The 57671-nt window shown below is 35.8% G+C and carries 53 protein-coding genes; 22 read left to right on the forward strand and 31 right to left on the reverse strand.

All coding sequences use genetic code 11. The features are described 5' to 3' along the window. Positions 1-56 precede the first annotated feature (56 nt). Both C9914_RS02480 and pulA read right to left on the reverse strand, forming a co-directional pair. The gene (locus C9914_RS02480) at positions 57-1385 is read right to left on the reverse strand and encodes an MATE family efflux transporter (RefSeq protein WP_106763102.1); all 1329 of its coding nucleotides are present in this window, start codon (positions 1383-1385) and stop codon (positions 57-59) included. 123 nt (positions 1386-1508) lie between these two features. After that, complete coding sequence (pulA, locus tag C9914_RS02485) at positions 1509-4667, reverse strand: type I pullulanase (protein ID WP_158707315.1); 3159 nt, start codon at positions 4665-4667, stop codon at positions 1509-1511. 334 nt (positions 4668-5001) lie between these two features. On the opposite strand from pulA, the gene ade reads away from it, so the two are divergent. Further along, positions 5002-6708: an adenine deaminase gene (gene ade, locus C9914_RS02490; protein ID WP_106763105.1), complete on the forward strand. Its 1707-nt coding sequence runs from the start codon at positions 5002-5004 to the stop codon at positions 6706-6708. A gap of 154 nt (positions 6709-6862) precedes the next feature. Here the strand turns inward: ade and C9914_RS02495 are convergent, their stop codons facing one another. After that, positions 6863-7039 carry a DUF1540 domain-containing protein gene (locus C9914_RS02495; RefSeq protein ID WP_022265230.1) on the reverse strand — a complete coding sequence of 59 codons (177 nt, stop codon included), beginning with the start codon at positions 7037-7039 and terminating at the stop codon, positions 6863-6865. Positions 7040-7252: 213 nt separating this feature from the next. Here C9914_RS02495 and C9914_RS11465 point away from each other — a divergent pair, with 213 nt between their 5' ends. Further along, the gene (locus C9914_RS11465) at positions 7253-7426 is read left to right on the forward strand and encodes a hypothetical protein (RefSeq protein ID WP_158707316.1); all 174 of its coding nucleotides are present in this window, start codon (positions 7253-7255) and stop codon (positions 7424-7426) included. Positions 7427-7496: 70 nt separating this feature from the next. Further along, on the forward strand, positions 7497-8756 hold the full coding sequence (gene eno, locus C9914_RS02500; RefSeq protein ID WP_106763107.1) for a phosphopyruvate hydratase: 1260 nt from the start codon (positions 7497-7499) through the stop codon (positions 8754-8756). 99 nt (positions 8757-8855) lie between these two features. On the opposite strand, the gene C9914_RS02505 is transcribed toward eno, so the two are convergent. Then, positions 8856-10019, reverse strand: coding sequence for a starch-binding protein (locus C9914_RS02505; RefSeq protein WP_106763109.1), 1164 nt, complete (start codon positions 10017-10019; stop codon positions 8856-8858). A gap of 318 nt (positions 10020-10337) precedes the next feature. Here C9914_RS02505 and C9914_RS02510 point away from each other — a divergent pair, with 318 nt between their 5' ends. Continuing rightward, the gene (locus C9914_RS02510; RefSeq protein ID WP_022265234.1) at positions 10338-10838 is read left to right on the forward strand and encodes a putative signal transducing protein; all 501 of its coding nucleotides are present in this window, start codon (positions 10338-10340) and stop codon (positions 10836-10838) included. Between the two features lie 64 nt (positions 10839-10902). On the opposite strand, the gene C9914_RS02515 is transcribed toward C9914_RS02510, so the two are convergent. The 5 genes from C9914_RS02515 to C9914_RS02535 form a co-directional block, all read right to left on the reverse strand. Next, positions 10903-11487 carry a histidine phosphatase family protein gene (locus C9914_RS02515; RefSeq protein ID WP_106763111.1) on the reverse strand — a complete coding sequence of 195 codons (585 nt, stop codon included), beginning with the start codon at positions 11485-11487 and terminating at the stop codon, positions 10903-10905. A gap of 1 nt (position 11488) precedes the next feature. Next, the gene (locus C9914_RS02520; RefSeq protein WP_242972036.1) at positions 11489-12493 is read right to left on the reverse strand and encodes a hypothetical protein; all 1005 of its coding nucleotides are present in this window, start codon (positions 12491-12493) and stop codon (positions 11489-11491) included. Further along, positions 12483-12827, reverse strand: coding sequence for a PadR family transcriptional regulator (locus C9914_RS02525; RefSeq protein WP_022265237.1), 345 nt, complete (start codon positions 12825-12827; stop codon positions 12483-12485). Before C9914_RS02525 ends, C9914_RS02520 begins: the two co-directional genes overlap by 11 nt. Before the next feature lie 132 nt (positions 12828-12959). Further along, complete coding sequence (locus C9914_RS02530) at positions 12960-14069, reverse strand: ABC transporter ATP-binding protein (RefSeq protein ID WP_106763112.1); 1110 nt, start codon at positions 14067-14069, stop codon at positions 12960-12962. Positions 14070-14306: 237 nt separating this feature from the next. Further along, positions 14307-15026: a pseudouridine synthase gene (locus C9914_RS02535; protein WP_022265239.1), complete on the reverse strand. Its 720-nt coding sequence runs from the start codon at positions 15024-15026 to the stop codon at positions 14307-14309. Between the two features lie 407 nt (positions 15027-15433). Between C9914_RS02535 and C9914_RS02540 the strand changes: the two genes are divergently transcribed. The 6 genes from C9914_RS02540 to C9914_RS11885 all read left to right on the forward strand — a co-directional run bounded on the left by C9914_RS02540 (position 15434) and on the right by C9914_RS11885 (position 24324). Beyond that, complete coding sequence (locus C9914_RS02540; RefSeq protein WP_106763114.1) at positions 15434-16525, forward strand: glycosyltransferase family 2 protein; 1092 nt, start codon at positions 15434-15436, stop codon at positions 16523-16525. A 197-nt stretch (positions 16526-16722) separates the two neighbouring features. After that, the gene (locus C9914_RS02545; protein ID WP_106763116.1) at positions 16723-19848 is read left to right on the forward strand and encodes a leucine-rich repeat protein; all 3126 of its coding nucleotides are present in this window, start codon (positions 16723-16725) and stop codon (positions 19846-19848) included. Positions 19849-20088: 240 nt separating this feature from the next. Beyond that, the gene (locus C9914_RS02550) at positions 20089-21174 is read left to right on the forward strand and encodes a PucR family transcriptional regulator (RefSeq protein WP_022265242.1); all 1086 of its coding nucleotides are present in this window, start codon (positions 20089-20091) and stop codon (positions 21172-21174) included. A gap of 210 nt (positions 21175-21384) precedes the next feature. Further along, entirely contained in the window at positions 21385-22062 is a 678-nt protein-coding gene (gene ftsE, locus C9914_RS02555; protein ID WP_106763118.1) for a cell division ATP-binding protein FtsE, read from the forward strand. After that, positions 22059-22973: a permease-like cell division protein FtsX gene (gene ftsX / locus C9914_RS02560; RefSeq protein WP_022265244.1), complete on the forward strand. Its 915-nt coding sequence runs from the start codon at positions 22059-22061 to the stop codon at positions 22971-22973. Before ftsE ends, ftsX begins: the two co-directional genes overlap by 4 nt. Then, complete coding sequence (locus tag C9914_RS11885; RefSeq protein ID WP_106763119.1) at positions 22963-24324, forward strand: murein hydrolase activator EnvC family protein; 1362 nt, start codon at positions 22963-22965, stop codon at positions 24322-24324. Before ftsX ends, C9914_RS11885 begins: the two co-directional genes overlap by 11 nt. Before the next feature lie 73 nt (positions 24325-24397). Here C9914_RS11885 and C9914_RS02570 read toward each other — a convergent pair whose 3' ends face one another. The 7 genes from C9914_RS02570 to C9914_RS02600 all read right to left on the reverse strand — a co-directional run bounded on the left by C9914_RS02570 (position 24398) and on the right by C9914_RS02600 (position 31149). After that, positions 24398-26062, reverse strand: a complete 1665-nt coding sequence (locus C9914_RS02570) for a sensor histidine kinase (protein WP_106763120.1) — start codon at positions 26060-26062, stop codon at positions 24398-24400. Positions 26063-26173: 111 nt separating this feature from the next. Next, on the reverse strand, positions 26174-26842 hold the full coding sequence (locus C9914_RS02575; protein WP_408003180.1) for a response regulator transcription factor: 669 nt from the start codon (positions 26840-26842) through the stop codon (positions 26174-26176). Beyond that, positions 26842-27498 (reverse strand): phosphate signaling complex protein PhoU, encoded by a 657-nt coding sequence (gene phoU, locus C9914_RS02580; protein WP_106763124.1) that lies wholly within the window; start codon positions 27496-27498, stop codon positions 26842-26844. Before phoU ends, C9914_RS02575 begins: the two co-directional genes overlap by 1 nt. Continuing rightward, positions 27498-28259, reverse strand: coding sequence for a phosphate ABC transporter ATP-binding protein PstB (gene pstB / locus C9914_RS02585; protein WP_106763126.1), 762 nt, complete (start codon positions 28257-28259; stop codon positions 27498-27500). Before pstB ends, phoU begins: the two co-directional genes overlap by 1 nt. 18 nt (positions 28260-28277) lie before the next feature. Beyond that, a complete protein-coding gene (pstA, locus tag C9914_RS02590; RefSeq protein ID WP_022265250.1) occupies positions 28278-29201 on the reverse strand; it encodes a phosphate ABC transporter permease PstA in 924 nt (307 codons plus the stop codon). Then, the gene (gene pstC, locus C9914_RS02595; RefSeq protein WP_106763129.1) at positions 29198-30055 is read right to left on the reverse strand and encodes a phosphate ABC transporter permease subunit PstC; all 858 of its coding nucleotides are present in this window, start codon (positions 30053-30055) and stop codon (positions 29198-29200) included. Before pstC ends, pstA begins: the two co-directional genes overlap by 4 nt. Positions 30056-30225: 170 nt before the next feature. Continuing rightward, positions 30226-31149 carry a substrate-binding domain-containing protein gene (locus tag C9914_RS02600; protein WP_106763131.1) on the reverse strand — a complete coding sequence of 308 codons (924 nt, stop codon included), beginning with the start codon at positions 31147-31149 and terminating at the stop codon, positions 30226-30228. A gap of 486 nt (positions 31150-31635) precedes the next feature. On the opposite strand from C9914_RS02600, the gene C9914_RS02605 reads away from it, so the two are divergent. After that, positions 31636-33405: a Na/Pi cotransporter family protein gene (locus tag C9914_RS02605; protein WP_106763133.1), complete on the forward strand. Its 1770-nt coding sequence runs from the start codon at positions 31636-31638 to the stop codon at positions 33403-33405. Between the two features lie 321 nt (positions 33406-33726). Here C9914_RS02605 and C9914_RS02610 read toward each other — a convergent pair whose 3' ends face one another. The 3 genes from C9914_RS02610 to C9914_RS02620 form a co-directional block, all read right to left on the reverse strand. Then, positions 33727-34134 carry a C-GCAxxG-C-C family protein gene (locus C9914_RS02610; protein ID WP_106763135.1) on the reverse strand — a complete coding sequence of 136 codons (408 nt, stop codon included), beginning with the start codon at positions 34132-34134 and terminating at the stop codon, positions 33727-33729. A gap of 138 nt (positions 34135-34272) precedes the next feature. After that, entirely contained in the window at positions 34273-34779 is a 507-nt protein-coding gene (locus C9914_RS02615; protein WP_106763137.1) for a shikimate kinase, read from the reverse strand. A 20-nt stretch (positions 34780-34799) separates the two neighbouring features. Further along, a complete protein-coding gene (locus C9914_RS02620) occupies positions 34800-35642 on the reverse strand; it encodes a shikimate dehydrogenase family protein (protein WP_106763138.1) in 843 nt (280 codons plus the stop codon). Between the two features lie 265 nt (positions 35643-35907). On the opposite strand from C9914_RS02620, the gene acpP reads away from it, so the two are divergent. Together acpP and C9914_RS02630 are read left to right on the forward strand one after the other, a co-directional pair. Further along, the gene (gene acpP, locus C9914_RS02625; protein ID WP_022265257.1) at positions 35908-36135 is read left to right on the forward strand and encodes an acyl carrier protein; all 228 of its coding nucleotides are present in this window, start codon (positions 35908-35910) and stop codon (positions 36133-36135) included. Between the two features lie 80 nt (positions 36136-36215). Further along, positions 36216-36875, forward strand: coding sequence for a nitroreductase family protein (locus C9914_RS02630; protein ID WP_106763140.1), 660 nt, complete (start codon positions 36216-36218; stop codon positions 36873-36875). Positions 36876-37185: 310 nt separating this feature from the next. On the opposite strand, the gene C9914_RS02635 is transcribed toward C9914_RS02630, so the two are convergent. The 7 genes from C9914_RS02635 to C9914_RS02665 form a co-directional block, all read right to left on the reverse strand. Continuing rightward, the gene (locus C9914_RS02635) at positions 37186-38010 is read right to left on the reverse strand and encodes a hypothetical protein (protein WP_106763142.1); all 825 of its coding nucleotides are present in this window, start codon (positions 38008-38010) and stop codon (positions 37186-37188) included. A gap of 16 nt (positions 38011-38026) precedes the next feature. Beyond that, on the reverse strand, positions 38027-39055 hold the full coding sequence (queA, locus tag C9914_RS02640; protein WP_106763144.1) for a tRNA preQ1(34) S-adenosylmethionine ribosyltransferase-isomerase QueA: 1029 nt from the start codon (positions 39053-39055) through the stop codon (positions 38027-38029). Positions 39056-39067: 12 nt separating this feature from the next. Next, positions 39068-40207 carry a DHHW family protein gene (locus C9914_RS02645; RefSeq protein WP_106763145.1) on the reverse strand — a complete coding sequence of 380 codons (1140 nt, stop codon included), beginning with the start codon at positions 40205-40207 and terminating at the stop codon, positions 39068-39070. A gap of 11 nt (positions 40208-40218) precedes the next feature. Continuing rightward, complete coding sequence (locus tag C9914_RS02650) at positions 40219-41616, reverse strand: MBOAT family O-acyltransferase (protein WP_106763147.1); 1398 nt, start codon at positions 41614-41616, stop codon at positions 40219-40221. 35 nt (positions 41617-41651) lie between these two features. Further along, positions 41652-42233: a DUF4358 domain-containing protein gene (locus C9914_RS02655; protein WP_106763149.1), complete on the reverse strand. Its 582-nt coding sequence runs from the start codon at positions 42231-42233 to the stop codon at positions 41652-41654. A gap of 26 nt (positions 42234-42259) precedes the next feature. Next, the gene (locus C9914_RS02660; RefSeq protein WP_106763150.1) at positions 42260-43108 is read right to left on the reverse strand and encodes a GDSL-type esterase/lipase family protein; all 849 of its coding nucleotides are present in this window, start codon (positions 43106-43108) and stop codon (positions 42260-42262) included. A gap of 158 nt (positions 43109-43266) precedes the next feature. Then, a complete protein-coding gene (locus C9914_RS02665) occupies positions 43267-44835 on the reverse strand; it encodes a leucine-rich repeat domain-containing protein (RefSeq protein ID WP_158707317.1) in 1569 nt (522 codons plus the stop codon). Positions 44836-45077: 242 nt separating this feature from the next. On the opposite strand from C9914_RS02665, the gene C9914_RS02670 reads away from it, so the two are divergent. The 9 genes from C9914_RS02670 to C9914_RS02710 all read left to right on the forward strand — a co-directional run bounded on the left by C9914_RS02670 (position 45078) and on the right by C9914_RS02710 (position 53143). Continuing rightward, positions 45078-45545: a muramidase family protein gene (locus tag C9914_RS02670; RefSeq protein ID WP_158707318.1), complete on the forward strand. Its 468-nt coding sequence runs from the start codon at positions 45078-45080 to the stop codon at positions 45543-45545. A 67-nt stretch (positions 45546-45612) separates the two neighbouring features. Then, positions 45613-46014 carry a DUF5658 family protein gene (locus tag C9914_RS12000; protein ID WP_408003178.1) on the forward strand — a complete coding sequence of 134 codons (402 nt, stop codon included), beginning with the start codon at positions 45613-45615 and terminating at the stop codon, positions 46012-46014. A 360-nt stretch (positions 46015-46374) separates the two neighbouring features. Then, positions 46375-47337, forward strand: a complete 963-nt coding sequence (locus C9914_RS02680; RefSeq protein WP_106763158.1) for an NAD-dependent epimerase/dehydratase family protein — start codon at positions 46375-46377, stop codon at positions 47335-47337. A gap of 22 nt (positions 47338-47359) precedes the next feature. Then, positions 47360-48385, forward strand: coding sequence for a 3-deoxy-7-phosphoheptulonate synthase (gene aroF, locus C9914_RS02685; RefSeq protein WP_106763160.1), 1026 nt, complete (start codon positions 47360-47362; stop codon positions 48383-48385). Beyond that, positions 48378-48851, forward strand: a complete 474-nt coding sequence (locus C9914_RS02690; RefSeq protein ID WP_276329539.1) for a GNAT family N-acetyltransferase — start codon at positions 48378-48380, stop codon at positions 48849-48851. The genes aroF and C9914_RS02690 overlap by 8 nt, the downstream gene beginning before the upstream one ends. A 24-nt stretch (positions 48852-48875) precedes the next feature. Then, positions 48876-49706: a prephenate dehydrogenase gene (locus C9914_RS02695; RefSeq protein ID WP_106763162.1), complete on the forward strand. Its 831-nt coding sequence runs from the start codon at positions 48876-48878 to the stop codon at positions 49704-49706. Next, positions 49706-50332 (forward strand): GDSL-type esterase/lipase family protein, encoded by a 627-nt coding sequence (locus C9914_RS02700; RefSeq protein WP_106763164.1) that lies wholly within the window; start codon positions 49706-49708, stop codon positions 50330-50332. Before C9914_RS02695 ends, C9914_RS02700 begins: the two co-directional genes overlap by 1 nt. A gap of 281 nt (positions 50333-50613) precedes the next feature. Next, a complete protein-coding gene (locus C9914_RS02705) occupies positions 50614-51327 on the forward strand; it encodes an NAD-dependent protein deacylase (RefSeq protein WP_106763166.1) in 714 nt (237 codons plus the stop codon). 304 nt (positions 51328-51631) lie between these two features. After that, on the forward strand, positions 51632-53143 hold the full coding sequence (locus tag C9914_RS02710; RefSeq protein WP_106763168.1) for an oligosaccharide flippase family protein: 1512 nt from the start codon (positions 51632-51634) through the stop codon (positions 53141-53143). A 49-nt stretch (positions 53144-53192) separates the two neighbouring features. On the opposite strand, the gene C9914_RS02715 is transcribed toward C9914_RS02710, so the two are convergent. The 5 genes from C9914_RS02715 to C9914_RS02735 all read right to left on the reverse strand — a co-directional run bounded on the left by C9914_RS02715 (position 53193) and on the right by C9914_RS02735 (position 57429). After that, the gene (locus C9914_RS02715) at positions 53193-54065 is read right to left on the reverse strand and encodes a methionyl aminopeptidase (protein WP_022265275.1); all 873 of its coding nucleotides are present in this window, start codon (positions 54063-54065) and stop codon (positions 53193-53195) included. Positions 54066-54100: 35 nt separating this feature from the next. Beyond that, a complete protein-coding gene (locus C9914_RS02720) occupies positions 54101-55405 on the reverse strand; it encodes a bifunctional folylpolyglutamate synthase/dihydrofolate synthase (protein WP_106763170.1) in 1305 nt (434 codons plus the stop codon). A gap of 125 nt (positions 55406-55530) precedes the next feature. Beyond that, on the reverse strand, positions 55531-56565 hold the full coding sequence (locus C9914_RS02725; protein ID WP_106763172.1) for a DUF4097 family beta strand repeat-containing protein: 1035 nt from the start codon (positions 56563-56565) through the stop codon (positions 55531-55533). A gap of 2 nt (positions 56566-56567) precedes the next feature. After that, positions 56568-57122: a DUF1700 domain-containing protein gene (locus C9914_RS02730; RefSeq protein WP_106763174.1), complete on the reverse strand. Its 555-nt coding sequence runs from the start codon at positions 57120-57122 to the stop codon at positions 56568-56570. Then, entirely contained in the window at positions 57109-57429 is a 321-nt protein-coding gene (locus tag C9914_RS02735; RefSeq protein ID WP_022265279.1) for a PadR family transcriptional regulator, read from the reverse strand. The genes C9914_RS02730 and C9914_RS02735 overlap by 14 nt, the downstream gene beginning before the upstream one ends. Between the last annotated feature and the right edge of the window lie 242 nt (positions 57430-57671).

Below are 57671 nucleotides of genomic sequence, written 5' to 3' on the forward strand. Positions count from 1 at the left end.
AGAGATAGGCTTAAACACAAGCCCAAGCTCATAAAATTATATTGTCCTAAAAATGCTTAATAATTATATTTCTTTCTATTTGTTATAAGGAATATAACTGTAACCACTAAAGCACAAAGCTCTGCACAGGTGATTGAAAGCCATATTCCGTCAAGACCGAGTATCAAAGGTAAAATCATAACTGATGCTATCTGGAACAAAAGCGTTCTTAAAAAGGATATTGTTGCTGAAATAGCACCATTATTCAAGGCTGTGAAAAATGCTGAGCCATAAATATTGAAACCACATATCAGATAAGAAATTGAGAAAATGATAAGTCCATGCTGTGTAATTTCAAAAAGTTTTGCGTCATAGCCAACAAATATGCTTGATAGAACTCCTGAAAGACTTATTGAAAGCACCGTCAAAACAACACCCACAACACTTACAAAGCCCAAGCTCTTATGGAAAAGATTTTTCAATTCGCTATTATTTTTTGCACCGTAATGGTAACTGACAATTGGAGCACTTCCGATTGAATATCCAAGGAAAATTGAAACAAAAATGAAGTTTACATACATTATTACTCCATATGCGGCAACTCCGTCCTCGCCTATATATTCCATAAGCTTATAGTTATAGAGCATATTCACTATTGACATAGAAAGATTTGTCATAAGCTCTGATGAGCCATTCGCACAAGTTTTCAACAAAATCTTCCAATACATTTTTGTCTTGCCTAAATGCAAGGAACTGCTATTCTTGCTCGAAAAGTAAAATAGAGGAATTACTCCACCTACAATCTGACTTATAGCTGTTGCTATTGCCGCACCTGCTATACCCCATTGAAACAATACTATAAAAACGAAATCAAGAACCATATTAGTAACGCCTGCGGCAACAGTTGCACCAAGTCCAAGCTGTGGCTTTCCTGCCGCAACAAAAAAACTTTGAAATGAGTTAAGAAGCATATAAGGAATTAAGGCAGTTATAATCAAATTGCCATATAGAACACAATTTTCGAGCATTTCGCCATTTGCTCCAAGAAGTATTGAGATAGGTCGCATAAAAATTAAGCCTAAAGCTGTCAAAACCGCTCCCAAAACTATAATTACATAAATCAGCATAGAGAAATATTGATTTGCCTTTTCTTTATCACCCTCACCAAGAGTTTTAGAAATTATGGCACTTCCTCCTGTACCAATCATAAATCCTAATGTACCGAGAATCATCAAAAACGGCATAATTAAGTTGACCGCCGCAAAAGGTATCTTTCCTACAAAATTTGAAACGAATATTCCGTCCACAACTCCATATACTGATGTAAAAATCATCATAACTATTGACGGAAATACGAATTTCAACAGTTTTTTAAGTGTAAAATGCTCTGAAAGCTGTATTTTCATAAATTTTTTCCTCCCATAAAAAAATACGCTCGATTATTTTTCAATAACCGAGCGCACTCGACATCTTATCGACTTTACAATTCCGATTGTTAGTCCTCCGATGACCTATTTAATTTTAAAAAATTAAGAACCTCTTTTTGCCTTGCGTTTTCTTGTAGAAATAAGAGCTATAACAGCACCCGCAAAGGAAACTACTGCCGCAGATGACAAACCAATAACAAGTGGCATTGCAAATCCCGGAACCTTATACTTTTCTGAATAATTATAAATTACATAAATATCATTCTCAGTATAGACACCGTTAGCATTGGCTGGTGTTTTGACAAGCTCATAATCATCAAACTTCATAGCCTCTGTTGTGTAGCTTGATGTGCCGTCAGCCTTGCCTGTCATCACCTTTTTATCTAATACCTTTCCATCATCACCAATATAAACCGCAGTAACCTTTCCTGAATATATTACACTATCTCCATCAACCCAGCAAGTGCCACGAAGTGAATAGCCCTTGCCTGTTGAACTCTTATCAGTTTTAATACCTTTTTTAGGGTCTTTCATATTTGTGAAGATACAATATGCTTCACTTGCATCAATAGTAAGAGTATACCAACCATCTTCACTGCTCTTTTTCATTTCTGTACCAGGGCTTTTTGCAGATATTACATTACGCTTATCATCGTCATCAAGCGTAAATACATATGCACCGACTTTTTCCCAGCCATTTTTATTATAGTAATTTATAACAAGCTTGTCAGCTTCTTTGGTCTTATAGTAATAAACTACTTCAAGCTCTTCACCAGTAAATGTTCCTGCGGTATTATCAGGAAGCTTTTCAAGGTCAAGCTCAAAACCATCAATAGTCTTTACTGTTGTTGTATAAGCTGTGCCTTCTCTGCCCTCAATAGTAACTGAGCTTGCTATTTCCTGTGCAGCCATACCAAAGGCTTCATCACCTGCTCGCATATACTTGACAGTAACCTTGCCAACTGCACCATCAAACTTATTATAGTAATAAGTTACAGTCTGGTCAGCCTTTGTAAATGTTCCGCTCTCGTTACCACTTACGCTATCAAAATCATATCTAAGATTTAAGGATTCGTCCTTTGAGGTGGTGAACTTACCTCCCTCTTTGCCAGTAATAACCTGAGAACTTATAAGCTCATCTGTTGCCTTATCTTTATATTCGATAGTAACCTTACACTTATCGCTTGTGAGATTGATTTTCTCAAAGCTTGATTTATCAACAAGAATCAAAGCTGAACCTGCGTCAACCTTAACTGTATTGCCCTTTACTGTTCCAAGGCTCTTAACACCTGCTGAAGTCTTATTTGCAATAATAGTCCATTCGCTTGGAAGCTTATCACCCTTGAGAGTTACTTCCTTTTCCTCAGTTGAGGAATTGAATATAAGAGCGACCTGTGACCACTCAGATTTAAGTTTCTTTTCTGTATTTGTGAGAGTATATGCAACTAAACCATCGCTATTATTCTCAGCAAATACCATTCTTTCACACGCGCCTGTTGTAGCATCTCTGAATGGTGAGAAAGCCTTTTTGATTTCGATAAGTCCGCTGTAATAAGATACCAAATCACGATATTTTTCAACATTGGACCAACTAAGCATATTTATGCTTGTAGACGATTTATAGCTATTTTCATCACCTTTTTTAGTTCTTGCAAATTCTTCACCAGCCTGCATAAATGTCAATCCCTGTGAAGTAATATACATAGCACCAGTAAGCTTATTCATATCTACAAGCTCATCATCTCTATCTGTAAAGTTTTGGTCGGTTCTTGCAGATAGTACAAGCTTATCATATAGAGTATAATTATCATGTGCTGAAACATAGCTTACACACTGTGAAGGCTGATTTGCCCAACCACCAGTAGTAGTCTTTGTGTTATTTGCCTGTATGCTGTCTATAACATCACTGTCATTAGTACCCTGCTGTACAAAACCAGTATTAGCCGCAATAAAAACATCGCCCTTAATTGCATCACGAATTTTGTCATTAAATGCACCAATTCTGTTATCAAGCTTATTTATATTACTCTGAACAGCAGTAGCTTGACTTGTTCCAATAGTGCCACCTGTCCAAGGCTCACCATAGAGAATAATTTTCTTTCCACCATCAAGCTTATCAACAGCCTCACGAATCTTATTCATTGTTGTTACATCGTGTACACCCATAAGGTCAAAGCGGAAACCATCTATATGATATTCCTGAATCCAATAGAGAATAGAATCTATCATATATTTTCTGAACATAGCGTGTTCACTTGCGGTTTCATTTCCACAGCCTGAAGCATCACTGAATGTTCCGTCTTTGTTCATACGATAATAGTAATTAGGAACTGTCTTTTGGAACGAGCTATCCTTTGCAGTGTAAGTATGATTGTAAACGACATCCATAATAACACCGATACCAGCATCATGAAGTGCCTTAATCATTTGCTTGAACTCGTTAATTCTAACATTTCCGTCATAAGGGTCAGAAGAATATGAGCCTTCTGGAACATTATAGTTCTTTGGGTCATAGCCCCAGTTAAAAGCACCGTCCTGAGTTTCGTCAATAGTTGCATAGTCAAAAACAGGCAAAAGCTGAACATGAGTTACACCAAGCTCTTTGAGGTAATCTATACCTGTTGAAATAACGCCTTGACTATTAAGAGTTGTGCCTTTTTCTGTAAATGCAAGATATTTACCCTTATTAGCGTCTGTAACACCTGAATCAGGGCTTATAGAGAAATCACGAACATGAACTTCCCAAACAACCGTATCTGTCGGAGAATCATAGGTTATATGCTTGTCCTTATCCCAGCCGTCAGGGTCTGTCGAATCGAGGTCAACAACCATAGCTCTATTACCATTTACGCCAACAGCCTTGGCATAAATATCACAGGTTTCTTGAGCCTTGCCATCAGTTGTTACAATATATGTGTAGTAGGTATTCTTAATATCTCCAAAAACTGTATAATACCAAATACCATTATCACCTTTAAGCATTTTCAGATTAGAAATGACTCTTGCACCCTGTTCGATGTCACTTCCTGTTGTATAACGCTTAAGGTATACCTTTTCTGCACTTGGTGCCCATACCTTGAAAGTAGTTTTTTCTTTGGTATAGTTAGCACCAAGGTCGTTTCCGTCATAATACTGCTTATCAAGCTCGTGAGAGTATTTTTTTTCGGCAGCATATGCCGTATTTGGAACAGTCATTGCTATACCTCCTAATAAAATTGTTGCTGATAACATAGCTGATAAAAGCCTTTTTAACTTTGCCAAGCTAAACCCCCCCAATATAACAAAAAAGCGTGCAAATATATGAAATCTGGATAAACTACATTTCTTTCTACAACTTTTCCTAAAATCATTTTTTAAAGCCTGAACTTTTGCCATACCATATAATTCTATCATATTAAATCGAGATTTCAAGCCGTTTTTTTATTTTTGTTAAACATTTTATTATTTATCTATAAATGTCATATTCGTATAGTAATATATTCATAATAACGCAATTACCTTCGGTGAATTTTACATATTATTTTTATACTTGAAGCCATAAGTTACTATATAGTATAATAATTTAAAGATATTTTATAAAAAGGAAGTGTCAGTAATGAAGAAAAAACCATTTTCACAAATCAGGCAAATACTCATCAAAACCGCTATGGGAGAAATCAAACCAGACCTCATACTTCGTGGCGGAAAAATTATAAATGTTTTTACAGGCAAGATAAATTCAGGAGATATTCTCATTAAAGATGGCTATATTGCCGCTATCGGAGATTATTCGGAGATATATCCAAGCTCAGAAAACTTTGAAATAGTAAATCTTGACGGAAAATATGTTTCCGCTGGATTTATAAATGCTCATGTTCATGTTGAATCTTCTATGGTTCTGCCAAACACCTATGCTCGTGAGGAGGTTCGTTTTGGCACAACAACTATAATCACCGACCCTCACGAAATAGGAAATGTTGGCGATATGCCTGCTCTTGAAAGTATACTTGAAATGACCGAAAACCTACCTATAAATTATTTTGTTATGTTACCAAGCTGTGTGCCATCAACACCATTTGAACACACCGGTGCAGTTTTAACTGCTGATGAGCTTATCAAGCTTAAAAATAATCCTCGTGTTCTTGGTCTTGGTGAAATGATGAATGTTCCAGGTGTACTTGGCTGTTCTGAAGATGTTATGAACAAGCTTGATGCCTTTGATAATTACATAATAGATGGACATTCGCCTATGCTTTCAGGAAACTCCCTTTCAGCATATAAAGCCGCAGGAATTATGACCGACCACGAATCAGCCTCATTTAATGAAGCAATAGAAAAGCTTAAGCTTGGGATTTCCATTCTTGTAAGAGAAGGTTCTGCTGCAAAAAATCTTGAAGATATAATTCGTGGTGTTGTTGATAATTCAATAGATACTAATAATATGGCTTTCTGTACAGATGATAAACACCTAAGCGATGTTTGCAAGGAAGGTACTATCCGCTGTAATATAAAAAAAGCTATTGCACTTGGACTTTCCCCTATCAGTGCATACAAAATGGCAACTATAAATGCCGCAAAAATCTATGGCTTAAAGCATATCGGTGCAGTTGCACCATCATATAAGGCAGATTTAGTTATACTTGATGATATGGAAAATGTCAGCATAACGGAAGTTTATAAAGACGGTATTCCGTTTGAAAGATTGAACTTTGAGCAAAAGTTGAATTGCCCTGAATATCTGCTAAATTCAGTAAACTATGCACCTATTAAAGTTTCAAATCTTGAACTTCCTAAAAGTGATAAATATTCTGTAATAGGAATTATCGACAATCAGATTATCACTAAAAAGCTTGAATACACATATACTGATGCACAAAAAGCGCTTGCAAATGGAGAGCTTCTGAAAATCGCAGTAATAGAGCGTCATCACGCAACAGGAAATATGGGAATAGGTCTTATCAAAGGCTATGGTCTAAAAAATGGTGCAGTTGCCACAACCGTTGGACACGATTCACATAACATAATCGTTGTTGGAGATAATGACAGCGATATGCTTCTTGCAGTAGAAGAACTAAAGCGTATTAAAGGCGGATATACTGTTATAAGCAATGGAAAGGTTATCGAATCACTACCACTTATTTTCGGCGGATTGATGAGCGTACTTCCAACAGATGAATTTATTTCACAGCTTGATAAAACAATATCTGCTGCAAGAAATTTAGGTGTAAACAAAAATATCGACCCATTTATAACACTTTCATTTATGGCACTACCAGTAATTCCTGAAATAAGAATAACCGATATTGGAATGGTCGAAGTGTAATTAAGACAATTAAAAGTTCCACTCAAACCTTTTTAAATGCTCGTATGACAATGCCCTTATCGCTTTCCGCAGAGAGCAAAACTTTTTAAATCAATAAAAAACGCAGTAAAGTCAATTTTCGTTTGGCTTTACTGCGTTTTGCTTTTAGCTTAGATTACATATGCTTTGGCTCAAAAGAAAGACAATCTGTACATTGCTTAACTGTTGGGTTATTCTCGTGAGTACCTACCTTAATGGTATCAAGAGAACAATAATTAGCTGATTCGCAGTGATTTGAACATTGTGTTACCGTACATTCAATACATCTGTTTGGCTGACAATTACAATCCATTTTTTATTCTCCTCAAATTATAATTTCAAACGACTGCCCGAACCGTTTTTTCGGTAAGCTTTTGTCGTCCTCAATTATCTTAACCAAAACATCTTGCTTTATACAAAAAATTATTCAAAGCTCAATTTTAAATAATCTCCTTAATTTACGGTAGCTATTACCTCTACTTATATTAAGATAAAAAACTAATAATAATTTCAGGAGGTGAATTTCTTGACTGAATATCTTTGTCTTAGTGATTTACTTGACTCGGACCTTTCAAGCTATGAATATTTTTGTTCATTGCCAGAAAATATAAAACATAAAATCGAAATTGAGGACGCAAGAAGCTTTTCAGAAATGCAAGCTATTGCACAACAAGAAGAACAAAAAGGATTTTTATTTTAATTTTCTCTGCTTATGAATATTTTTCCCGAATTTACTCAAAATAATCTAAAAAACACAAGGGAGAATTATTATGGAAATTACAATTTCAAATGTTCGTGGCAGAGAAATTATTGATTCACGAGGAAACCCAACAGTTGAGGCAGAAGTTACTCTTATAGACGGTTCATATGGCAGAGCTGCTGTTCCAAGCGGTGCTTCTACTGGAGTTTATGAGGCACACGAACTTCGTGATAATGATAAAATGAGATATGGCGGAAAGGGTGTTCTAACTGCCGTTGAGAATATTAACACTCTTATCTCAAAATCTATTATTGGAATGAATGCGCTTAATCAAAGAGCAATCGACAAAGTTCTTAATGCTGAAGATGGTACAGAAAACAAAAGCCATCTTGGTGCTAATGCTATTCTTGCAGTTTCTCTTGCAACAGCTAAAGCTGCCGCAAATTTCATTGATATTCCACTTTTCCGCTATATAGGCGGTGTAAATAGTTATAAATTACCTGTTCCTATGATGAATATTTTGAACGGTGGTGCTCATGCGTCTAATAATATAGATATTCAAGAATTTATGATTATGCCTGTTGGAGCGGACTGTTTTTCTCATGGCCTTAGAATATGCTGTGAAATTTATCATACTCTTGGCAAAGTAATCAAAGAACGTGGAGGCTCAACTGGTGTTGGTGACGAGGGTGGTTATGCCCCAAACCTTGAAAGCGATGAAGAGGCTCTCAAACTCATATGTGAGGCTATCCAAGAGGCAGGATATTCAACTGATACTGTAAAAATTGCACTTGATGCTGCCGCAAGCGAATGGTATGCCGAGGGCAGTTACAAACTTCCAAAGCGTGGCACTATACTTTCAAGTGAAAATGTTTCAGAATATTTCGGAGAGCTCTCTGAAAAATATCCGATAATTTCTATTGAAGACCCTCTAAGTGAACACGATTGGAAAGGCTGGACTCATATTACGAAACAGCTTGGAAATAAAATTCAACTTGTCGGTGATGACCTTTTCGTAACAAATACAGAGCGTTTAAAAACTGGCATAGAGCTTGATGCAGGAAATTCAATTCTTATCAAGATGAATCAGATTGGCACTCTTACCGAAACTCTTGATGCCATAGAAACTGCTAAAAAAGCTGGTTATACCACTGTAATTTCCCATCGTTCAGGTGAAACAGAAGATTATACTATTGCAGACTTAGCAGTTGCCATAAACGCTGGTCAGATTAAAACAGGCGCTCCTTGCCGAAGTGAAAGAGTTGCAAAATATAACAGACTTTTACGAATTGAGCAAAAACTTGGTGCATGTTCCGAATACGGAATATAAAACCTCATAAATCAAAGAGGGCGGAATAAATCCGCCCCTACATAAATAAAAAGCCTCCGCTTTTTATGGCGGAGGCTCAAATTATATTTGATTTATAAATTACTTAGAAGAAACCTTCTTCTTTGTAAGAACAACTGCTGTAAGAGCTGCTGCTGCAAATACTGCTGCAAGAGCAATAGGTGTTGCAGAATCGCCTGTATTTACGCCATTCTTACCGTCCTTACCAGCGTTTGAAGGAGTTGCAGGCTGCTTAGAGTTGTCTGTTGGAGTTGTTGGAGCAGGAGTGCTTGGTTCTTCGCTTGGCTCTGGTACAACTGAAGGCTCACCAGAAGCATCGAATACTACCCAGTTACCTTCCTTATATGTAATAGCAGCACCATCTTCCTTAGCCTCTGCAGATTCTATATTTGGAATATAGATGTTGCCAGCGTTTGCTGTTGCATCAACCTTAACGTCAGTTGTCTGAGCCTTTGGATTCTCTGGAGAATAAGCTACATTTCCTTCTGCATCCTTATCAGGAACGAGGTTATTGAAGATAATCTTTGTTGTTTCGGCATTATACTCGACAGCCCAAACATCTGTACCTTCAATCTGGATAGCTTCCTGTCCTGGCCATGTTGCGTTCTCTTCAGGAGTCCACCAGTAAGCACCAACTTTAGTCCACTTTGATTCGCTATTATCGAAGAAATAATACTTAGGGAGGTTTTCTTCGCCGAGCTGCTCAGCTGCTTTCTTATATGCTTCTGCATACTTACCAGCTGGAACTTCTGGAACTGAAGGCTCCTCTGAAGACTCTGAAGGCTCTGAAGGTATAGGAGCTGGAGCTGCTGGCTCTTCTGTGCCAACATACCATGTGTCAACACCGCCCTTACCTGTACGAGTATCAAAGTAAACTGTTACATCCTTACCATATTGGTCTTCTGTGAAAGAGCAGTTGTCCTGGCTATTAGCTGTAACACCATCTGCATTAGCTGCACCCCAGCTATAATCCCAACCGCCGTTTGCACGAACCTTATAAGTAGAACTTGCACCCTCTTCAGGAACAGGAACTGATACGGTTGCTGTGTAAAGACCGTCGCCATCTTCATCTGTAAGAGCTACATCGCCTTCCCAGGTATTGAAATCGCCGATAACGCCATATGTAGCGCCCTCTGTTTCAAAATCTTCATAAACAGCTGATGCTGAAGCTGTTGAAGCAACAACTACAGAAGCTACTGTTGCACCTGCAAGAAGAATGCTTAATGCTTTCTTATTCATTTTCATTGTAATTTCCTCCTAATTAAAATATTAGAAATTTTTTGTATTATTGAAATTATACCTATCAAGTTATAAGCACAATTTCAATTTAGGTTAAATATACCACAATTCTTACAACTTTGCAATAATTTTTCCTAAGTTTTTACCCAAAATCAAATTTTTGTGTTATTTTTACCAAAGTTACACACCTTAGTTTGTGCAACTTCATAGTATTTTAAGACATATTCGAGTTAATTTGACAAGTATAGTGTAATAGATTATAATATTTTTTATTAGCTTTAATAATATTGAAAGGTGGTTTAGGACAACTAAGTCCTGAAATTTATGATAAAATATTGTTCACGCTGTAAAAAAATATTTGACACTGAAAACGATAAGTGCCAGAAATGTGGCAAAAATCTTATTGAAAAGCCCGCCGGAGAATCACCCGTCTGCATAATAACAACGGGCGGTTTTGAGCTTGAGCGTATAAAATCCGCTTTAGAAAGTGAGGGTATCCCTTGTGTAATTAAAGAAGCCGAGGGCAATGTTAATATGAAAATTCTTAACGAGGGTGACCTTGGCGAAAATAATATTATTGTGCCTCTTGCCGCATATAACCACGCTTGCGATGTTCTGATAGGAATAGGTGCAATGAAGCCTGAGGATAATACACTAACTGTTCCTGAAGACATAAAAATTGATGATTTAGACCAAGATATGAGCCCAAGAAAGCGTTTTTGGGTAAGATTAGCCTCAATAGTCTTGTTTATAATCATTGTCTGGATAGTCATTACTGCAACAGATGCAGGAATCGCTTTATTTAAGAATCTTTTTGGTGCGTAACAAAATCTTTAAAAAAACAATGTTAAAGCACTTTGAGCTAAAAATTAGTTCAAAGTGCTTTTTATTATTTCTTATTTCCTTTAAATTCTTTTTCAACAATAAGAATTTCTTCTTTTTTAACACATTCTCTGCCATCAAAATCTAATCTTATAACATACGGCATAAAGTCAATCATTCTTAAAAAACTATCACAATTATAGCTATGGTCAAAATAATTCAAAATTGTACTTAAAGCTGTCCCATGTGTACCAAGAATTATTGTATCTTTTGGGTGACTGTCTAAAAGCTCAAATAAGGCTGAAATGTTTCTTTCCTGAACACTTCTAAGCGATTCTCCACCTTCTTCGTGGTAGTCAAAATCCTCCCATCTCTTTCGGAACATTCCAAGATTATTACCGTTAAAGCCTTTTTCACGCTCTCTAAAGCGTTCGTCTGTATCAATCTTCAAGCCATGACTTTCCGCACAATGCTTTATTGTGTCAATACTCCTTTTATACGGACTTGATATTGCATAGGTCAATTTAACATCTTTTAAAGCCTCACAAACTTTTTCACTGTCGGCAATTCCCTCATTCGTAAGTGGTCTGGTCTTGTCATCTGCCCAAGAAAATTCTGGCTGTGCGTGCCTTACAAAATAAACTGTTGCCATATTATTTCTCCTTACTTTTCAAACACTTAAAAACTGTAACCAACATATCCAGCATAAACGCAAAAATTATAATTGTTAAGAAGAAGTCTTGAAAGTTCGAGAAAATATTACTCATAAATTGACCATTCTCATCAAAAAGACTTGTCATACTTTTAGAAATATTCGGATTTATAATCTTATCATCTGCAAGCCACCAAATTGCTAATAATGCTGAACTAACATTTGCTATTATGGTTATTATCATAACCTTTTTACTGTATCTTCCTTCTATCAGCCTAACTACATCTCTTATAATTCCGACAACACTAAACATAACAATTATATACCAAGTTTGCCTAATTGTTTCAAGATTAAAAATCGGAATAAATTCATTATACATAACAATGCAGAAAATCTGTGGTGCAGTAAGAAATACAACTAAGAATATCACTGATATTCCAATACTAATAATTGAGTCTACTTTTGATATTTTTTCATTTTTCTTAGGGACAGAAGGTAAGCTATCCAAATTGCTTGTTGTATCAATTTTAATATCCTTATGGTAGAAAAATGCGAAAAGTGCTGTTACAAAACCAAATGCTACTCCAACACTTATAATTAAATTTGTAATTAAAGATGCAATAAAAGTTGCAGATGACGATACTATATTTTCTATACTATTACTTTTTGAAAAATCAAAAATTCCTGAAATTATATTAGCAAGAATAATTCCAAAGATTGTACAAATCATAACGATTTTAAGTACATATTTATAAGTAGAGTAATACGGAGAACCTATCAAACATTTTTTATTGTCTGGATTGTATTTTTCATAAAGTTCTTCGGGTGTTCCAAGCTCTGTAAGAACAACTCTTATATCCTTTTCTTCTGGAACAAGCTCTCCACAGCGTTCCACTAACATATCGTCAATCAGTGTTCTAAGTTCGTCAGAAATATCTTTTTGAACCTTTTGTGGCAGTCTTTTAGTAACCGCATAGATATATCTTTCAATCAAATCATTTTTCATTATTATCCTCCAATAATCTATTAACATTTTGTGAAAAGTTATTCCAATGATTAACTACTCTCTCAAGTACAATCAAACCATCATCAGTTATCTTATAGTATTTTCTCGGCTTTGCTTCACTTGTTTCCCACTCACTTTTTAGCAGACCTTGAGATTCAAGACGCCTCATTAAAGGATAAAGTGTATTTGCTTCAATAGGTATACCATTATCCTGAAGTTTTTTGACAAGGTTATATCCATACATTGGTTCTTTTAGCTGACTAAGAACTAAAAGTATCAATGTTCCTCGTCTTAATTCTAAAATAAGACCTGAAACTATCTCATCATGATTCATATGCTTCACCTCACACCTTATTGTGTGTAATTATTATACTGTATATCACACACTATGTCAAGAAAAAAATTTTCAATACAAAAAAGGCAGAAGCCTAAGCCTCTGCCTTTTATATTATTCAGAAAATAATTATCAGTTTGTGATAGTTCTCTCTGTTTCCTTATCGAAGATATGGATTTTCTCAACATCGAATGCGATTTCGATTGGCTCGCCTGCTTCAGCAGTAGATGATGGGTCAACACGAGCAATAGCAGATTCGCCCTCGATTGTCATATAAACATAGATTTCAGCACCCATAAGTTCTGTAACTTCAACCTGTGCCTCGATGATGTCAGTTGCTCTCTCGAGGAACTCTGGGTCATCGTGAACATCTTCTGGACGGATACCGAGAATAACATCTCTGCCAACAAACTTAGAAAGAATGTTGTTCTTATTCTTAGACTCTGGAAGAGTAATAGTATACTTACCAAATGAAATACCGTAATCTTCACCTGCTCTTACGATAGTAGCATTGATGAAGTTCATTTGAGGAGCACCCATAAATCCTGCAACGAAGAGGTTGCATGGCTTCTCATAGAGGTTTTGTGGTGTATCAACCTGCTGAATGAAGCCGTCCTTCATAACAACGATTCTATCACCCATTGTCATAGCCTCTGTCTGATCATGTGTAACATAGATAAATGTTGTGCCAAGTCTCTTATGAAGCTTAGAAATCTCTGTTCTCATCTGAGTACGGAGCTTAGCATCGAGGTTTGAAAGCGGTTCATCAAGGAGGAAGACCTTAGGGTCACGAACGATAGCACGACCAAGAGCAACACGCTGTCTCTGACCACCTGAAAGAGCCTTTGGCTTTCTTTCGAGAAGGTGAGAAATATCAAGAATACGAGCAGCCTCTTCAACTCTTCTTCTCATTTCTTCCTTTGGAGTCTTTCTGAGCTTAAGACCGAAAGCCATGTTATCAAAAACAGTCATATGAGGATAAAGAGCGTAGTTCTGGAAAACCATTGCAATATCTCTGTCCTTAGGTGAGATGTCATTAGAAAGGACATCACCGATATAAAGCTCGCCCTTACTGATTTCTTCAAGACCTGCAATCATACGGAGAGTAGTTGACTTACCACAGCCTGAAGGTCCAACAAAGATAATAAATTCTTTATCTTCGATTTCGAGGTTGAAGTCGCTAACAGCTACAACATTACCGTCATAAACCTTATATACATTTCTTAGTGATAAACTTGCCATAATTTGCTTCCTCCTGTGGGTAACCCGATTTAATTCAATAATAATATAATAACAGATTTGCAAAAAGAATGGTATTCATTTTTTTACTAAATCTAAGATGTTCAGTTTATGTATATTGCCCAAAAACAAAAAAAAGGCTGTCTTTTTGTACTAACTGCATAGTTGCTTTTGTACAATTTGTATAATATTATTTTTAGAACCATTTTTTATATTCTAATGACTTAAAATTAAAATATCCTAAAGAATCTTTTCTCTGCTCAAAGCTTGATTAATTTCTTCTGAAGAAAGTTCTCTTGCTTCTCCAGACGAAAGCTTATCATCAAGCAAAAGACCACCAATTCTAAGTCTTTTAAGCTCTAAAACCTCAGTCCCAACTGCATGAAACATTCTCTTAATCTGATGAAACTTGCCCTCACAAATTTCTACAAGAGCAGTATTTTTACCAATAATCTTCATATCTGCCGGTAGAAAATCATCTCCGCCCTCGCTTATACCTGCCCTAAATTTTTCAACATCATTCTCTGCAAGCTTTCTGTCAACAACCGCTTCATATAGCTTATTGACATGGCTTTTCGGTGCAAGCAGCTTATGCGAAAATTCGCCGTCATCTGTAATTATCAGCAAACCCTCTGTGTTTCTGTCAAGCCTACCCGCAGGAAATAAATCTTTGCGTCTGAGTTCAGGTGGAAGCAGGTCAAGCACAGTCTTTTCTCTACTATCTCTGCTTGCCGAAACAACTCCTTTTGGCTTATTTAACATTATATATATGTAACGCTTATATAGAATTGGTTCATCATCAAGAGTAATTTCGCAATTTTCTGGGTCAAATTTATCTTCAGACCTTGCAACAATTTTCCCATCAACCTTTATTCTTCCTTGCTTTATAAGCATTTTTATTTCTTTTCGACTTGCAATCTCTTGTGATGACAGAATTTTATCTATTCTTAAAAGAGCCATACAAAATCCCCTTTCTGATAGATTTTAACATATCAATTTTATTACTGCAAGATTTTTTCTTCATCATTTGACAAGCAATTATAAATAATAGTATAATTCAAACAATATCAATTAAATTAGGCTGATTTTATAAATAAAAGTAAAATCAAAAATTTATTGAAGTTATAAGCTATATAGCTTTTTGTACTGATTCTTAACGAAAACTTAATACTTTGCTTTTAGAAAGCACCATTGATATATCTTATAAAGACAAAAAACATCTTCCGGAATATAACAAAAAAGTAGAACGCGTCTTGACAGCGGAGGCACTCCACTTTGAATAAAACCTTTAACTTTTTATCTAAACTTACGCTAACTGAATAATAAAAATATCCTCCCTATCTTTGGGATAAATCAGGAGAAAAACAATGAGTCTTACGGTTTCAATCTGTGTAATTGCGTATAATGAAGAAAATACAATTTCTGGTATACTTTCGGATATTCTCTATCAGACATATCCTCATAAGCTTACTCAAATAGTTCTTGTTAATTCACGCTCAGAGGATAACACCCAGAAAATAATGGAGCAGTTTGCCAATTCAAACAGCAAAAATTATATAAGCATAGATATTCTTGAAAACAATAAGCGTTCACAGGCATCAGGCTGGAACACTGCTCTTAAAAAAGCTATTGGTGATGTTATAATCAGAGTAGACGCTCACGCATCTATTCCAAAAGATTTTATTGAAAAAAATATAAATGTTATTGAAAGTGGCGAAAATATAAGTGGGGGTTCAAGACCTAATATTATAATAGACCCTACGCCAATGAAAGAAACCTTACTTCTCGCAGAAAGCTCTATGTTTGGCAGCTCAATAGCTTCATATCGCAGAGAAAGCAACAAAAAACAATATGTAGATTCTATGTTTCATGCCGCATATAGGAGAGAAGTCTTTGAAAATGTTGGCGGCTTTGATGAAACTCTTGGCAGAACAGAAGACAACGAGCTACATTACCGTATGCGTCAGGCTGGATATAAATTTTGTCTTTCTCCTGATATAATCTCATATCAGCACACAAGAACAACACTTAAAAAAATGCTGGCACAGAAATTCGGAAACGGCAGATGGATAGGCTTAACTCTTGGAGTTTGTCCAAAATGTCTTTCTGTTTTTCATTTTGTGCCATTTTGTTTTGTATTAGCAATAATAGGTTGTGTAGCATTAAATATAATAGGTACAGTATGTGGATTTGGAATTTTAAAGCTGCCTTTATATATTCTTGGAATAACCTATCTCTTAGCTGACCTTGTTATGACTATTACAGCTGTTATTTCAGCAAAGAAACATCTTAGCGAATTAATTTTGCCATTTATTTTTCCTATGCTTCATATAGCCTATGGACTTGGAACCGTTGTAGGAATATTTCAAATGCCATTCTGGTTAAAGAAAAGGGATAAAGATTCTAAACAAAATATTGAAAATGTAAGTATTGAAATGAAAAAAATAAGCAAAAACTAAAATTGGACATTTCGTTTTTTAAATATATGTAAAATTAACTTTAATTTGTACCGAATATTATATTTAAATGTATCATAATTTTGGTATTTTGATTATTATTTATAAAAATTTTATAAAATTTTGTAATATCTATTGAAAATTCCGAAAAAATTTAGTATAGTTAAATAGATGAGTAAATTTGAAAGCGGTGATATTTTATGCAGTGTCCTGAATGCGGTAGCGAGTGGAAAGCAAGCAATCGCATAGATCTCATACAGCGTTGCCCTTTCTGCGGTGCAAGCCTTGAAAAAGAAGCTCCTCGACCAATCACATTTACTAACGCCAAGGAAGGCGTTCGCTATATTGTCGATAATTTCGGCAGTGATGTAATTGTTGATAATGAACGATTTACAAAGCTTCTCAACAAGTTTATGCCTAAGCTCAAGCAGGAAAGAAAAGTAATTGTCGAAGCAATGAACGAAGGAGTCTGCACTACATTATATGATGTGACAGACCAAAGTGAAATTGATAAGTGCATTGCAATTCTCCAGTCAATCAAAATCTTGACACAAGATGCCTGCATGGCTGAAAAATGGGCATGCTATGCCGTAGAAACTATCGTATACGCTCTCGGATGGAGTGTCCCTATGTTTGGAATCACTCCAAATATTCATATGTATCAAATTCCTGAAACAGTAAGTCACCCTTGGAATCAAGAAAATCCAAATGAAGTTTGGGTTCAACCGAACCAAGTTTGGGTTAATCCTGTTGAAAGCAATGGTGACGCTTGGGATAGTCAAAAGCAAGATGTCATAGAGGTATCAGAAGAAGAACTTAACAAGCCTTCTGAAAAAAATCAAATTCCTGTTTATGACACTCATATATTTGAACAACCATCCGAAAATGATAAATCTGTCGAACCACAAGCTGAGAAATCAAATGAACCAGTTGTCGAATCTCCTGTTATCGAGCCTCCTACAGAAGAAGCTCAAGAACCAGTTATCGAGTCTCCTGTTATCGAGCCTCCTGTAGAAGAAGCTCAAGAACCAGTTATCGAGTCTCCTACAGAAGAAGCTCAAGAACCAGTTATCGAGTCTCCTGTTATCGAGCCTCCTACAGAAGAAGCTCAAGAACCAGTTATCGAGTCTCCTGTTATCGAGCCTCCTACAGAAGAAGCTCAAGAACCAGTTATCGAATCTCCTGTTATCGAGCCTCCTACAGAAGAAGTTCAAGAACCAGTTATCGAATCTCCTGTCTTCGAGCCTCCTACAGAAGAAGCTCAAGAACCAGTTATCGAGTCTCCTGTCTTTGAGCCTCCTACAGAAGAAGTTCAAGAACCAGTTATCGAATCTCCTGTTATCGAGCCTCCTGTAGAAGAAGCTCAAGAACCAGTTATCGAATCTCCTGTTATCGAGCCTCCTACAGAAGAAGTTCAAGAACCAGTTATCGAGTCTCCTGTTATCGAGCCTCCTACAGAAGAAGTTCAAGAACCAGTTATCAAACCTGTAGATGACAAAACTTCTGTTGCTGAACAAGTAAATGAAGAAAATCAGCAAAATAATGCTCCTCAACAGCCACCATTTGGTCAAGCACCTGAGCATCAGTATAATAATCCATGGGGTATGCCACCTCAACAAGGTGCTGAGGGTCAGCAACCTCCTTATAATCCTTGGGCTTATGGTCCTTATGGTATGCCACCTCAACAAGGTGCTGAGGGTCAGCAACCTCCTTATAATCCTTGGGCTTATGGTCCTTATGGTATGCCACCTCAACAAGGTACTGAGGGTCAGCAACCTCCTTATAACCCTTGGGCTTATGGTCCTTGGGGTATGCCACCTCAACAAGGTGCTGAGGGTCAACAACCACCTTATAACCCTTGGGCTTATGGTCCTTGGGGTATGCCACCTCAACAAGGTACCGAGGGTCAACAACCTCCTTATAATCCTTGGGGTGTTTCGCCTCAGCCTAATGCTCATCAATCTGCTGAAGAAGCAAATCCTGAGGTTGAAAAAGAACCTGAACCACCAACAGTCGAAAAAGAGGCTGAGCCAGCTGTTGAAACAACGCAAGAACCAGAAGCTCCATTCATTCCACAGCCAGAATCAGCAGCTAAGAAAAATGATATTGATATAGACCAATATATGGATGCTCCTTGGGCTGTACATAATAGAGAAAATAATAGAGAAACTGATGTTAAGCCTATTGATATTCCAACAAATTCAATGGGTACAACAGACCGTACAAACGGTTTTAGCGTTTCGAATGAAGCATTACAGCAAGATGCTCCAATTTCTTCCGAACAATCAGCTCAGACGCCAGCAGAAAGTCATGAACCTATTCATAAAGTTGATTTTTCTTCATTGAATATAACCCCATCTGATGAGCCTATTTCTAAGCCATCAATGGAAAATACACCTGTTGTTGAAATTCCTCAGCCTGAGGCAAATGCTTCTCCATCTGAGAATTCTGCAGCAGAAGATGTTGCAGTAAATATTCCAGAGACAAGTGTTCCTGAAACCTCAAGCAGCATTAATGAAGTATTCACAAAAGAAGATGCTAAGAAGTTCACTCTCAATCATGTTCAGATTCCTGAAGGTGTTATCCGTATTGATAATGAAGCCTTTAAAGATAACCAAAAGATTGAAGCTGTTGTACTTCCAACATCTCTTAAAGAAATCGGAGATAGTGCATTTGAGTGTTGTAGTAAGCTTCTTACAATCAATATTCCTGAAAATGTAACCGATATAGGAAAATGTGCATTTAAAGGTTGTTCCTCAATTACATCTATTAAACTTCCTGATAGCATAACAAGAATCAATGCAGAATGCTTTGCTGGCTGCGAAAAACTTAAAGATTTCAAGATACCATCATCAGTAAGTCATATAAGCAGACATTCATTTATGAATTGTGCAAGTATTGTTGATATTGAAATTCCTGATGGAATTCATGGTCTTGCCGAAAATATTTTCAGCGGTTGTAAGTCACTTCAGACAATAAAAGTTCCTGATAGCGTATCTCAGATACATAAGAACTGCTTTAGCTGGTGTGAATCTCTCACAACAATCAATCTTCCTGAGGCTATCACAGAAATTGCTCCTGGCTCATTCACAGGTTGTGAAAAGCTTAAAACTCTTGATATTCCATCAAGAGTTACAAAAATTGGTTATGGTGCATTCAGTAAGTGTACTGGACTTAAATCACTCACACTTCCTGATACTATTACAGAAATCGAAGAGAACGCATTTCTCGGTTGTCGTGCTCTTGTTGTTTATTGTTCTTCGGAGAACGCTTATATTAAGAGATATTGCAGACTCAATCGTATAAGATGTAAGAGCAGTACTTAAACTAAAATACTTAAAAGCCTCTCAAGTAAATGGGAGGCTTTTTTCTTTAAAATAATATCGCTTAAAATGTTCAAAATCAAGCTAATATATACGCTATTCATTACCTTACACAAAATTTTCTATGAAAATTCTTTTAAAAGGTTGATTTTTTTCTTATTTTTGTGTAAAATGTATAGAGAGATTTTATATTATCAGGCGATAATTCATACGAACTAATTAAACACAAAGTGAGGTATAAATATGTCTAACAGACTTTTTCAAGGCGTTATCCACCAAATGAGAGACACCATCGACCGTGCCATAGGAGTTATTGATGAAACATCTGTCGTTATCGCTTGCAGCGAGCTTGGTAAAATCGGCGAAGTAAACGAAAATATCACAACAGATATGCTCTCCTCCGCTACACCTTTCGTACTTAATGGCTATACTTATAAACCTTTCGGCAGTAAGCCAAGATGTGAATATGCTGTTTTTGTAGCAGGCAATGATGACCTTGCACAAAAATATGCAATGCTTCTCGCTATATCTCTTGGAAGCATAAAGCAATACTATGATGAAAAATATGACCGTGGCAATTTTATTAAGAATGTCATACTTGACAATATTCTGCCTGGTGATATATATTTAAAGGCAAAAGAACTTCGTTTCAATTCCGAAGTTACTCGTGTATGCTTCGGCATCAAGATTATCTCTAAGAACGATATTTCTGCCTACGATGTCATTCAAAACCTCTTCCCTGATAAAAGCAAAGATTTCGTTATCAATATCAACGAATCTGATATAGCACTTGTCAAAGAAATTAAGTCAGAAACAGATTCTAAAGACCTTGAGAAGCTCGCAAGCTCTATTGTAGATACTCTTTCTGGCGAATTTTACACACATTGTGTTATCGGTATAGGAACTCCTGTTGAGGGCATTAAGGACCTTGCTCGTTCCTATAAAGAGGCACAAATCGCTCTTGAGGTTGGTAAGGTATTCGATACAGAAAAGACTATTGTAAGCTATGATAATCTCGGTATCGCTCGTCTTGTCTATCAGCTTCCAACTACACTCTGCGATATGTTCCTTAAAGAAGTTTTCAAGCGTGGCTCTATTGAATCTCTCGACCAAGAAACTCTCTTTACAATTCAGCGTTTCTTCGAGAATAACCTCAATGTTTCTGAAACATCAAGAAAGCTTTTTGTTCACAGAAATACTCTTGTTTATCGTCTTGAGAAAATTAAAAAGCTTACCGGTCTTGACCTCAGAGAATTTGAAGATGCTATCGTATTTAAAGTAGCACTTATGGTTAAGAAATATCTTTCATCTAATCCAATCAAATACTAATTCATAAACATTACAAACTCAAGAATAAAGTTGTCTTGTAGCTGGCAGTTTTCTGCCTCTATAAGGCGACTTCTTGGTTTATATAGGGGTTGAATTTTTATTGATACTATACAAATATCAAAAAATATAATAATATATTACATTGATATTGTATAAGTAATATTTCAATATTAAATTTTCTTATCATTTACTAAAAGAAAGGTCTTGTCTATGATTCATTTTAAAAATGTATCTAAGGTATATTCAACAGGCACAAAAGCACTCGACAATGTAAGCTTAGATATAAATAAGGGCGAGTTCGTCTTTATAGTTGGACCATCAGGAGCAGGAAAAAGTACATTTTTAAAGCTCATTATGCGTGAAGAAGCCACCACAGAGGGTGAAATTTCTGTCAACGGCTATAATCTTGTCAAAATCAAAAAACGCAAGATTCCATATCTTCGCAGAACTATGGGAATAGTTTTTCAGGATTTCAGGCTTATAGAAAAAATCTCTGTTTTCGATAATGTTGCCTTTGCTATGAGAGTAATCGGCATTTCAGAAAAATCTGTGCGTAAGCGTGTAGAATATATTCTTGGTCTTGTCGGACTTTCAGAAAAAGCTGATAGCAAGCCAAGTGAGCTTTCAGGCGGCGAGCAACAGCGTGTCAGCCTTGCAAGAGCATTGGTAAATAATCCCGAACTTATAATTGCGGACGAGCCTACTGGAAATATCGACCCTGAGCTTTCATATGAAATTATGGAGCTTCTTGTTGAGATAAATAAGCGTGGCACAACGGTTTTAATTGTCACACATGAACATAACCTCGTAAATGAATTCGGCGGAAGAATTATTAAAATCAATGGTGGAAAAATCGTTGGGGATTATATTCGGGAGGTGGAGCAATGAAATTCAAAAGTTCAGGCTATCTCATAAAGGAAGGCATAAAAAGCATCTGGAATAACCGAATGATGTCGCTTGCAAGTATAGGTGTTCTTATTTCTTGCCTTTTGATTACTGGTGCGGCTGTTGTTACATCTATGAACGCATCAAGCCTTATATCATCTATTGGTGATACCAATATGATTACTGTATATCTCGACCCACAGATTTCTGATGTTGATGCTCTTAAGCTCGGAGCTAAATTCGATTTACTTGATAATGTTAAATCAAGCGAATTTTATTCAAAATCAAAAGCTATTGAAGATTATCACCAAATGCTTGGCGATGATATTTATGCAAATATGCAAGGTGAAGATAATCCCTTGCCACACGCATATAAAGTGAGTTTAGAAGATTTCTCAAAATACGAAGAAACTGTTAAAGAGCTTAAAAAAATTGATGGTGTATATCAAATAAGCAATCGTAGTGATATTGCAAGAAAGCTTACTAAGCTAAATACACTTGTAACATACATAGGCATAGCCGCCGTAATAGTTTTGGGCTTAGTTACACTTTTCATCATCTCAAATACGGTTAGAATGACAATGTATTCAAGACGCTTTGAGATTAGCATAATGAAATCTGTTGGTGCAACAAATTCATTTGTACGAATACCATTCTTAGTTGAAGGTATGGTTATAGGTCTTATTTCAGGAATTATCTCATCTATTGTTATGATTGCTCTATATAACCCAATATTAGAGGCTATTCGTAGTATTGCATCTGTTGTTTATAAAGCAAGTATTCCTATATCCGATATTTGGATATATATTGTTCTTGCATTCTTAGGCTCTGCTGTTCTTATAGGTGCTTTGGGAAGCTTTATATCTGTTTCAAAATACCTCAAAAAGGAAGGAGGAGAGATTCTTGGCTGGTAAAAAATTTAAAAAAATCTTATCAATTACTGCTTCAATACTAACTATGACTCTTATTCTTTCACAATCTACATTTGCGTTTGATGCTGAATCTAACAAAAATGAACAGGCTGCCTTACAAAAGCAAGCAGAACAATATGAAAGAACACTCAAAAAAACTCGCAATGATATTTCCGAAAAGCAAGCATATGCAAAAGCTCTTCAAGGAAAAATCGAAACCCTTAGCAAACAAATAAAGCTCAGCAATGAAAAAATTGATGCACTTAACAAAAGTATTAAAGAAAAGCAAAATGAAATTGATAAGAAACTCTCTAAAATTGAAAGCAAAATGACTCAGCTTCGTGCAAGACTTCGTGCGATTTATATAGCTGGAGATACTTCATCTTTGGAAATAATTCTTGGAGCAAAGGATTTCTCCGATTTTATAGACAAGGCTGAGCTTGTTGAAAGTATTTCCTCTTATGACAGCAATTTAATCAATGAGCTTAAATCAGAGATGTCAACAATAAGCGGACAGCAAAAATCCTTAAGAGCAGAAAAAAAATCTGTTGAAAAGGAAAAGAAATCTCTTGAAAACCAAAAAAGCGAAATCAATAAACTTTCTGAAGAAAATAGCACTATTATTGCTGAACTTCAAGGCGTAGAAAGTGCAACTCTTGATTCAATCGGAGAAAATAAAGAAAGCCAAGCTGCACTCGAAAAAGAGCTTAAAGAGTATTTCGAGCAACAGAAAAAACAAGCCGAAGAAAATGTCAAAAATCAAAACTCCAATAATGCTAAACCATCTAAAAACAACACAAATAAGAATAACGCTTCTAATAATAACAGTAGTAGCAATAACAATACAAATAATACTAAGCCTGATGATAACAGCAATAATAACAATCCAACAACTACACCAAGTTCTGGCGAATATGTATGGCCATGCCCAGGATTCTATTATCTAATATCTACATTTGATGAAAATCGAGGTTCAAGTAATCACGGTGCATTAGATATAGCTGGTGGCGGAATTTACGGTGCTCAGGTTATAGCTGCAAGAGAAGGTACAGTCGTTTCATCATTCAGTGGCTGTACCCACGATTATGGTAAAAGCTCCTCCTGTGGTTGTGGAGGCGGTTATGGCAACTATGTAGTAATAGAGCACAGTGATGGTAAAACAAGCTTATATGGTCATTTATCAGCGGTTTATGTAAACTATGGCGACTATGTAAGTGCAGGTCAACTTATCGGTCGTGTAGGTTCAACAGGCTATTCAACAGGACCACATCTGCATTTTGAAACAAAATATTCAACCATATGGGACCATTCTCAACGCTATAATCCACTCGATGAATATCCTGGATTATTTTAACTCAAAGCTTTAATAAAAGTATATAAATTAAAACCTCCGTAACTCGTAATTTGGGTTGCGGAGGTTTTCTGATTTAAAATGTTATCTTTATTTCTGTACCAAAGCCTTCAGAGCTTTTCAGGTCGATTTTAGCGTCATAAAGCTCACATATATGTTTAACTATCGCCAAACCTAAACCTGTTCCTCCCCTTTCTTTAGAACGGCTTTTATCAACACGATAAAATCTTTCAAAAATCCTTGCCCTATGTTCTGGCGGAATACCTATTCCCGTATCCTTAACATCAATAAATCCATTGCCAACTGTAATATCTACCTTACCGTCTTTATCACGATTATACCTTACAGCATTATCACAGAGGTTTTGAACAAGCTCTGTAAGCAAGGTTATGTTTCCTCGCATAATATATTCTTCACCACTTACTCTAACCACTACACCCTGTCTTTCTGCCTGAACTGCAATATCATCAGCACATTTCTGGGCGATAGTAAGCAGATTCACTGTTTCCTTTCGTATAGCCTCAGCTTTTTGGCTATTATCAAGCCTTGAGAGAAGAATAATATCACTGATAAGTGATAAAAGCCTTGCAGATTCCTTGCGGATTCTACCAGCAAAATTCTTTATATCTTCCTCTTTTACAATTCCTGCCTCTATCATTTCCGCATAACCAGAAATAGATGTAAGTGGAGTTTTAAGCTCATGAGAAACATTAGCTGTAAATTCCTGCCTCATACTTTCCATTTCTTTCTTTTCGGTAATATCTATAATAAGGCAGATAACACCAATCTGTTCTCCCTGAGATGCAACCGGATTCGCAATCATTTGATATATTCTTCCGTTAAGCATAAGCTCAAGAGAACTATTTTCGCCATCAAGAGCTTTATCAACGCAATCATTTACATCTTTATCCCTTGAAATATAAAGCAAGCTGTCGTGTTTAAGAGTTACATCACCAACATTAAATATTCTTTTTGTAGCTTCATTCATAAGGAGGATATTTTTATCGAGGTCAAGTAAAATCATTCCCTCTGACATATTTTGAATAATAGCTGCAACCTTGTTTTTTTCTCTTTCAACCTTGCCAAGCTGATAACGAATTTCTCGTTTTTGTGCAATGATTTCAGTAATAAATGGAGATAATTCAGGGTAAATATCGTCTGCGTCAATGTCCGTTCCAATATCGTCAACGCTTTCTGAAAGCTTTGTAATAGGATTGATAATTTTCTTTGTAAGAAAGAAACCTATTGCCAGCGACATAATCAAAAGCATTATAAATATCAGAATCATATATGGAAGTATACTCGTAAATACGCTATTCAGTGCATCAGCGTCCTTTGCAACTCTAAGTATATTTCCATTAGAAAGCTTCATTGCGTAATAATATGTATTTGTGCGAGTGGTTTCCGAATATCTTGAGGAATAGCCTTCGCCATCTTGCAAGGCATCTTTAATCTCCGAGCGTTCAAGATGATTTTCATCACTTTTCTTTTCGCTATCGAAAATAACATTTCCGTCAGCCTTTATAAGAGTAATTCTTGTTTGACCTTTTGCAAAGTCTTTCAGATTATTATCATCTGTAATATAATCATAGCTTGTCGCAATAAGCTGTGCATCAGTCTTTAGGTCAGCATTAACCTGATTCTGAAAAGCATTAAAAAATACTAACCATGTAATAAGCGAAACCAAAATAGCTGTAACAAGTCCCATTATAAAAAGGTGAGTATTTATTTTTCCTTCCATAAAATCACCGCCCACTAATTTTTATCTTTCTAAATATAACGGGAAACCCTCAAAGCAAGGATTTCCCGTTAGCCGTTTCTAATTATCATTCAATTATATGAATAAAGCTAATTATTCACCAAGCTTATATCCAACATTTCTAATGGTTTTAATGACAGAACCACTTTCTCCCAGCTTTTGTCTTAAAGTTTTTATATGCATATCAACAGTTCGGCTTTCGCCTTCATATTCAAAGCCCCAAACCTTATTCATTATTTTTTCTCTTGTAAGGACAATACCTTTATTCATTATAAGAAATTTCAAAAGTTCATATTCCTTAAAGGTTAGTTCTCTCTGCTCTCCATCAACTGTAACAATATGCTTTTCATCATCAATACTAATGTTCTGATAGCTCATTCCGCTAAACTGCTGTTGCTTTTCTGTTCGGCGTAAAAGAGCCTTAACACGAGAAACTAACTCCATAACGCCAAATGGCTTTGCTATATAGTCATCTGCACCCATATCAAGTCCCTTAACGGTATCAAGCTCAGTTGATTTAGCCGTTACCAATATAACAGGAATATTCTTTGTCTTATCATCAGCACGAAGCTTTTTAAGGATAGAGAGCCCATCCTCATCAGGCAACATAATATCAAGAATTAGCATAGAAGGCTGTTTTTCAAGACAGCTTTCAAAAACTCCTTTTCCCGAATCAAATTGCACTATATCATAACCGCTATTTTTGAGAGCATAGCTTTCAAGCTCTCTTATATCTGTATCGTCCTCAACAACATAAATAATCAATTACTGTCATGCTCCTCGTGATGACCTACTATTGAGAAAATAACCCAGTCTGCAAGATTAACTGCATGGTCGCCTATTCTCTCGAAATACTTAGCCACCATAATAAGGTCTATTGCCTGTTCGCCATTATTTACATCTTCTCTTATAAGCTCAATAAGGTCATTTTTTATTGTTACGAAAAGGTTGTCTACAATATCATCTCTTGCAAAAACTGAACGAGCAAGCTCCAAATCTCTCTTAACAAAGGCATCTACACTTGTTGTAACCATTTCGATAGTAGCCTTAGCCATCTGCTCAATATGGTCAAATCGTTTGATATACTGTGTTTTAGACATAAGAATTGTCAACTCAGAAATATCCGCCGCCTGGTCACCTATACGCTCCATATCAGTAATCATTTTGATTGCAGAGGAAATAAGTCTTAGGTCAGACGCAACAGGCTGCTGCTGAAGTAAAAGCTTAAGACAAATATTTTCGACTTCCTTTTCTTTTTGGTCAATCTCTCTATCGAACTCTACATTTTCCTTTGCGATTTCAATATTTTGATTGATAAGTCCCTTATACGCTCTTGCAATAGCCGTTTCAATAAGAGAACCCATTTCTATAAGCTCATTATTAAGCTTTCTAAGCTGCATATCGAAACTGTTTCTCATTATCCGAACCTCCCCGTAATATAATCCTCTGTTCTTTTATCTTGCGGAGTAGAGAATAATTTCTCTGTTTCGTCATACTCAACGACTTCACCAAGAAGGAAAAAGGCTGTTTTATCGGAGATACGGGCGGCTTGCTGCATATTATGCGTAACCATGATGATAGTATACTCGTTTTTCAACTCCATTGCAAGGTCTTCTATCTTTGAAGTCGAAATCGGGTCTAAGGCACTCGTTGGCTCGTCCATAAGCAAAACCTCGGGTTTAACAGCTAAAGCTCTTGCTATACAAAGCCTTTGTTGCTGACCACCAGAAAGTCCCAAAGCACTTTTCTTGAGCCTGTCCTTGAGTTCGTCCCAGATAGCCGCATTTTTAAGTGAAGTTTCAACAATCTCATCAAGCTGTGCCTTAGAGCGAATACCATGTGTACGAGGTCCGTAAGCGATATTATCATAAATACTCATCGGGAATGGATTAGGCTTTTGGAAAACCATTCCTACTCTTTTTCTAAGGATATTAACATCCATATCGCCGAAAATATCTTCTCCGTCAAGAAGAATATCGCCTGTAATCTTACAGCCCTCAACAAGGTCATTCATTCTGTTTAAGGATTTAAGCAAAGTAGATTTACCACAGCCAGAAGGTCCGATAAATGCGGTAATCTCTTTTTCTTTCATTTTTAGATTAATATTTTTCAAAGCGTGAAACTTACTATAATATAAATCAACGCCCTCAACAACAATTTTATCCTTTTTATTTGACATAATGCCACGCCTTTCCAATTATTTCTTGGTAATTTTCTTAGCTACTACACTTGAGAGCCAGTTAATTAAAAGTACAAGTACAAGAAGTACAACTGCTGTTGCATATGCCTGATTAGTATGCAAGCCCTCATTAGAGAGGTTATACATATGAACTGCAAGCGTTCTTGTCGAGGACATAAGGTCCTTTGGATAATCTGCGACTGCACCGGCTGTATAGATAAGAGCCGCAGTTTCACCGACAACACGACCAATAGCAAGAATAACACCTGCAAGAATACCAGGAACAGCCGACGGCAAAACAATCTTAAAAACTGTTCTAAGCTTACCGGCACCAAGTCCAAAGCTGCCCTCACGATATGAGTCAGGCACAGAGAGCAATGCTTCTTCTGTTGTTCTCATAATAAGTGGAAGAATCATAATCGCAACTGTAAAAGAACCTGCGAGAAGTGAATAACCCCAATGCAAAGCTTCTACAAAGAAAAGCATACCAAACAAACCATATACAATAGACGGTATACCTTGAAGTGTTTCAGCTGCTGTACGAACAATCGAAACAAGCTTATTACCACGCTTTGCATATTCTACAAGATATATTGCCGAAAAAATTCCAAGCGGAACAGCAACTATAAGTGAAAGCAAGGTCATAAGAATGGTATTTACAAGTGCCGGAACAAGTGAACAGTTATCAGAAGTATACTTCAGCGAGAATATATCCGCATTTATATAAGGAATACCCATTACAAGAATATATCCTATAAGAAAGACAACTGTTGCCATAGTTGCAATAGCCGCAAGCCATACAAGCAGATAAAGTATGAGTGAAGTAGGGTGATTTTTATATTGCTTAAGCTTCTGAGCAAAAGTCTGAACATTTCTTGCCTGAATCTTATCTACATCAATATCATTGCTTTTATTAGTTTCAATAACATTTTCAGCCATCATTCAGACCTCCTTTTTACTATTGAGAGAAGAGCGTTTATAAGAAGAATAAGTACAAATAGCACAACACCTGTTGCAATAAGTGCTTCACGATGTAAACCTGATGCGTAACCCATTTCCATAACAATATTTGTTGTAAGAGTTCTTACGCCACTCAAAACACTATCAGGAATAATTGCCTGATTACCTGCAACAAGGATAACAGCCATTGTTTCACCTATTGCTCTGCCTATTCCAAGAACGATACCTGCGAGGATACCTGATTTTGCAGCAGGTAATATTACTCTGAAAACTGTTCTTTCGTGAGTTGCACCCAAACCAAGTGAACCCTCATAATAGCTATCAGGAACAGCTCTTATAGCACTTTCAGAAACAGTAATGATAGTTGGGAGAATCATAATTCCGAGAAGAATAGAGGCGGTAAGTATACTACCTGTTCCATTTCCGCCAATATTATCACGAATAAACGGTACAAGAACAACCAAGCCAAAGAAACCATAAACAACTGATGGAATACCTGCAAGAAGTTCAACTGCTGGCTTTAATACTTTATATATATGTTTAGGGCAGAATTTTGCGAGATAAACTGCTGTAAGAAGTCCAATCGGTACACCTACTACCAACGCACCTGCTGTTACATATATAGAACCAAGAATCATTGGGAAGATACCATATTCTGCTGGTTCATTTGATGGTGCCCAAGTAGAGCCACCAATAAAATTAAATATTCCGATTTTAGCCATTGCAGGAATACCATTTGCAAAGAGGAATATGCAAATCAGGGCAACCGCCGCAATCGACACAAGTGCTGCTATGAAGAACACCACTTTCATAATTTGTTCTTTATATTTTACCATTTTATAACCACCTTGTTGTTAAGGACGGCGTTTATGCCGTTTAGCGTGATACACAGTCGCTCTCTTTGATACTGTGAATCATTCCTGTATGTTTCAAAATCATTTTTACATAGATATGGAACGGCAATTTCTGTTGCCGTTCCCGCCGAAATAGCTTTATTTATCTTTGATTACTTCAATTCCCAAGTTGTGATTGAACCGTCATAAAGTCCCTTGATTTGGTCAAGTGTAAGGTTATCTGTCGGGTTTGAAGTGCTTCCAACAACTGCGATACCATCAAGAGCGATTTTTTGTGGTGTAAGGCTTTCCTTTTCATCGTCCTTTAGTTCACGAGAAGACATTGCAATCTGACAAGTTCCGCTTATAGCTGCCTTGATGCCTGAAGAAGAATCCTGTGTCTGGAGTTCAATCTCCGCACCTGTATTGATTTGCTTATATGCTTCAACAAGCTTTTCCATTACAGGAGAAACAGATGATGAACCAGCTATAACAATCTTACCTGCTGGCTTAGAACCTGCATAAGCCTTTGCATCATCTACTACGCTGACATAACCTTCCTTTGTGATAACATCTTGTCCGTCCTTACTAAGGATATAAGAAATGAAATCTTTTGTAAGCTCATCGCCTTCACCCTTTGTTGCAATATTAAATGGACGAGAAATCTTATATGTGCCATTCTTGACATTCTCTGCTGTTGCTTCAACGCCGTCTACTTTGAAGGCTTTAACTGTATCATTCAAAGAACCAAGTGAAATATAACCGATTGCATACTGATTACCAGCGACGCCACTCATAACAGCCTGTGTATTATTAAGTGTAGATGCAGAAGCTGTTGTGTTATCCTTCTTAGAGCCATCACTGCCCTTTTCAAGAAGTCCTGTAAGCTCTATGAAAGCATCTCTTGTGCCTGAACCATTCTCACGAGTAATTACTGTAACTTGCTTTGTCTTATCAAATGAAGATGTATCTGCTGAACCTGCTGTTCCAGATGATGAACCATTTCCTGAGTTACTGTTACAAGCTGTAAATGCTGAAACTGCCAATACTGAAGCTGCCAATACTGCCAAAATCTTCTTTGTTGATTTTACTTTCATTTTCAAACAATCTCCTTTTTTACTCTAAACAATTTTTTCTTTTCTGGGTACAAGAATATTCTATGCTATGCTCGTAAAATTAAAAAGCAAATGACAGTAAAAGATATGTAAAATACGATTCCAATTTTCATAAAAGAAATATTCTAAAAATCATTGTTAAATCTATTAATCTTAGCATATCTTGCTGATATGTTTTAAATTATCTTTTTACATAGATTTTACATAGAATTTATAAAATTGACATTTACAGCAAGTATAAAAAGTTTTCAACCATTTTGTTTGTTAGATTTAATTAAAATAATTTGATAAAAATCAATTATTTAGAATTTTAAGCAATTTACATTTCAAGAAATTTATGTAATAATGAATATGTTGTAGCATTTTTTATCTAATTTTTACTTTTATTTTTTAGGTAATTCTCAATTAAGACCTATATAATAAAAGTGTAAAATTTCCTCGTTAAAACTGAAAATTAGGAGAGGTATCATGGACATTCTGTCAATTTTTACTTTGTTCGGCGGACTGGCGTTTTTCCTTTTTGGAATGAATTTTATGGGCGACAACTTAGAGAAACTCTCTGGTGGTAAGCTCGAAAGAATTCTTGAAAAACTGACCAATAACACCATCAAGGGAGTTCTTCTCGGTGCGGGTGTAACCTGCATCATTCAATCCTCGTCTGCAACAACGGTTATGGCTGTCGGCTTTGTCAACTCAGGAATTATGAAGCTTTCACAAGCTATCGGAATAATTATGGGTGCAAATGTTGGTACAACCATTACGGCGTGGATTCTAAGCCTCACAGGCATACAGGGTGACAGTCTTTTAATGAAACTACTTAAGCCTGAAAGCTTTTCTCCTATCATAGCTGTTATAGGTATTATCCTTATTATGCTATGTAAGGAAGGAAAAAAGCGTGATGTGGGTAACATTCTCGTAGGTTTTGCCATTCTTATGTTTGGTATGGAAACTATGAGTGACGCTGTTAAGCCACTCGCTGAAATTCCTGAGTTTGCAAGCTTCCTCACAATGTTTGAAAACCCATTCTTTGGCGTTATTGCAGGTGCTTTGTTGACAGCTATTATTCAAAGCTCATCGGCTTCTGTCGGTATTCTGCAAGCCCTTACTGTAACTGGTGCAATATCCTTTGCCTCGGCTATACCTATTATAATGGGACAAAACATTGGTACTTGTGCAACAGCTCTTATCTCTTGCATAGGTGCAAATAAGAACGCAAAACGCACAGCCTTTGTTCACCTATACTTTAATATTATAGGTACAATCGTATGGCTTTCTGTTTTCTATATTGCAAATGCAATATTCCATTTTGGATTTATCAATCAGGTTACAACCCCTGCAGATATTGCTCTTATACACTCAATCTTTAACCTTGCATCTACTGCTCTGCTCTTGCCTTTCGCAAAACAGCTCGGTAAACTTGCTACACTCACAATTCCTGATAAGGGCAATGATGATGATATGCCATTTATTGATGAGCGTTTCCTCAATGCACCGTCATTCGCTGTTGAGCAATGCAAAAATATGACAAATAAGATGGCAGAGCTTTCAAAGAAAAATCTCTTCCTTGCTATGTCACAAATCGGTAATTACTCTCAAAAAGATGATAACGAAATCACCGAAAATGAGAATAAAATTGATATGTATGAAGATGTTCTCGGAACATATCTCGTAAAGCTAAGCAGTAAGAGCCTTACTATTAAGGACAGCAACGAAATTTCTAAGATACTTCATGCAATCGGTGATATCGAAAGAATAGGTGACCATGCAGTAAATATCTTAGGTGTTGCCAAAGAAATGGACGACAAGAAACTTTCTTTCTCGGACAAGGCTCAGGAAGAAATAGGTATTCTTTCAGATGCGATAAAGGAAATAGTTACAAAGACTATGAATTCCTTTGAAAACTCAGATGTGACAACTGCACATATGGTAGAACCTCTTGAAGAAGTTATTGACGAGCTTAAAGCGGAGCTTAAAATACGCCATATCAGACGACTTCGTGAAGGTCGCTGTACTATTGAGCTTGGCTTTATTCTTCAAGACCTTATCACAAACTATGAGAGAATTTCAGACCATTGCTCTAATATAGCAGTTTGTGTTATTGAAATTGATAAGACTGCATTTGATACACATGAGTATCTACATGAAATCAAGACAGGCTCTAATTCAAATTTTGTAAAGTATTTTCAGGAATATGAAAATAAATATGCTCTTCCCAAAAGCAACATTAAGGCGACCTGATTAAAAGCTTATATAAAATGAAAAGGGAACGATTCGTGATTGAATCGTTCCCTTTTATTGTGGCAAATCACTGCTCACAAAAAGCAAAATTACACTACAAGTTCCACTCTTAATAAAGAAGGTTTGTTACAGCGGTTGAAGTGACTATCAATGTCCTACAAATTATTTCAAAACAAAATGCAGGGGGCGAACTGTGTTCACCCTAATATTTAGCTAATGGACTGATTTTTATAAATAAAATTCAACATCTATAAAAGCAATTTGTTTACACAATCGAAGTAATTACCCAAAGGACAAATACAGTTCGTCCCTATAATTATATTATTCTGCAAGAATTTCCTCAAGAATAGTAGCTGCATCTTCAACACAGCCACGACATTCACGAAGTGGAACGCCATTATTATTAGAACCCTTTAATTCGTGACATAGCTCTGAACCATTCTTCTCTCTAAACTTTGAAGTCAGCTTTCGTATAATCTTATATGTTGCAGCCTTGCTTGTAGGCTCTTGTGGATTAGCACAGCTATTTTTCATACTGAGTATTATAGCCGCACCAGAAATAGCTCCACAAGTTCCCTGCATATCGCCAAGACCTAAACCAAAACCTTCTGTGAGTGCAAACATTGTTTTTTCATCTATGCCAACCTCATCACAAAAGGCACAAGCAACTGCCTGACTGCAATTATAACCATTTTTATGATTTTCCTTAGCTTTTTCAATTCTGTTCATATTAAATACCTCTTAATTAAACATAAAATTATGGGCGAATTTCGTTCGCCCATAACAGCATATAAATCTCAAAACAAGCCCACTTACTTGATAATATATCAATTTTCATCAAGTAATTATTTTCTTATTCAATTAAAGTCAGCTAATAGCATCTATAATTCTTCCACAAACGATTAGTGGTGCAGCAGCGGCATCGACTGTTATATCAGCCGCAGATTTATAAAGTGGCATACGCTTCTCATAAAGCTCACGCATAGCCTTGTCTTTGTTTGGGCGTTGTAATAGTGGGCGAGAATTATCTCCCTTTAAACGCTCTGCAATGACCTCTACGGGCAAATCAAGCAAAACAATCTTGCCACTTGTTCTGAATGTATCTGCATTTTCTTTATCAACAAGAGTTCCGCCACCTGCTGCAATAACTAAACCATTTTTGCCAGCAAGTTCTTTTGCAGATTCCTTTTCAACTTTGCGAAAATACGGCTCTCCATACTTCTCAAAAATCTTAGAAACTGTCATTCCCTCTTTTTTCTCTATATAAGTATCAAGGTCTATAAATGACATTCCAAGCTTTTTAGCAAGCAAAAGTCCTACAGTACTTTTTCCGCTTCCCATAAATCCGCATAAAATTATATTACAGTTCATCATTACCAATCCTTTTTGTTATATCAGCTAAAAAGCTTAGTAACTTCCTTTGCACTATCTTCAACGAGTTGTGCTATATCGTCTTCTTTATAGCTTACATTATCCCAGATTTCGTGAGACCTTACTGCCTGCCATACAAGCATAGACATACCGCCGAGGGTTTTTGAACCATTAGCACGAGCCATCTTTATTAGCTTTGTTTCAAGTGGATTATAAACTGCATCAAAAACATTTGCACATCTTGCAAGAAGTTCAGGGGTAGGTGCCATATTATCAACATTAGGATACATACCAAGAGGTGTAGCATTTATAAGTAGGTCGAAATCGCCCTTTAAACGGCTTATAAGGCTTGTACTTACATATGCCTTATAAATCTTTGTTTTAAGCTCACCGGCAAGCGATGCGGCAACAGGAAGGTCATCAGGACGCACTGCAATAACTGTATTACAACCTGCAAGAGCAGCCTCATATGCAAAGGTTCTTGCAACACCACCACAGCCGAGAATTACTACGCTTTTCTCTAATGGTATTTTTGCAGCCTTTAAAGCCATAAGAAAACCATCTGGGTCTGTTGTATAGCCTTCCGCAATTTCGCCGTTCTTAACAGTATTTACAGAGCCATAAAGCTGTGCTTTATTATCAAGCTTATCAATCAACGGAATAATAGCCTGCTTATGCGGAATAGTAATATTATATCCATCTAAAGTTCTTAGTTCAGAATATTTAGAAGCTAATTCTTCAGGTGCTATATCATAGACAGAATAATCTCCACCCATTCCCGATAGTTCAAAAAGTCTTTTATGTATAAATGGTGACATTGTGTGTCCTATCGGATGTCCTATAACTGCAAATTTTCTTTCGTTCATAATAACAACTCCTTTTTCTTAGTAAAAGCTTACACTAAATCCATAAAATTAAACAAAATTTACGGATAATTTTGAAATAATTAAAAAAAAGCAAATTAACTATTGACAAAGTGCAGATTTACCAATAATATTATTTGTGTAAGAAAGATTTTTAAGTCGGTGTTTTTCTTAATTGTTATTATACCACGAAATTCGTGGTTGTCTACAACTAAACGATATAATACCGCAATTTCTTGAAATCATATTTTTATTAGGAGGAGTTCAAATGGTACTCGAAAAAGTAAAGGCTATCCTTGCAGAGCAGTTTGATTATGAGGAGGATAAGATTACACCTGAAACAACAATCGCTGATGATTTAGGTGCAGATTCACTTGATGTCGTTGACCTTCTTATGTCTATCGAAGACGAGTTCGAAATCGAAGTTCCTGATGAAGAAATCGAGAACATTAAGACTGTTGGCGATCTCGTAAAATATATCGAAGCTAATTCTTAATCTGAAAAAGCAAATTTACGACTGCTGCGGAAAACTGTGGCAGTCGTTTTTGTTAATTTGTAATTAAGGAGTATCTGAAAATGGATATTATACAAGCAATAGAAGAGCGTCATGCAGTAAGAAGCTATAAAGATAAAGAAATTGAGCCTGAAAAGGTTGAAGAACTTAACCAAGAAATAGAAAAATGCAACAAGCTTGGCAATCTTAATATTCAACTCATTCTGAACGAGCCAAAGGCGTTTACAGGCTTTATGGCACACTATGGTAAATTTAATAATGTAAAGAACTACATAGCCCTTGTAGGCCCTAAAACCGCCAATTTAGAGGAACATATCGGCTATTATGGTGAAAGACTTGTTCTAAAGGCTCAGCAAATGGGGCTTAATACCTGTTGGGTAGCAGGAACATATAAAAGAAGGAAATGTGCTTGCAAAATAAATAGCGGAGAAAAGCTTGTCTGTGTTATTGCCATAGGCTATGGCGAAGACCAAGGCATACCTCACAAAAGTAAGCCTATGGAAGAACTTTGCAAAATAGAAGGCAATGCTCCAAAATGGTTTGAAAAGGGTATGCACTGTGCAATGCTCGCACCAACAGCAATGAATCAACAAAAATTTCTTTTCACCTTTGATGGTAAGGCTCTTAAACTTCAAGCCTTAAAAGGTACACTAACAAAAATTGACCTTGGCATAGTAACTTATCATTTTGAGCTTGGCTCAGGACTTAGTATTAAAAAATAATTTTCAAAAGATTTTATTTTTGTGTGGATTTTATTTGTTCGTATATAATAACGAACAAATAAAATCCATTCTTTACTCTAATAAAATAAAAATACACAAAAATGCAGACTGGATTCGACAGTCTGCATTTTGCTTTGATAATAACTTTTAAAATCTATCAGAAAGTTTTAATTAACATTTGTCTTTCAGGGAACCCTCCTGCGCTTTAGGAAGTATGAAGTATTTCGCCGTCTGCGGACGGCGACAAGGGCATTGCCCTTGACCTACAAGCCTTTGAAAAGGCTTGAGCGAAACTTTTAATTTTTTATAATTATATTTTCAGTATACTCATATCACCAGTTTGATTATATGCTTTAATTCTATTGACACAAGGAAGCATAGAGCCAGTCTGTAAGATATTATAAAACTCATTATCTGCACTATTTGTGTCACCAATAAGCATATATAAAGCACCAAGCTGGTATCTTACAAAAATAGATTTAAACCTATTTTTTGTTAAATTATTGTTTAAAACAGCATTTGTTCGATTTATAAGCTCCTGTACATTTTGCTGATTAGAATTTAATCTAAAATTATATTCTGCAACAGTATATTCAAGCAATAGTTTCAATTCATAGTATATATTTACAGGAAATCTTGCTGTGCGAAGTATCATTTCACTATTGCTAATATATGAAGATACCATATCGAATCTATTTAAATTCATATAACATTCTGCTTGCTTCAGAAAAATTAAAAATCTCATATCAAGGCTTAAGCCCTGATAGCCGTTAGCCGCAAACTGAGAAAAAATATCCAGTGCATCATTATATTGCTCATTATTTATATAACCACTTGCAATATTAAAATTTATTGTATTGCGGACATTTTTACCTATAAGTAGTTTATTAAGAAATTTATACTGTTCATCAAGATAACTATGCACATCATAATTAAGCTTAGCGAGTGATTTTTTATATTTATTATGTGCAAATTTATTTGTTATTACAAGTCCCAAAATTGCTATAGCCACTACTCCAATAGAAATAAGAAAAATATAGCTTTCATTAGTAGTTACACTAAAAGCCAAGGCTGTAGCTGTTAGAACCAATAACAAATAATAAACAATCGTTGTTGATGCATAAAGAAATACCATTATATCACCTCTGCAATCAATCAACAATAAGCATAGCATCGCCAAAGCTGAAAAATCTGTATTTTTCAGCAACAGCGGTATTATACGCATTCATAATATTGTCATAGCCTGCAAAAGCTGAAACAAGCATAATCAAGGTGCTTTCAGGCAAATGGAAATTAGTAATGAGGCAATCCATAGCCTTAAATTCAAAGCCAGGATAAATAAAAATATCCGTCATACCGTCACTTGCCTTAATTTCGCCCTCACGCTTTGCAACAGATTCAACAGTTCTGCAGCTTGTAGTACCAACACAAAAAACTCTGCCACCATTTCTATGGGTTTCATTGATAAGAGTAGCTGTTTCTTCACTCATATCATAATGCTCTGAGTGCATCTTGTGCTTTGTTACATCGTCAACCTTTACTGGGCGGAATGTTCCCAAGCCTACATGGAGTGTAACAAAACCAATTTTAACACCCTTTTCTTGTGCTTTTTTCATAAGTTCTTTTGTAAAGTGCAAACCTGCTGTTGGTGCAGCGGCTGAACCTATTTCTCGGCTATAAACAGTTTGATAGCGTTCTTTATCTTTCAACTTTTCGTGGATATATGGTGGTAAAGGCATCTGACCAAGCTTATCAAGATTTTCGTAAAAATTGCCCTCACACTCAAATTCAAGTATCCTATTACCGTCATCAAGTATATCAATAACCTTACAATGCATAAGACCATCGCCAAAACTAAAGCTTGTACCTATTTTAGCACGCTTTCCGGGCTTTGCAAGAGCCTCCCACTTTTTGCCCTCAATACAGTTTAAAAGCAAAAATTCAACATTTGCATTAGTTTCGTCCTTAACGCCATAAATTCTCGCTGGCAAAACTCTTGAATCATTCATAATAAGGCAATCACCCTCATTCAGATAATCAAGAATATCATAAAAATGCCTATGCTCAATCTCGCCTGTTTTTTTATGCAAAATCATAAGTCGAGAACTATCTCTTGGCTCTAATGGAGTTTGTGCAATCAATTCTTCTGGCAAGTCATAATAAAAATCGCTTGTTTTCATATTTAAAACCTCTTAGTATAAGTATGCAAGATTTTTATCTGTTGCAAGATTATCTATTGAATAAAGCAACAAAATTGCATCTGCTTTTTCGTCCTCAACAAGTGCTGAAACATCTTTTTTATAATAACGCAGGTCTACCATAATTATCTCGCTATAATTCTGCGATAAAAAAGGTACTGCTGCGTGTGCATATGAATCCTTAACAACAATCAGCCTTCCACCTTTTGCATTGCTGTTCTTAATTCTAACTAAGCTATGGTTTCCATCAAGGAAAACAGGGTATTTGTCATCATTCTTAAGCTGTTCACGAAAGAAATAGCTATCAGAGCTTATAGCTTCTCCGCCGTCTGAGATTTCAACGCTAACGGAATCCTCTGGCTGATTTTTTCTGCTCCAAAGCTCTATTTTATCAGGCGGAAGAGTCCATAAAGCACTTTTGGAATATGAAGTTCCATAAAAGCCATCAATCGTTTCAACAGAAAATTCACTTTCATCAACAGGCTCATAGCCCATAGCATTACCTAAAAGCTTATAACATTCAAATGCACCCTTACTTGTCCAGTGGTGGTCTGTTTTGTAATAAAGCTGTTCAGATTTAGCTTTTTCCTTAAAAGCCTCTGTTACATCAATAAACTTAATATTCTCACTTAGCTTGTTCTTAAATGAAGAAATCAGCTCATTATCCTTATATTCCTCGTGATTAAATGGCAATTTATCGCTGTTTATATATCCCGTTGATGGAATAACTGTCATATATACAGGTATGCTTGAATACTCAGCATATTCATTTATATATTCGGCATTTTGAGAAAGTATCTCGCTGTCTTTTGTTGGCTTAGGAAATAAATAACTGTCACTGCCAAGGTAGATTCCCTTAGAACCGTTTCTGCCTGTAACAAGTTCATACTCTGCACTAAAACCAACAAAGAAGTTTCTTGCAGTTATATGGTCAGAGAGGTAATCGTCTATTCCACTCTGAAAAGTTCCGTCAGCAAGTTTTTCTAATGTAAACTCTGGAAAATCTGAAAGTTTTCTTTTTTCCTGAGCGGAATAATCCGACTTTGGCGATACAAAATAAAATAACGCAAATGCAAAGATAAATCCACAGAAAATCACTGCTGGCAAATATTTAATAATGTTTTTTATTTTCATAACACATCACTTTAGAATTTATAGTATAAGAATGGATTATAATCACTGCTTACAAGAGCTGCTGTGCATAATAATAAAGCAAGCACACAGCCAGCATTATCAATAACATAAAGAATAGGTTTGCTCTTAATCTTATGATAAAGCTTACTTATAAGCGGAGTAGAAGTTATAGCAGAAACTATAAGCAACGGAATATACGAAATAATCTTTACAGAAATATCGCCCGACATCATAAAGCCATCAGAACCAAACATTCTTGCGAGGAATATTCCCATCTCGTTAAGATTTTCAAAGTAGAAAAGTACCCAACCGAATAGTATTATTATTATCGAATAGATATGTGAAATAATAGCAGGAGCTTTTTTCAGAACTTTCAACATAAAGAGCTTTTCTATCATCAGCAATACACCGAAATAAAGTCCCCATAAGATAAAATTCCAGCTTGCACCATGCCATAAGCCAGTTAAAAACCACACCACAGCTATATTTATAATCTGTCGATAAAGTCCTTTTCTGTTGCCGCCAAGCGGAATATAAACATATTCTCTGAACCAAGTTCCGAGTGAAATATGCCATCTTCTCCAGAACTCTGTAATACTCTTTGAAATATACGGATAATCAAAGTTTTTCAAGAAGTCAAAACCGAACATCTTGCCAAGTCCCATTGCCATCTCTGAATATCCACAGAAATCAAAGTATATCTGAAATGTATATGCGATTATTCCAACCCAAGAACCTAAAGCACCACTTTGCGTACCGCTCTCACGAACAGCGTCCCAAAGATTGCCCATTTCATTTGCAAGTAAAACCTTTTTAGATAAACCAATTAAAAATAGCTTAACACCATCAGTAAATCCTTGTAAAGTTTCCTTTCGGTGCATAAGCTGTTCGGCAACATCTTCATATCTTACTATCGGGCCAGCAATAAGCTGCGGAAAAAGCGATACATATGTACCAAAGGTAATAATATTCTTTTGTACCTTTACAGTGTTTTTATATACATCAATCGTATATGACATAGTCTGAAATGTATAGAACGAAATTCCGATAGGCAAGGCAATCTCCAAAATCGGAATATTAAGAAACGGCATAACCATATTAAGCGTTTCTCCTATAAAGCCTGCATACTTAAAGAAACCAAGTAATCCGAGATTTAATATTACAGATAGTATAAAAATAAATCTTGCTAAACCTTTTTTCTCTCTATTTATGCCTATCAATATACCAGATGTATAATTCAGTAATATTGAAAACAGCATAAGTATAACAAGCCAAGGCTCACCCCACGCATAAAAGACTAAATCGACTATGAAAAGCGTAAGATTTCTAAATCTTCTTGGAGTGATATAATAAAGTGTCAATACAAATGGCAAGAACACAAATAAAAATATTAAGCTTGAAAAAACCAAATCGAACCATCACCGCATTTCTCTAATACTCAAAATCAAGCGCCAATGGCATCATTATAAATTTGCTTAATCTGGTCTGCCTTTTCGGATATTACAAGAGAAACATAAAGACCATTTGTTTCAACCTTTGCACTCTCAATAATTTTAACTTGGTCCGGGTCATAGTTCTTTATAACATTATACTTTGACTGCCAATCATTTTGAAGCTTATCAGCAACTTCCTTTGCAGCAGCCTCATCTTTGGCCTTAACATATATAAATTCATCTTGTCTAAGACCATCAGTGCATATTGCACCAGAAAAATCCTCTGCCTGTTCATCAGTTATCCCGAAAACACGCTTTAATCTTCGCTCATCAAAATCAGCCATATCGCTTGGAAGCTCTACTTCTGCCTTTACCTTTTCAAGAGCAGCAGACAACACAGAGCTTTCAGTGTTTGAAGTATTTGAGCTTTCATTTTTAGATTCGCTTTGACTTGATTCAACTTCAGAGCTTTCTGTGCTTACCACAGAAGATGTACCTTCTGTCTTTAAATCTGTTCCGCTATTGGAATTTCCACAAGCAGCAAATGACATAACTATCATAGCTGATAAAATTGTTGCAAAAACCTTTTTCATTTTCAAAATCCTCTCTTTTTCATAAATTACTCAACATTCTGTTTCAGATATTCAACCCATACTTTACAGCCATCATCAGAGAAATGTATTCCCATAGCCTCAGGGTCACTGCAATATTCTGGAATTAAATTTCCCTTTTCATCTTTCATAACAGAGGCAACATCAAGATATTTATATCCAAGCTTTTCCGCCTCTGCTTTAAGCTTAATATTAAACTCATCAATAGATTTATTGTTCAAATCCTTTAACTGCATATTCTCAAGCATAGGTGTTACAGACTGAATATAAATCTCAACATCAGGACTTTTTTCTTTAATTCTTGAAGTCAGAGTTTTCATATTTTCAATAGTATCATCTATGCCATAAAGGCCTATATCATTCATACCAAACATAATAAAGACCTTTTTTGAACCAAGCATTTGAACACCGTCATCAACAGTATATTTTTTGCCCTCATATGTAGGGTGAACATTTCCATCAGCGTCTATATCCTGCAATGCAGCACCATAGCCCAAGCTTCCAGCACAGAGAAATTCTGCCTTTCCAAGAGAGCCATTATCTGCATAATATGATAATTTAAGTGTTACACTATCCCCCACAAACACTGCATCATCAAACCAGCTTGATTCTACCTCAGTTTTAGATTCGGTAGATTTTTCTGAAGCTTTTGATGCATCTTTAGAAGACTCATCGTTTTTAGAAGATTCATTATCTTTAGAAGATACATTGTCTTTAGATACTGGTTGTGAAATTTTAGCCTTTGAACTTTCAACAGTAGAACTTTCAGATTTATCTGAATTATTTTTTCCACAGCCACTAAAAATAATAGTTGTTGCCAAAGCGGTCATTATAAATAAAATTCCTATACGTTTCATACTTTACCTCCAAAATTAAAAGGCTTGTTAATACCACAAAAACTATGTAAAGCTACCATCTCAGTATCTCACAAACCTCTTATTATGTTAAACTTATTCCATATAATTGTCAACAAACCTCGACATATATTTCAATTACAATATTGTAATTGAAAAAATCATTTTGATGAATGTCTGCCATCTGATTTTTTAACATGACGCATACTCTTTTTCCCAGGTCCTTTCAAAAGTACATAAGCACTAACTGAAAAGGCAACAATACAATCAACAACAATTATTAAAATTACAATAAATGTATATCCACCAGAGAAATTTTCCTCCTCTTCAACATCTAACCTACCCTTATATACATATGACTTCTTTTCAAAATCTGAGAGCAGTTTAAATTCAAAATGCTTTTCATTGGCGAATTTTTCAGCACTGCTTTCACTACTTGAATAAATAGTAAGGTTTTTTGAATCTTTGAAAGCGTCGTCATTTATAGAAACTGTTCCAGCATAAAATGCAACTTCTTCAAGGTTTTCACAATTTTTAAAAGCTGAGCCTATCTTAGGGCCTCCCTTTACAACTACCCTTGTAAGGCTTATGCAATTATGAAAAGCATCACCTTCAATCTTGCTGACATTTTCAGGAATTTCAATCATGCCCAATGATATACAACTATCAAATGCATTTTCTTCAATTACTGTAACACCAACTCCAAGATTTACATTTTTAAGCGATGAACATAAATTAAAAGTATTACTTTCAACAGTTTTCAAAGCCTTTGGCAAGCTTATACTTTTCAATAAATTGCAGTTTTTAAAGGCATTTTTGCCTATCTTAGATGTACTATCTGAGAATTTCACTTCTTTAAGCTTAATACAATCTGAAAAAGCTTTGTCAGCAATGCTTACTCCTGAAGCTGAAAGGTCGGCGGTTTCTATTGCGGAACTTTCAAATGCTCCCTCTTGAATAGACTTTGTATTTTTTGTGGTTTTAAGATTTTTAACAGTTTTATTATCAAGAAAAGCACTTGCACCAACTGTCTTTATATTTTCTTGTAAGGTAAGGTTTTCGGCCTTACCACAATAGCTTATAAGCATTCCATCGCCAAGTATAATATAATCATCTTTATAATTATTTATCCACGCTGTATTTTCAAAAGCGTGACCTCCGATATTTTTAATATTTGGAAGTTCACCAAGCTTTTCGAGAGATTTGCAATTATAAAAAGCATATTGACCTATGCTTTCGGTATTATCTGGCAAAGTCATCTTGTTAAGTGAGGTACAGCCCATAAAAGCATAATCTCCAACCTTTTGCAGCTTATCTCCCAAATTAACAATCTCAAGACTTGTACAGTTTGCAAAAGCCATTTTGCCGATTTCTATTACCTCATCTGGTATAGAAATTTCCTTTATCTTAGAACAGCCCGAAAAAGCAAGTTCATCAATTTTATCAACACTTACTGGTATAGAAAGTACTTCAATCTGTGAGCAAGAAGCAAAAGCCGCCTTGCCTACGCCTGTAACTTCCTTACCATCTATATCTGATGGAATCTTTACGCTTCCACCAAGTCCTCGATAAGAAGTTATAGTTATGCTCTCGCCGTCCTCATTAATCTCATACTCAAAAGCCTCATTACTGCTTGAGCTATCTGAAAATACTGTCGGAGCATATACTGCCAATGAAGCAACCAATGAAAAGGCTACTGCAAACGAAAAAATTCGTTTAGATTTTCTCATTATTTTAATCATTCCTTTATATCAAAAACGCATTAATCTACTAAGTCATTCATTAGTCATTATAATAGCACATTTCGACACTATCCGCAAGGAATAGAAATAATTCAAAAATGAATTTTTATACTTATACAATAATTCTCTTTCAGAGTAGTGATATATAAGGATATTTGCCATCAAATAAGAACATTATTCAAGTCCTAAACATATAATGTATGAGGAAAACATTTCAAGGAGGATTTCAATTGGATATAATAGTATATACCGTAAATAAGGGAGATACACTTCATAATATTGCCGAAAAATTCGGCTCATCTGTTAATGCTATTGCCCGTGCCAATGGCATAGTAGCACCATTCAAAATTTATCCAGACCAAAGTTTAAGAATACCCGTTTTTGAGGAACCAAATTTTATAACATATACAGTTCAGCCGGGAGATACTCTATATTCTCTTGCAGAATATTTTGGCACAACGGTCGGTGAACTTGCCAATGCAAATGAGCTTGAAGACCCTGAAACGATAGCTATAAATCAGGTTTTGCGTATACCTGTTAAGGTACAATCATTACCAAATATTTATACAGTAAAACCTGGTGATACACTTTATTCTATTGCAAAAAGATTCGATACAACAGTAAGTGAACTTATAAACCTCAATAAAATAACAACACCAAATGTTATTTATCCAGGGCAGCAGATAAAGCTTTCATAAATAGCATTAAACAAAAATATCCAATATATGAATATCACCCCGAAAAGTAGTCAATGCTCTTTTCGAGGTGATATTTTTGAAAGATATTTTACAAAAATTTGCAATATGGACTATATTTGATAGCAGAATTATAATAATCTATGCCCTGAATGTCAGCGACTATATTTTTACTTTGATATTAATTCAAAGCGGAATATTTCAAGAAATTAATCCCATTCTTTCAATGCCTATAAATAATTTTAGTGGCTTTATTTTAAAATGTATCATTCCATTCATACTATTACTATATATTCGTTATAGATTCCGAAATGCAGCTGAACGACAAATTAAACCTATAAAATATATCTTAGATTGCACCATTGGAATATATGCCATAATCAATATATTCCATATCTGTTGGTTAATTCTTATGACCTTCTATTTAATTCCGCTTACAGAACAAATCGCTCTTACTTTAGCTAATTCGTAGTAAAAAACAATTTTAAGTGATAAAATTAATTAAGTCAGTTATTAATTTACAGCTTGACAATAAAAAACAAATATGTTATTGTTAATTTATAGAGGAAAAAGGAGGAAAGTCTGAATGACATTCTCGGCTTACACAATGCGATTTAACAGCTATTATTATCACCGTTACTTTAAGACGGTTTATTTTGCTGTACCGAAAAGTGTTGTCTAAAAGCCTTAAACTCTATGTTTTCTCAATTATAAGGTGAATTTTCAGGACAAAGCTCTTTCGGGCTTTGTCCTTTTTGTTTTTGAAGTATTATTGCCGGCTTATACTAAAGACAAAATTCACCAAAATATTAAAAAAGAAAGGAAAGTTCCTATGAATCAAAAAGTTTTACTTATGGGTGGAAGCTATTTCATTGGAAAGAAAATTGCAAATGTTCTCTCAAAAGAATATTCTGTGACCGTTCTTAATCGTGGTACAAAGCCCAAAAGCGAAAATGTCGAAACGATAATCTGTGATAGAAACGATTCCCAAGCTATGAAAATTGCTCTCTCAGAAAAACATTTCGACTTTGTAATTGATGTCAGCGGTACAAATGCAGAGCAAAGCAAAATTCTTTGTGAAAACCTTAACCTTGAAAGCGTAAAATCATTTGTATTTATAAGCTCAAGTGCGGTTTACGATGTTGAGCATTTGAATATTCCTTTCAGCGAAAATGATTTCCTTGCGGAAAATAAATATTGGACAGACTACGGCACAAATAAAATTGAAGCCGAAAACTATCTAATTAAAAATTTTGATAAAGCCGACACAAATCTGTTTATATTAAGACCACCATATGTTTACGGCGAAAACAATTATGCACAACGAGAATCATTTATCTTTGAACATCTTCTGAAAGATAAACCGATTATTGTCCCGAATAATGGAGAAACTAAGTTGCAGTTTATCTATTCAGGTGACCTTGCAAATATAATCAAAACACTTATTCAATCGAACTTATCTGGTATAAACATTTTCAATGTAGGTAATAAAAAGCCTATCACTATAAATGCGTGGATAATGGCTTGTGCCAATGCAATAGGTAAAAAAGCAAAAATTATTTGCTTTGATTATGAGGCTAATTCTTATTCAGCTCGTGATTTCTTCCCATTTTTCGATTATAATAATGTTCTTGATGTAAACAAGATTAACGAGATTTATTCTCAGGAAACTCCATTTATAGATGGCTTAAAAATAGCTTTTGAACAATTCTTGATAGACAGAGATAATATAATTTTCAAGCCAAATGTAATTAAAAATGAAGAAAATATTCTTAAATCACAAAATATAAATTGAATTTTTGAAAGGAAAGATTATAATGATTATAGTACTTAAAAGCACAGCTACAAAAGAAGATTCCCTTTTGTTCAAAAATAAGCTTGAGCAGGAATACGGCGTTAAAGTAAACGAATGGACAGGTGTTGAATCTACTGTTCTCGGCTTAATTGGTGACACAACTAAAATCGACATCGACTACATTTCTGCACAAGATATAGTCGAAAGTGTAAAGCGTGTTCAAGAACCATACAAAAAAGCTAATAGAAAGTTTCACCCGGATAATACAGTAATTTCATTCGATGGCGGACAAAAAATCGGTGATGGCAGTCTTTGCATTATGGCAGGTCCTTGCTCAGTTGAGAGCGAAGAACAGCTTAACGGTATCGCAGAAAAGGTCAAAAAATCAGGTGCTACCTTCTTGCGTGGTGGAGCATTCAAACCAAGAACTTCTCCATATGCTTTCCAAGGCTTAAAAGCAGAAGGTCTTGACCTCCTCAAAGAAGCAAGACGAGTAACAGGCTTACCGATTGTAACAGAGATTATGAGAGTTTCTCATATTGATATGTTTGAGAATGTCGATGTAATTCAAGTTGGTGCGAGAAATATGCAGAATTTCGAGCTTCTTAAAGAGCTTGGTAAGATTGATAAGCCTATACTTCTTAAAAGAGGACTTGCAGCAACAATCGAAGAATTTCTTATGAGTGCCGAATATATTATGGCTGGCGGCAACGATAAGGTTATTCTCTGCGAAAGAGGTATCCGCACATATGAAACCGCAACAAGAAACACACTCGATATTTCCGCTGTTCCTGTCTTGAGAAAGCTGACACATCTTCCTATTATCGTTGACCCAAGTCATGCTTCAGGAAAATCTTGGCTCGTAGAACCACTTGCTATGGCAGCAGTTGCAGCAGGTGTAGACGGCCTAATGATTGAAGTACACAATGACCCACCTCACGCACTTTCTGATGGTGCTCAATCACTTACACCTGAGCAGTTCGATTTAGTCGCAAAGCGTGTATTCGCTATGAAAAAAGCTTACGATGAGGCTATGACTATTGAATAATTTTGATATATGCTTAGTGAGGGCTTCACTTGCTGACGCCAAGAAAATCTGGAATATGCAAAAAGAAGCCTTTGCAGAGCTTTTTGAAAAATATCAGGATTTTGAAACAAGTCCTGCGGCAGAACCGCTTGAAAAGACAATATTCAGATTAAAACAGCCGGAAACATACTTTTATATGATACAGCTTGATAAACAAACTGTTGGTGCAGTGCGTGTGGTTGATTCAGGAAATAATAACCGAAAGAGAATAAGTCCTATATTTATATTACCTAAATTTCGCAATATGGGTATTGCTCAAAAAGCAATTATACTTGCCGAGAAAATCCATGGCAGTAAAAATTGGGAACTTGACACAATTATACAGGAAAAGGGAAACTGCCATTTATATGAAAAGATGGGTTATCGAACTGCAGGAAAAACTAAGATAATAAACGATAAACTAACGCTTGTATTTTATCAAAAATAAATCTTTATTTGGAGTGACTATCTTATGAATATCATCATATCAGGACTTGGAATAATAGGCGGTTCTTTTGCTAAGGCTTTGGCAAAATATACAGACCACCATATAATCGGCATAAATCGAAGCGAAAAACCTCTGCAAGATGCTCTTGCCTGCGGTGCAATACACGAAATTGGCACAAGAGAATCCATCAAAGCTGCTGATATGATTATACTCGGAACTTTCCCAGAAGCTGCTGTAAAGTTCGTGCGTGATAATGCCGATATTATCCCGAAATCCTGCATAGTCACCGATACATCAGGAATTAAAGGACAGATATGCCCCGAACTTGTTCAGCTTTCAAAAGAATACGGCTTTAAATTTATTGGCGGTCACCCAATGGCAGGTAAAGAAACAAACGGTTTTGCCTCCTCTGATGCTGATTTGTTTCAAAATGCCAGCTATATAATAGTTCCTTGTGGTGCTGATGAAAAGGACATAACCTTCGTTTCCGCACTTATGAAAAAAATCGGTTTTGGAATAATAAAAGTTGCAACTCCTGAAGAACATGACCGAATGATAGCTTATACTTCACAGCTTCCTCATGTTATTGCTTGTGCTTATGTTCTGAATGAAAGCTGTACAAATCATAAAGGCTTTTCTGCGGGAAGCTATCGTGATGTATCAAGAGTAGCAAGAATAAATGTTCCACTCTGGACAGAGCTTTTTTCCGAAAACAAAAATTCTCTTGTAAGTGAGCTTGATGAATTTATTGAAAATATGACAAGCATAAGAAACGCTGTTGCAGATGGCAATAATGATGCAGTTGCAGAACTTCTCTCAAAAGCAAGAGATGTAAAAGAGAGGACTGACGGCTGATGAAGCGTATACTTTGCTTTGGCGATTCAAATACATATGGGTATAAACCCGACCGTTCAGGGCAATTCAATGAAAACATTCGCTGGACAGGCTTGCTTTCAAAATTGCTCGGAAATGATTTTACAATAATCGAGGACGGCGTGTGTGGAAGAACTCTTGCACTTGATGACCCTATGTTTGTAGGCAGAAACGGACTAAAAAGCATAGAAAATTCTATTTGCAGTAATTCTCCGATAGATTTACTCATAATTATGCTTGGCACAAATGACCTCAAATACTTTTACAGAATGACCGCAGAAAAAATCACAGAAAACTGCGGAAAGCTTATTAATAAAGCTATTTCTTCCTGTGAAAATCCAGATTCTATACAGATTTTGCTTATCTCCCCTATACTGCTTGGTGAGAACATTCTTTCAATAAATTCAACATATAATGCACAGTCTGTAAAAACATCACACTCGCTTGCAAAAGAATTTGAAAATCTCGCAAAGAAAAAGAATTGTTATTTTCTTGCAGCAGAAAATTATGCAGTAGCATCTGATGTGGATTGCGAACATATGACCGCAGCCGAACACAAAAAGCTTGCCACAGCTATTGAAAAAGAAATCCTCAAAATTTTCAAATAAAGTTTCTAAAATCAAAAGTTTTGCTCAAGCTTTTTCAAAAGCTTGCAGTTTCCAAAGGCAGAGCCTTTGGTCGCTCTCCGCAGAGAGCGAAACACTTTATGCCTCACAAAGCGCAGGAGGGTAGAAAAACATTCCAGTGGAATGTTTTTCGTAGGGAACCCTCGCAGGGGGTTCCCTAAAAGACAAATTCTGACTAAAACCTTGAACTTGATAATTTTTTAGAAATTATTATGAAATAATATCTATAATCGAACTCATGTTAAAACTAAGGGGCGAATCAAATGTATGATGAATTGAAAAAAGCCATAGATGAAAGCAAAAGTATAGTTTTCTTTGGTGGAGCCGGAGTTTCTACTGAGAGCGGTATTCCCGATTTCAGAAGTGTTGACGGACTCTATAACCAAAAATATAAATTTCCACCCGAAACAATTCTAAGCCATACTTTCTTTATGCGTAATACTAAGGATTTCTATGATTTTTATAGAGAAAAAATGCTCTGTCTTGATGTCAAACCAAACAAAGCACATCTTGCCCTTACGAAACTTGAAAAAGAAGGCAAACTAAAAGGCATAGTTACTCAAAATATAGATGGACTTCATCAGGCGGCAGGCTCTAAAAATGTATATGAACTCCATGGTTCTGTTTTAAGAAACTACTGTATGAAGTGCCATAAATTTTATCCAGCAGAATATATTGCTGAAAGTACTGGTGTTCCACACTGTACTTGTGGTGGTATAATTAAGCCCGATGTTGTTTTATATGAAGAAGGTCTTAACGACCGTACCATAAATGAATCTGTAAAGCTTATTGCTAATTGTGATATGCTTATCATTGGCGGAACTTCGCTTAATGTTTATCCTGCGGCTGGTTTAATTCAGTATTTCAATGGAAAATATCTTGTGCTTATAAATAAATCTGAAACACCTGTTGACCGCAAGGCTGATATAGTCATACACGATTCTATAGGTAAGGTTTTAAGTAATGTTATTAAATAATTTATAGTAAATCTAAAGGGAACGAAAATATTTTCGTTCCCTTTTTTAGCTAATAAATTTTCCTAAAAATAAAATCGGTGGACTTAGTCCTCCGATTAAGAATCAAAGAGATGTTAAGGGCTTTGCCCTTAACACCCACGAGGGGCTCCGTCCCTCGACCCTGCGAGCAGCTTTCACCAGCAAAGCTAGTGTAGAAAAGGCTCGAGCGAAACTTTTAATTTTTATCTAATCCATAATTTATTCTTAAATTCAATCTTGTCCGCATATAAATGTATATCATAGCTTTTGCGAAAGGCGGACTGATATGAATAAGAAAAAATTTCTCGTAAATTCAATACTTCTTATAGCAACAGCCTTAATAATAAGAAGTATGGGACTTGCATTTCGTGTATATATGTCAAATACGATAGGTGCAGAGGGAATCGGACTTTATCAGCTTATTTTAACAGTTTATATGTTCTTTGCCTCGGTAACAACCGCAGGAATAAGCCTATTTGTAACAAGGTTAGTAACAGATTATCTTGCAAGAGGTGAAAATGGTATTGCCAAACACTGTGTAACCCTTTGTCTGATAATTTCGGTAGGCATAAGTACAGCGTTTGGAATTATGATGTTTGCATTTTCCAATGAACTGGGAAGCGTTTTTTTAGGCGATTCAAGAACGGTTTTATCAATTAAAATTCTTGCACCAAGTCTGCCTTTTATGGCTGTTTCAGCTTGTTTAAGGGGATACTTTCTTGCAAGAAGAAGTGTAATAACAACCTCCTTTGAACAGCTTTTAGAACAGCTTGCAGAAATAGCCGTTTTTGCAATTCTTGTCGGAAGGCTTGCTCCTATGGGGCTTGAATATGCCTGCTGTTCAATCGTAATTGGCACAACAGGTGCAGAAATAATTTCGTGCATATATTCCTATATACTTTACAGAATAAGCATTTCAAAAATCAAAGGCAAAGCAAAAAGAGTTCCACATTTTCTAAGCAAATTCACCTCAATAGCCCTACCCGTTACAGGAAGTTCTTGTCTGCGTTCGGGATTATCAGCTATCGAAAATTCGCTTATCCCAACAGGACTTCGCAAGAATGGTTCAAACTATACAAATGCACTTTCAACCTATGGAACAATAAGCGGAATGGTTATGCCGATAATAACTTTCCCAGCGATTTTTATAATGCCACTTTCAACGCTGATTATTCCAGAAATATCCCAAGCTAAAGCACAAAATAAAGAAAACTCCGTCAGACGAATATCCGAACGGCTTTTCAGAATCGGCCTTTTATACTCCATTCCGGTTATGGCAATAATGATATTTTTATCAAATGAATTAGGAACAGTAATTTATAATTCAAGCGATGTAGGCATATATATAGCAATTCTTGCACCAGTAATCCCGCTTATGTATCTCGACAGTGTAGTTGACGGCATACTAAAAGGACTTAACGAACAAGTAAGCTATTTGATATTTAATTTTATAGATTCTGTAATAAGAGTTATATTGACATATTTCTTACTACCAATTATGGGAATTAAAGGTTTTATCATCGTGATATTTGTCAGCGAATCACTTAATACAAGCCTTAGTATCTGGAGATTTCTTAAAGTCGTGCAATTAAGACTTAAAATATTTGAGTGGATAATTCGTCCTTTGCTTTGTGTTGCCTTACCTTGTTTATTGATTATAATGTTACCGTTCAAGCAAGATAGCATATTAGGCTTAATCATAAAAATTTTACTTTCGTGCATTGGATATATTTTATTGTTATACATAACAAGGCGAAATGATAAGAGATTTTCTGTTCAGAAACTAAGGATAGAGTAGCAAAAAGCGTTGGCAAAATTTCTTGCCAACGCTTTAAAATATCTAAAAATTAGTAGGAGAGAACCTCTGCACCGTCTTCAGTGACGAGAACCATAATCTCCCACTGTGCAGACGGTTTCTTATCGGCTGTATAAATAGTCCAACCGTCATTTTCATCTTGGAAAATCTTATCTGTACCCATATTTATCATAGGTTCTATTGTGAATATCATTCCAGGAACAAGAAGCATATCTTCTCCCCTCTTTGAGCAATATCCTACCCATGGGTCTTCGTGAAATTCCAAACCAACACCATGACCGCCTATTTGCCTTACAACTGAATAGCCATTTTTGACAGCGTGTTCATGTACAGCTTCGCCCATATCTCCAAGAAATCCCCAAGGCTTTACTTCTTTAAGTCCTAACTCAACAGCTTCCTTTGTAACCTCAACAAGCTTGCGTTTCTCTTCGCTGACATCACCTATGCAGAACATTCTTGAGGAATCTGAAAAATATCCATTGAGTATAGTTGAGCAATCAACATTTACAATATCGCCATCTTTAAGCACAACATCATCTGACGGAATACCGTGGCAAACGACCTCATTTATTGATGTGCAAACACTCTTAGGATAGCCTTCATAGTTCAATGTTGCAGGTATACCGCCCATTTCTGTTGTCTTTTTATAGACAATATCATCAATTTCCTGAGTTGTCATTCCTGCGTGAATCTTTGCAGCAACCTCATCAAGAACAGCTATATTTATCTTACAGCTTTCCTTGATAGCTTCAATCTGAGCCGGTGTTTTAATAATGCTATGGTCTGGAACTTCGTGTCCCATAACTTCAAATTCTTCTATCTTGTTATCAAATTCTTCATGGCATTTTTTATATTTCTTGCCACTTCCGCACCAACACGGTTCATTTCTTCCAAGCTTCTCCATTTATAAAATCTCCCTTGATAAAATATATTAAAAAATTAATTTTCAAAAATAATGTGTCGCATCTTTCCTGCAAGATATAAAGAACCACAGATAACTACCGCTCCGTCGGCTCCCGCATCTGATACAGCAAGCTCATAGGCTTTGCGATAATCCTCAAGAGGTGTAACATCTTGGCAATATTTGCTGACAACTTTTGCAAGCTCTTCTGATGACATAGCTCTTGGATTATCAGGTGAAAGAGTATATGCTTTATCGAAATTCGGTGCAATATATGAAACCGCTGTTTCTACATCTTTATCAGCCAACATTCCCATAATAAGTATTTTTTTCTTGCCAGAAAGATATGCTTTAATCGCATTTGCGAGAGCCTTTGCACCACCTGGGTTATGAGCTCCATCAAGCAATACAATAGGATTTTCGCCGATAAGCTCAAGTCGTGCAAAGAATGACGCTGTGCGGAAACCCTTTTCAATAGCTTCCGCTGTAATCTTATATCCTTGTTTATAAAGAATATTTAAGGCTTCAAGAGCAGTTGAGGCATTTTGCAGTTGATGTTCTCCGATAAATGGGATAAACAACTTCATCTCGCTATCAATGCCGAATCTACCTTTTGCGGAATATATAAATTCTGAGCCCTTTATATCAGTTTTAATCAGCTTTACTGCGGAATCGTCTGCAATAGTCAAGCTTGCTTTATTATCTTTGACAGAGTTTTCAACAACAGGTATAACTCCGTCCGGCTGGTTAGCGTAGACTACTGCCTGACCGCAAGGCTTTATTATTCCACACTTTTCATAAGCTATCTTTTCGACTGTATCGCCAAGAATGGCTGTGTGGTCGAGTGAAATTGACATAATAACTGACACAATCGAAGTATTTATTATATTGGTAGCATCAAAGCGACCGCCTAAACCAACCTCTAATACCACTATATCACATTTCTGCTCAAAATACCACAAAAAAGCTAAAGCTGTAATAAATTCAAACTCCGTTATGATTAAATCTTCCTGTTTCATCTCGTCAACAATTTTTGAAACTCTTTCTGTGAGCTTAGAAAGTTCGTCCTTTGGAATCATTTCTCCATTTATACGAAAGCGTTCACGAAAATCCATTATATACGGTGAAGTATAAAGCCCAGTCTTATAACCAGCCGCAGTAAGAACATTTGAAATCAATGTACAAGCTGTACCTTTGCCGTTTGTTCCTGCAACATGGACAAATTTTAGCTTATCCTGTGGATTGCCAAGGCGATTAAGAAGTTCGCCAATTCGCTCAAGACCTGGTTTTATACCAAATTTAAGCAAAGAGTTTACCTTTTGAATTGATTGAGAATAGTCCATTATAACCTCCATAAGCACATTTACCGTGCGTATAATAGTATATAACCTTTTTTTATGTTTTGCAAGTGCATAAAAATAAAGTGGGAATCCTTTCGGAACCCACTTTTATCATAAACTTCTAAAACCTAATCAAGTATTTTCTGCAAACCCTTGGCAACGGTATATTCATCATCAAAATCAATATTTATATTGCCATTTGAAGTATACGCTGAAAGACTTTTACTTGCGGAATCATTGCCACGACCTGAAATATTATCATTTCCATTAGATGTTCCGCTCTCTATTCTGAAATCTTTTTCTTTTCCGATAATAGTTGCAATAATACTGCCATTGCTGGTATCAAGCTCAATTTTATCGGAATCAATGCCTTTTGCATTGATGTTTCCGTTGCTTGTTTGTGCGTAGAAAGAATCATTAGCAATAGTATCACCAAGATTTATTGAATTATTTGAAGTATCAATCCTTACAGAATCGGAATTTATACTACTGATATTGATACTTGCGTTGGAAGTAACAAATTCAAGACTATGGCTTACAACAGTTTCCGCATTACAAGAACCATTGCTTGTATCAAAGTTGACAGTATGAGCCTTTATATTTTCTCCGTTAATGCTTGCATTAGATGTCTTGCAGTAAACATCATCTGTAAATTCTCCACTAATATCTATATCTGCATTTGATGTTTCAAGATAAAGACTATCTGCATTAAGGTTATTGACAGTAATTTTTGCATTGCTTGTTTCAATATTTATTTTAAGAGTTTTATTGTTTTTAGGAATTTCTACTATTGTTTCAAGCTTACCACGCTTTATGTTAACCATTCCAGTATTGAAAAGATTGCTGAAAAAATCAGTTTTATCTTTTAAAGTGACTTGTCCGTCCGCAGTGGCAACAGTGGGCTTATGCTTATTATTTTCGTAATAGGTTATGCGAATTTCATTTTTATCATCTTGACGATAGCAAACTTTTACTTTCATTAAGTCTATATCTACCTTAACAGATGAAATTTCACTGTCACTGACAGTAAAAACTTTTTCTGTATAGTCTTCATCTAAATCTAATTTAACAAAATCAAAACCAACCATAGCGAAACCTATTAAAGCTATGATTAAACCGACTGCACAGACAATTCCTGTAATAGCTAAAAATTTCTTTGTCATTTTTAAGCCTCCTTTGTGTATGTTCTTACATATGCCTTAAATATTTTTTGTGTGATTTTTATGCAGAGAAGTATAAATTTCCACGAACCATAGGCTGCAAAAAGTCCCAAAGCTGAAACAAATATTGCTACTCCAAGCTGGCATATACCTGCTCCAATAGATGTAAACATAACAATAAACGAACCTATTATTGTAAGGACTCCGCCTAACTGCATTCCAACAGATGCTGCCACAAATGAAACTGCTACTGAATATAAAATTGCTAAGGCAGTAATCACAAATGGAATTAAAATCGAAAATCCGACTATACGACCTACGCTTAATTTTTCAGGCTCTTTAATATGCTTTGGTTCTTCATATTCCTGTGTTTCTGCAAGAATTTTATCCGCAAGCTGACGAGGTGTTCCAAGCTGTGAAAGTACCTCCTCTTCTGGTATTCCTAATTCTACTTTATCGCCAATAAGTTCGGCATAGTATTCAATTACTCTGTCTTCTTCGACTCTGTCAAGTATTGAAAGACAGCGTCTGAGTTCTTTCAAATATTCATATTGATTCATAATTTACCTCCGCAATAAATTTATAGATTTTGTCGATTTGTTCCCAATCCTTCAAAAATTCATTGATACGCTCAAAGCCAAGTTCTGTTATTCTATAATATTTTCTCAATCTACCATTATGCTCTCTTGAATCTACTGTCAAACAACCTGATGACTGCAAACGCTTTAAAATCGGATAAAGCGTTGATTCGGAAATTTCAATATTTGGTGATAAGTCACTAATGATTTTATAGCCATAGCTTTCTCCCTTAGTCAAAACCTTTAGCACACAAACTTCAAGCATACCTTTTTTTAGCTGTGAATCCAAATGTTAAGCTCCTTTCTGAAATATACTGCCTTATGTGATATACTATATCATACACAGTATATCGTGTCAAGAGGTATCAATAAAAAATCAACAAAAAAGAACGGCTCTTGATAGAACCGTTCTTTTGAAATTATTTAATGTGAGTTCGATGAATTTCCTTAGTTAATAATAATTTATAAAAGTAGAGGCGAACTGCGTTCGCCCGTTAGGTAAAGAATGTTAAGGGCTTTGCCCTTAAAACC

The sequence above is a fragment of the Pseudoruminococcus massiliensis genome (assembly GCF_900291955.1).
GTDB lineage: Bacteria > Bacillota > Clostridia > Oscillospirales > Acutalibacteraceae > Pseudoruminococcus > Pseudoruminococcus massiliensis.

Excerpts from the sequence above, each read along its gene's own strand:
- C9914_RS02480 (WP_106763102.1), bottom strand. The coding sequence starts at position 1,385 with ATGAAAATACAGCTTTCAGAGCATTTTACACTTAAAAAACTGTTGAAA.
- ade (WP_106763105.1), top strand. The coding sequence starts at position 5,002 with ATGAAGAAAAAACCATTTTCACAAATCAGGCAAATACTCATCAAAACC.
- C9914_RS02495 (WP_022265230.1), bottom strand. The coding sequence starts at position 7,039 with ATGGATTGTAATTGTCAGCCAAACAGATGTATTGAATGTACGGTAACA.
- eno (WP_106763107.1), top strand. The coding sequence starts at position 7,497 with ATGGAAATTACAATTTCAAATGTTCGTGGCAGAGAAATTATTGATTCA.
- C9914_RS02505 (WP_106763109.1), bottom strand. The coding sequence starts at position 10,019 with ATGAAAATGAATAAGAAAGCATTAAGCATTCTTCTTGCAGGTGCAACA.
- C9914_RS02510 (WP_022265234.1), top strand. The coding sequence starts at position 10,338 with ATGATAAAATATTGTTCACGCTGTAAAAAAATATTTGACACTGAAAAC.
- C9914_RS02515 (WP_106763111.1), bottom strand. The coding sequence starts at position 11,487 with ATGGCAACAGTTTATTTTGTAAGGCACGCACAGCCAGAATTTTCTTGG.
- C9914_RS02520 (WP_242972036.1), bottom strand. The coding sequence starts at position 12,493 with ATGAAAAATGATTTGATTGAAAGATATATCTATGCGGTTACTAAAAGA.
- C9914_RS02525 (WP_022265237.1), bottom strand. The coding sequence starts at position 12,827 with ATGAATCATGATGAGATAGTTTCAGGTCTTATTTTAGAATTAAGACGA.
- C9914_RS02530 (WP_106763112.1), bottom strand. The coding sequence starts at position 14,069 with ATGGCAAGTTTATCACTAAGAAATGTATATAAGGTTTATGACGGTAAT.
- C9914_RS02535 (WP_022265239.1), bottom strand. The coding sequence starts at position 15,026 with ATGGCTCTTTTAAGAATAGATAAAATTCTGTCATCACAAGAGATTGCA.
- C9914_RS02540 (WP_106763114.1), top strand. The coding sequence starts at position 15,434 with ATGAGTCTTACGGTTTCAATCTGTGTAATTGCGTATAATGAAGAAAAT.
- C9914_RS02545 (WP_106763116.1), top strand. The coding sequence starts at position 16,723 with ATGCAGTGTCCTGAATGCGGTAGCGAGTGGAAAGCAAGCAATCGCATA.
- C9914_RS02550 (WP_022265242.1), top strand. The coding sequence starts at position 20,089 with ATGTCTAACAGACTTTTTCAAGGCGTTATCCACCAAATGAGAGACACC.
- ftsE (WP_106763118.1), top strand. The coding sequence starts at position 21,385 with ATGATTCATTTTAAAAATGTATCTAAGGTATATTCAACAGGCACAAAA.
- ftsX (WP_022265244.1), top strand. The coding sequence starts at position 22,059 with ATGAAATTCAAAAGTTCAGGCTATCTCATAAAGGAAGGCATAAAAAGC.
- C9914_RS02570 (WP_106763120.1), bottom strand. The coding sequence starts at position 26,062 with ATGGAAGGAAAAATAAATACTCACCTTTTTATAATGGGACTTGTTACA.
- phoU (WP_106763124.1), bottom strand. The coding sequence starts at position 27,498 with ATGAGAAACAGTTTCGATATGCAGCTTAGAAAGCTTAATAATGAGCTT.
- pstB (WP_106763126.1), bottom strand. The coding sequence starts at position 28,259 with ATGTCAAATAAAAAGGATAAAATTGTTGTTGAGGGCGTTGATTTATAT.
- pstA (WP_022265250.1), bottom strand. The coding sequence starts at position 29,201 with ATGATGGCTGAAAATGTTATTGAAACTAATAAAAGCAATGATATTGAT.
- pstC (WP_106763129.1), bottom strand. The coding sequence starts at position 30,055 with ATGGTAAAATATAAAGAACAAATTATGAAAGTGGTGTTCTTCATAGCA.
- C9914_RS02600 (WP_106763131.1), bottom strand. The coding sequence starts at position 31,149 with ATGAAAGTAAAATCAACAAAGAAGATTTTGGCAGTATTGGCAGCTTCA.
- C9914_RS02605 (WP_106763133.1), top strand. The coding sequence starts at position 31,636 with ATGGACATTCTGTCAATTTTTACTTTGTTCGGCGGACTGGCGTTTTTC.
- C9914_RS02610 (WP_106763135.1), bottom strand. The coding sequence starts at position 34,134 with ATGAACAGAATTGAAAAAGCTAAGGAAAATCATAAAAATGGTTATAAT.
- C9914_RS02615 (WP_106763137.1), bottom strand. The coding sequence starts at position 34,779 with ATGATGAACTGTAATATAATTTTATGCGGATTTATGGGAAGCGGAAAA.
- C9914_RS02620 (WP_106763138.1), bottom strand. The coding sequence starts at position 35,642 with ATGAACGAAAGAAAATTTGCAGTTATAGGACATCCGATAGGACACACA.
- acpP (WP_022265257.1), top strand. The coding sequence starts at position 35,908 with ATGGTACTCGAAAAAGTAAAGGCTATCCTTGCAGAGCAGTTTGATTAT.
- C9914_RS02630 (WP_106763140.1), top strand. The coding sequence starts at position 36,216 with ATGGATATTATACAAGCAATAGAAGAGCGTCATGCAGTAAGAAGCTAT.
- C9914_RS02635 (WP_106763142.1), bottom strand. The coding sequence starts at position 38,010 with ATGGTATTTCTTTATGCATCAACAACGATTGTTTATTATTTGTTATTG.
- queA (WP_106763144.1), bottom strand. The coding sequence starts at position 39,055 with ATGAAAACAAGCGATTTTTATTATGACTTGCCAGAAGAATTGATTGCA.
- C9914_RS02645 (WP_106763145.1), bottom strand. The coding sequence starts at position 40,207 with ATGAAAATAAAAAACATTATTAAATATTTGCCAGCAGTGATTTTCTGT.
- C9914_RS02655 (WP_106763149.1), bottom strand. The coding sequence starts at position 42,233 with ATGAAAAAGGTTTTTGCAACAATTTTATCAGCTATGATAGTTATGTCA.
- C9914_RS02660 (WP_106763150.1), bottom strand. The coding sequence starts at position 43,108 with ATGAAACGTATAGGAATTTTATTTATAATGACCGCTTTGGCAACAACT.
- C9914_RS02665 (WP_158707317.1), bottom strand. The coding sequence starts at position 44,835 with ATGAGAAAATCTAAACGAATTTTTTCGTTTGCAGTAGCCTTTTCATTG.
- C9914_RS02680 (WP_106763158.1), top strand. The coding sequence starts at position 46,375 with ATGAATCAAAAAGTTTTACTTATGGGTGGAAGCTATTTCATTGGAAAG.
- aroF (WP_106763160.1), top strand. The coding sequence starts at position 47,360 with ATGATTATAGTACTTAAAAGCACAGCTACAAAAGAAGATTCCCTTTTG.
- C9914_RS02695 (WP_106763162.1), top strand. The coding sequence starts at position 48,876 with ATGAATATCATCATATCAGGACTTGGAATAATAGGCGGTTCTTTTGCT.
- C9914_RS02700 (WP_106763164.1), top strand. The coding sequence starts at position 49,706 with ATGAAGCGTATACTTTGCTTTGGCGATTCAAATACATATGGGTATAAA.
- C9914_RS02705 (WP_106763166.1), top strand. The coding sequence starts at position 50,614 with ATGTATGATGAATTGAAAAAAGCCATAGATGAAAGCAAAAGTATAGTT.
- C9914_RS02710 (WP_106763168.1), top strand. The coding sequence starts at position 51,632 with ATGAATAAGAAAAAATTTCTCGTAAATTCAATACTTCTTATAGCAACA.
- C9914_RS02715 (WP_022265275.1), bottom strand. The coding sequence starts at position 54,065 with ATGGAGAAGCTTGGAAGAAATGAACCGTGTTGGTGCGGAAGTGGCAAG.
- C9914_RS02720 (WP_106763170.1), bottom strand. The coding sequence starts at position 55,405 with ATGGACTATTCTCAATCAATTCAAAAGGTAAACTCTTTGCTTAAATTT.
- C9914_RS02725 (WP_106763172.1), bottom strand. The coding sequence starts at position 56,565 with ATGACAAAGAAATTTTTAGCTATTACAGGAATTGTCTGTGCAGTCGGT.
- C9914_RS02730 (WP_106763174.1), bottom strand. The coding sequence starts at position 57,122 with ATGAATCAATATGAATATTTGAAAGAACTCAGACGCTGTCTTTCAATA.